The sequence below is a fragment of the Okeania sp. SIO2C9 genome, from assembly GCF_010672455.1.
GTDB lineage: Bacteria > Cyanobacteriota > Cyanobacteriia > Cyanobacteriales > Microcoleaceae > Okeania.
This window is the reverse complement of record NZ_JAAHGO010000016.1, coordinates 1-57671: the sequence shown is the minus strand read 5'-3', so window position 1 is coordinate 57671 and position 57671 is coordinate 1. Positions and strand designations below refer to the sequence as shown.

34 protein-coding genes are annotated in these 57671 nt (G+C 36.8%); 17 read left to right on the top strand and 17 right to left on the bottom strand.

The features are described from left to right. Nucleotides 1-341: 341 nt before the first annotated feature. A complete protein-coding gene (locus F6K23_RS15310) occupies nucleotides 342-1361 on the bottom strand; it encodes a tetratricopeptide repeat protein (RefSeq protein WP_293156847.1) in 1020 nt (339 codons plus the stop codon). Nucleotides 1362-2456: 1095 nt separating this feature from the next. Here F6K23_RS15310 and F6K23_RS15305 point away from each other — a divergent pair. From F6K23_RS15305 to F6K23_RS15295, 3 genes are all read left to right on the top strand, one after another. Next, entirely contained in the window at nucleotides 2457-4670 is a 2214-nt protein-coding gene (locus F6K23_RS15305; RefSeq protein ID WP_293156844.1) for an FkbM family methyltransferase, read from the top strand. A gap of 1070 nt (nucleotides 4671-5740) precedes the next feature. Further along, on the top strand, nucleotides 5741-6700 hold the full coding sequence (locus tag F6K23_RS15300; protein ID WP_293156841.1) for a GDP-mannose 4,6-dehydratase: 960 nt from the start codon (nucleotides 5741-5743) through the stop codon (nucleotides 6698-6700). A gap of 1123 nt (nucleotides 6701-7823) precedes the next feature. Continuing rightward, nucleotides 7824-8711, top strand: coding sequence for an alpha/beta fold hydrolase (locus F6K23_RS15295; protein WP_293156838.1), 888 nt, complete (start codon nucleotides 7824-7826; stop codon nucleotides 8709-8711). An 803-nt stretch (nucleotides 8712-9514) separates the two neighbouring features. Here the strand turns inward: F6K23_RS15295 and F6K23_RS15290 are convergent. The 3 genes from F6K23_RS15290 to hisD all read right to left on the bottom strand — a co-directional run bounded on the left by F6K23_RS15290 (nucleotide 9515) and on the right by hisD (nucleotide 13472). Further along, nucleotides 9515-10096 (bottom strand): DUF3747 domain-containing protein, encoded by a 582-nt coding sequence (locus tag F6K23_RS15290; RefSeq protein WP_293156835.1) that lies wholly within the window; start codon nucleotides 10094-10096, stop codon nucleotides 9515-9517. An 829-nt stretch (nucleotides 10097-10925) separates the two neighbouring features. Further along, on the bottom strand, nucleotides 10926-11357 hold the full coding sequence (locus F6K23_RS15285; protein WP_293156832.1) for a universal stress protein: 432 nt from the start codon (nucleotides 11355-11357) through the stop codon (nucleotides 10926-10928). Nucleotides 11358-12164: 807 nt separating this feature from the next. Beyond that, a complete protein-coding gene (gene hisD / locus F6K23_RS15280; protein ID WP_293157128.1) occupies nucleotides 12165-13472 on the bottom strand; it encodes a histidinol dehydrogenase in 1308 nt (435 codons plus the stop codon). A gap of 747 nt (nucleotides 13473-14219) precedes the next feature. On the opposite strand from hisD, the gene rpsT reads away from it, so the two are divergent. From rpsT to F6K23_RS15245, 7 genes are all read left to right on the top strand, one after another. Further along, nucleotides 14220-14558 (top strand): 30S ribosomal protein S20, encoded by a 339-nt coding sequence (gene rpsT / locus F6K23_RS15275; protein ID WP_293156829.1) that lies wholly within the window; start codon nucleotides 14220-14222, stop codon nucleotides 14556-14558. A 692-nt stretch (nucleotides 14559-15250) separates the two neighbouring features. Continuing rightward, entirely contained in the window at nucleotides 15251-16045 is a 795-nt protein-coding gene (locus F6K23_RS15270) for a TatD family hydrolase (protein ID WP_293156826.1), read from the top strand. Nucleotides 16046-16906: 861 nt separating this feature from the next. Beyond that, nucleotides 16907-20215 (top strand): DNA-directed RNA polymerase subunit beta, encoded by a 3309-nt coding sequence (rpoB, locus tag F6K23_RS15265; protein WP_293156823.1) that lies wholly within the window; start codon nucleotides 16907-16909, stop codon nucleotides 20213-20215. Between the two features lie 535 nt (nucleotides 20216-20750). After that, nucleotides 20751-22769, top strand: a complete 2019-nt coding sequence (locus F6K23_RS15260; protein WP_293125289.1) for a DNA-directed RNA polymerase subunit gamma — start codon at nucleotides 20751-20753, stop codon at nucleotides 22767-22769. A 588-nt stretch (nucleotides 22770-23357) separates the two neighbouring features. Continuing rightward, on the top strand, nucleotides 23358-27593 hold the full coding sequence (locus tag F6K23_RS15255) for a DNA-directed RNA polymerase subunit beta' (RefSeq protein WP_293156820.1): 4236 nt from the start codon (nucleotides 23358-23360) through the stop codon (nucleotides 27591-27593). 572 nt (nucleotides 27594-28165) lie between these two features. Beyond that, on the top strand, nucleotides 28166-28453 hold the full coding sequence (locus F6K23_RS15250) for a hypothetical protein (RefSeq protein WP_293156818.1): 288 nt from the start codon (nucleotides 28166-28168) through the stop codon (nucleotides 28451-28453). Between the two features lie 12 nt (nucleotides 28454-28465). Then, the gene (locus F6K23_RS15245; protein ID WP_293156816.1) at nucleotides 28466-30076 is read left to right on the top strand and encodes a GUN4 domain-containing protein; all 1611 of its coding nucleotides are present in this window, start codon (nucleotides 28466-28468) and stop codon (nucleotides 30074-30076) included. A 139-nt stretch (nucleotides 30077-30215) separates the two neighbouring features. Here the strand turns inward: F6K23_RS15245 and F6K23_RS15240 are convergent, their stop codons facing one another. Together F6K23_RS15240 and F6K23_RS15235 are read right to left on the bottom strand one after the other, a co-directional pair. Continuing rightward, nucleotides 30216-30401: a type II toxin-antitoxin system HicB family antitoxin gene (locus F6K23_RS15240; RefSeq protein ID WP_293156814.1), complete on the bottom strand. Its 186-nt coding sequence runs from the start codon at nucleotides 30399-30401 to the stop codon at nucleotides 30216-30218. Nucleotides 30402-31211: 810 nt separating this feature from the next. Further along, nucleotides 31212-32249 carry a hypothetical protein gene (locus F6K23_RS15235; protein ID WP_293156812.1) on the bottom strand — a complete coding sequence of 346 codons (1038 nt, stop codon included), beginning with the start codon at nucleotides 32247-32249 and terminating at the stop codon, nucleotides 31212-31214. Nucleotides 32250-32299: 50 nt separating this feature from the next. On the opposite strand from F6K23_RS15235, the gene F6K23_RS15230 reads away from it, so the two are divergent. After that, nucleotides 32300-32428, top strand: a complete 129-nt coding sequence (locus F6K23_RS15230; RefSeq protein ID WP_293156810.1) for a hypothetical protein — start codon at nucleotides 32300-32302, stop codon at nucleotides 32426-32428. Nucleotides 32429-32540: 112 nt separating this feature from the next. Here the strand turns inward: F6K23_RS15230 and F6K23_RS15225 are convergent, their stop codons facing one another. Next, nucleotides 32541-35504, bottom strand: a complete 2964-nt coding sequence (locus F6K23_RS15225) for an insulinase family protein (protein ID WP_293156808.1) — start codon at nucleotides 35502-35504, stop codon at nucleotides 32541-32543. A gap of 1019 nt (nucleotides 35505-36523) precedes the next feature. Here F6K23_RS15225 and F6K23_RS15220 point away from each other — a divergent pair. Then, nucleotides 36524-41638, top strand: a complete 5115-nt coding sequence (locus F6K23_RS15220; protein ID WP_293156806.1) for a response regulator — start codon at nucleotides 36524-36526, stop codon at nucleotides 41636-41638. 92 nt (nucleotides 41639-41730) lie between these two features. Here the strand turns inward: F6K23_RS15220 and F6K23_RS15215 are convergent, their stop codons facing one another. From F6K23_RS15215 to F6K23_RS15195, 5 genes are all read right to left on the bottom strand, one after another. Next, nucleotides 41731-42327 carry a molybdenum cofactor guanylyltransferase gene (locus F6K23_RS15215; protein WP_293156804.1) on the bottom strand — a complete coding sequence of 199 codons (597 nt, stop codon included), beginning with the start codon at nucleotides 42325-42327 and terminating at the stop codon, nucleotides 41731-41733. Between the two features lie 250 nt (nucleotides 42328-42577). After that, the gene (gene cobA, locus F6K23_RS15210; RefSeq protein WP_293156802.1) at nucleotides 42578-43348 is read right to left on the bottom strand and encodes a uroporphyrinogen-III C-methyltransferase; all 771 of its coding nucleotides are present in this window, start codon (nucleotides 43346-43348) and stop codon (nucleotides 42578-42580) included. A gap of 208 nt (nucleotides 43349-43556) precedes the next feature. Beyond that, nucleotides 43557-44492, bottom strand: coding sequence for a FeoA family protein (locus F6K23_RS15205; RefSeq protein ID WP_293156800.1), 936 nt, complete (start codon nucleotides 44490-44492; stop codon nucleotides 43557-43559). Nucleotides 44493-46421: 1929 nt separating this feature from the next. Beyond that, a complete protein-coding gene (feoB, locus tag F6K23_RS15200; protein WP_293156798.1) occupies nucleotides 46422-48257 on the bottom strand; it encodes a ferrous iron transport protein B in 1836 nt (611 codons plus the stop codon). Nucleotides 48258-49477: 1220 nt separating this feature from the next. Then, entirely contained in the window at nucleotides 49478-50404 is a 927-nt protein-coding gene (locus tag F6K23_RS15195; protein ID WP_293156796.1) for a FeoA family protein, read from the bottom strand. 509 nt (nucleotides 50405-50913) lie between these two features. Here F6K23_RS15195 and F6K23_RS15190 point away from each other — a divergent pair. Then, the gene (locus F6K23_RS15190) at nucleotides 50914-51048 is read left to right on the top strand and encodes a hypothetical protein (protein WP_293150606.1); all 135 of its coding nucleotides are present in this window, start codon (nucleotides 50914-50916) and stop codon (nucleotides 51046-51048) included. Nucleotides 51049-51330: 282 nt separating this feature from the next. Here the strand turns inward: F6K23_RS15190 and F6K23_RS15185 are convergent, their stop codons facing one another. Next, the gene (locus tag F6K23_RS15185; RefSeq protein ID WP_293156794.1) at nucleotides 51331-51756 is read right to left on the bottom strand and encodes a FeoA family protein; all 426 of its coding nucleotides are present in this window, start codon (nucleotides 51754-51756) and stop codon (nucleotides 51331-51333) included. A gap of 293 nt (nucleotides 51757-52049) precedes the next feature. Between F6K23_RS15185 and F6K23_RS15180 the strand changes: the two genes are divergently transcribed. Continuing rightward, on the top strand, nucleotides 52050-52361 hold the full coding sequence (locus tag F6K23_RS15180; protein ID WP_293156792.1) for a hypothetical protein: 312 nt from the start codon (nucleotides 52050-52052) through the stop codon (nucleotides 52359-52361). Between the two features lie 929 nt (nucleotides 52362-53290). Here the strand turns inward: F6K23_RS15180 and F6K23_RS15175 are convergent. The 3 genes from F6K23_RS15175 to F6K23_RS15165 all read right to left on the bottom strand — a co-directional run bounded on the left by F6K23_RS15175 (nucleotide 53291) and on the right by F6K23_RS15165 (nucleotide 55914). Then, nucleotides 53291-54733 (bottom strand): sodium:alanine symporter family protein, encoded by a 1443-nt coding sequence (locus F6K23_RS15175; protein ID WP_293156790.1) that lies wholly within the window; start codon nucleotides 54731-54733, stop codon nucleotides 53291-53293. Between the two features lie 834 nt (nucleotides 54734-55567). Next, the gene (locus F6K23_RS15170; protein WP_293156788.1) at nucleotides 55568-55735 is read right to left on the bottom strand and encodes a hypothetical protein; all 168 of its coding nucleotides are present in this window, start codon (nucleotides 55733-55735) and stop codon (nucleotides 55568-55570) included. Beyond that, on the bottom strand, nucleotides 55720-55914 hold the full coding sequence (locus F6K23_RS15165) for a hypothetical protein (protein ID WP_293156786.1): 195 nt from the start codon (nucleotides 55912-55914) through the stop codon (nucleotides 55720-55722). The genes F6K23_RS15170 and F6K23_RS15165 overlap by 16 nt, the downstream gene beginning before the upstream one ends. Nucleotides 55915-56160: 246 nt before the next feature. Between F6K23_RS15165 and F6K23_RS15160 the strand changes: the two genes are divergently transcribed. The 3 genes from F6K23_RS15160 to F6K23_RS15150 all read left to right on the top strand — a co-directional run bounded on the left by F6K23_RS15160 (nucleotide 56161) and on the right by F6K23_RS15150 (nucleotide 57436). Continuing rightward, complete coding sequence (locus tag F6K23_RS15160; RefSeq protein ID WP_293156784.1) at nucleotides 56161-56502, top strand: hypothetical protein; 342 nt, start codon at nucleotides 56161-56163, stop codon at nucleotides 56500-56502. A 336-nt stretch (nucleotides 56503-56838) separates the two neighbouring features. Further along, nucleotides 56839-57132 carry a hypothetical protein gene (locus tag F6K23_RS15155; protein ID WP_293156782.1) on the top strand — a complete coding sequence of 98 codons (294 nt, stop codon included), beginning with the start codon at nucleotides 56839-56841 and terminating at the stop codon, nucleotides 57130-57132. Next, nucleotides 57029-57436: a hypothetical protein gene (locus tag F6K23_RS15150; protein ID WP_293156780.1), complete on the top strand. Its 408-nt coding sequence runs from the start codon at nucleotides 57029-57031 to the stop codon at nucleotides 57434-57436. Before F6K23_RS15155 ends, F6K23_RS15150 begins: the two co-directional genes overlap by 104 nt. Before the next feature lie 48 nt (nucleotides 57437-57484). Here F6K23_RS15150 and F6K23_RS15145 read toward each other — a convergent pair whose 3' ends face one another. Continuing rightward, nucleotides 57485-57655, bottom strand: coding sequence for a hypothetical protein (locus F6K23_RS15145; RefSeq protein WP_293156778.1), 171 nt, complete (start codon nucleotides 57653-57655; stop codon nucleotides 57485-57487). Between the last annotated feature and the right edge of the window lie 16 nt (nucleotides 57656-57671).

The following is a 57671-nucleotide window of genomic DNA, read 5'->3' as shown; positions in this document are numbered from 1 at the left end:
CCCTCTTCCTTCTTCCCTCTTCCTTCTTCCCTCTTCAGCTTAAAATTTAGACAAAGCAATATTTTTCCCTCTTCCTTCTTCCCTCTTCCTCCTTACTTCTTCAGCTTAAAATTTAGACAAAGTAGTATTTTTCCCTCTTCCCTCTTCCTTCTTACTTCTTCAGCTTAAAATTTAGACAAAGCAGTATTTTTCCCTCTTCCTTCTTACTTCTTCAGCTTAAAATTTAGACAAAGCAGTATTTTTCCTTCTTCCTTCTTCTTTTTTCAGCTTAAAATTCAGACAAAGCAATATTTTTCCCTCTTCCTTCTTCCCTCTTCCTTCTTACTTCTTATTTCTTCAGCTTAAAACTCAGACAAAGCAATATTTTTTCCTCTTCCTTCTTCCTTCTTCCTTCTTCCTTCTAATTCAATAAAACGACTATAAGCTACACTTGCTTCATCTATTTTTCCCTGCTTTGCTAAAGCATCTCCTAAATTTTTATGAAATAAAGGTGAGGTGGGATTGAGATTGATTGCTTGCTCAAAAACATAAATTGCTTCTTCTAATTCCCCTACTTTTGTTAAAGCTTCTCCTAAATAGTTGTAAGCTAAATCTGAGTTGGGATTAATTTCAATAGTACGACGGTAAGAGGCGATCGCTTCTGACCATCTTTCTTTTATTGCCAAAACTATTCCTAAATTTAGATAAATATCTGGATTATTTTTCTCTATTTCTAAGGCAAGTTTATATTCATAAATTGCTTGCTGAATATTGCCTTGCTCTGTCAATATTTTGCCTAAATTAAAATGAATTTCGGGATTTTCTGGTTCCGTGATTAGGGCAATTTGATAAAAAATAATTGCAGAGCCTAATTTATTTTTTCTAAATAATATATTAGCTAAACGACGGCATATTTCTGGATTATAGGGTTGAATTTCTAAGATTTTATGATAGTTACTTTCATTCTGAGGATTGTAATCTATTGCTTGACGATAATAACTCAATGCTGCTGTTAAATTATCCTGATAACGCTGCTTAAAAATATCCCCCAAACTTTCATATACTTCTGTTAAATTTGGTTGTAATTTTATAGCTTTTTGGTAACAAGCGATCGCTTCATCCCACTGCTTTTGTCGAGAGTATAAATTACCAATCATTTTGTATAATTCAGCTAAATTTGGCTGAATTTGTAATGCCTTAATACACCAATTAATTGCAGCTTTGAAATTACCTTGAGTTTCTAAAGCATTTCCCACGGTCTGATAAGCTGGAATAAAATCTGGTTTTACCTCTATAATTTGATGACACAGAGCGATCGCTCTATCAATTTTACCTTGGGCCAAATATTCTCTGGCTTTTTGGTGTTCTTCTACTACATTCACAGTTCAGTATAGATTTTTTCATACTTGACTATATTAAGCTAAAGTATGTTGTAAATTCAAAGATTATTTATCAAACAAATATCAGACAATATTTTGTACTATGTTGGTTTTTGTTAGATATCTAGTTAACAATATATTTTGGGTGCATCTAAATTTTGAATAAAGCCAAAAAATTATCGCTTTTAGGCAACAGGTAACAGCTCCGAAAGGCAACAGGAAATATATAGGAAATATTTTTGCACATAAGAGATGCACCCTATATTTTGGAGAGTATATCTAGTTAATACTTTTGCTAGTAATTTTCTCAATATTGAGAGATATCCAGAGAATATAAACTCAAAAAATATGCTTAACTTTACCGAAAAATTCGGTCTAAAGCCTTCCCTTTTAAAGGGATAAAAAGTGGTCGAGAGATGGCGAGGAAATTTCGCCATCTTTAATCGACCAAGAGAAGAAAAATTTTTCCTTTGAGTCAATCCTCTTCTTTTCAAAGAGAGGTAATTATTAATTAGGGTTTGCTGAATAAAGTATGAGTGGTAGGGGTAAGAGATAACCCACCCCTAACCCCTCTCAGGAGGGGAAGACAACTATACTGGAGAAATGGAAATTATAGAGGAGGTAGTCATAAAAATTGTATGAGTGATTTTTCTCCCATAATCATCCCAAAATACTAGCTTTATGCAGCTCTTTCGACCGAAAAGCTTGCACCTTTTTTAGATCCTTTAAAGGCTGAAACCAATATATGTCACTGTTTTGATATTTAATCAGCAGAGCAATAATTAGGGTTTGCGTATGGAAAGTCTTTTTGCTGTTTGTAGGAGACAGGAGACAGGAGGAACTGGGAATTTAGAGGAAGTAGCAGTAAGAATTGTCCCTTAATTTTTCTGCCCAACTATGCGCCTAAAATATGCTCCTTTTTGAGCGTGAAGAGCTGAAAACCAGGTACTTTTTTCGACCTCAAAAAGGCTAAAATCTTTATATGTCAATGCTTTTAGATTTAATCAGCAAGCCCTAATTATTAATTATTAATTATTAATTATTAAGAGGAACCTATTTATTTTTTCCTGAACTGAAATTATCTAAGTATTAGTAGTAATGAAATTAGATTTAAAGAACCTTTGTTCTCAAAACCAAATTTTTCCTAGAGGCATTATTCATGTAGGTGCTTATGAGGGTAAAGATATTAAAACTTATCAAGCTTTAAATATCTCAAAAATTCTTTTCATTGAAGCTAACCCCACAGTATTTGAAAGGCTAAAAATAAATATTGCCGAAGAATCTGTTGATGTGCAAGCTGTTAACTATGCCATTAGTAATCAAAATGGAAAAGTCAAATTATATGTTAACTCCATGGGAAAGAGTAGTTCCATTTTGCCTTTGAAATTTTATCGAAATATTTATCCAAATATTAAAGAAACTCATCAACTAACTGTTGAGTCAAAAACTCTTGATACTTTGCTACAGGAATTAGAACTAGCACCAGCAGATTTTAATATTCTTAATCTAGATATTCAAGGGGCAGAACTTTTGGCATTACAAGGCGCAACTAATTTACTTACATATATAGATGCAGTTTACACTAAGGTTAATTATGAAGAACTCTATGAAGGTTGTGCTTTGGCAGAAAAAATTGATGACTTTTTAGCAGAGAATGGTTTTGGCAAAATAGCGGAGGCAACACCTTTTCACCCTTCTTGGGGAGATGCTTTTTATGTGAGAAAACAAGTAATTAGTATGTCTACTCTTGGGAAAAATGGTGGATTGGGTAATCAAATTTTCCAGTATGGTTTCTTGAAAATATATGCTCAAGAAAATGGCTTATCAGTAGAGACTCCAAAATGGATAGGGCAAGAATTATTTGGGCATCAAGACCGAGATATTTCTGAAGATTTACCTAAAGTTTCGGAAAGTGATAATGAATTTATCCTCGGTAATAAAGAAATTTTGAAAAATGTAGATATTCATGGAGAATTTTTATATCACACTCGCTATTATGCGCCCTTTAAAGAATATTTTTGTTCTTTGTTTCAACCTGCACTAGAGATAGAGGAAAAAGTAAAAGTTGCTTGGGAAAAATTACACTCTCATGGCAAAACTATTATAGGTTTACATTTACAATCACATTCAGAAGAAAATAGTAATTTTGCTGTTGCTCCGAGCGAGTGGTATAAAATTTGGTTAGATGGTTTATGGGAAACTTTAGAGGAACCAGTTTTATTTATTGCCAGCGATAATATAGAGGAATTACCTCTGGTTTATTTTGCTGAATATCATCCTGTAACTTCTCAAGACTTGGAGATTGAAGTTAATCGAGAATATCTGAATTTCTTCTTATTGAGTAAGTGTGATTTTGTTGCTATTTCTAATACTCCCTTTGCTTTTGCTGCTTGTCTATTAAATGAAGGTGGAAAATATTTCTTTCGACCTCATTTTTCCACCGCAAAACTTATACCTTTTGAACCTTGGAATAGTACACCAGTTTTTCGAGATGTTGATATTTCAGAAATAGGGAATAGTGTTTCATTAGAGGTAAAATTTCAGGAAAATCAAGCCGAGTTAGAAAATACTCAGTCTCAGAAAGATGAACTTTCTCAGAAATTAGTATCTACCCAGTCTCAACTTCAACAAAATCGTGAAGAATTAGAAAATATCCAATCTCAAAGAGACCAAATATTAGAGGAGTTAGAAAAATATCAGTCTCAACTTCAGCAAAACCAAGAAAAAACTGAAAATTCCGAAGCAAAACTACAGCAGATTCAAACAGAATTAGAAAATACCAAATCTCAGCGAGACGAATTTTCAGAAAAATTAGTATCTGCTCAGTCTCAACTTCAGCAAAACCAAGAAAAAACTGAAAATTCCGAAGCAAAACTACAGCAGATTCAAACAGAATTAGAAAATACCAAATCTCAGCGAGACGAATTTTCAGAAAAATTAGTATCTGCTCAGTCTCAACTTCAGCAAAACCAAGAAAAAACCAAAAAAGCCGAAGCAAAACTACAGCAAATTCAAACAGAATTAGATAAATCTTGCTCAGAACTACATGATGCGCGAGAAGAATTAGAAATTACCCAATTCCAACTCGATGAAGTACAAGCAGAATTAGAACAATCTCAATCTAAGTATTTCAAATATCAAGAAGAATTGAATACCAGTCAATCTCAACTTCAAGAAACTCAAACAGAACTGGAAAAAACCAAACTAGAACTAAAAAATCAGGAAAAAATACTACCCGATCAAAATCAAAAAAACTATGCAGCACATCTCAAAAATCTAGCGAAAATTTTAGCAGAAACAATTCCAGATTGATTTGAAGAAAGCAGAAGGCAGAAGGGAAAATTGCTGATGGATAGTCAATGACCGACCACAGAAAGATAATATAAGATATATAGCAATTCTAAATAATTTGTAAGAAAACTAAAATGGATTATTAAAGTATGAAAAATTTACCATTTTTATATAACTCCAAGATATTTTTTACATAACCTGAATAAAGATTAAATTTAGGCAATAACCTTTTGCTTTTAATCAAAAGATATCTTTGAAGAATAAATCATATCATGTTTGAATAATCAGTTATAAAAAAACTTTATCCCTCCTAACCTTTTCTTCCCTTCTGCCTTCTGCCTTCTAGCATTTTGAAAAAAGAATGTTACGAATAATAAGCGTGAGAAAAAGACAAATGCAGTAGGTCTCCCTTTGACAAAGCGGTGCGACCCCGCGACGACGCCAGTCGCACCTGGTAGCGCACCAAGAGAAAAGTAGAATTTATTAGCTCAAAACTGCTATTGAAACTATTCCCATACGACTCCTGACTCCTGACTCCTAAGAAATAGCATAACTATTTGTAGCAAAAATTTATCAAATTGGTATTCCTTCCTCCAAAGTGTAAATATTCAAACGGACATGATATAAAAATACAGAATTCAGAAGTTATATCAAGGGTGATAAATGTTTGCTACATTTTCGCATTGCGGGAGAGTAGGGGAGAAGTAAACATAAGAATAATTAACAATAACTGGCGTGCTAATTATCAAAATGGTATTATAGAATAATGAGGTATTTAACCCAATTAGGTAAGGAGGGAGTTATTTCAGTTAACAGTTGTCAGTTATCAGTTGTTAGGAAAAATCAAAAATATTCTTATTAATTCTTACTCCTGACTTATTACCTGGAAAAGGCAATAAAGTCAGCCTTCTAATATCGGAACTGGTTAAAAAAATTGGTGAGAAAAGGCAAAAATAACTTAAAGCTTAACAGTAGACAAACTTTCACTGTTTCAGTTTTCAATAATCCTTAAAACTTTGATTAATTAAAATTTCAGACTTATTCAGCAAGTCCTAAATATTTATCTCTTTTTTTTCTCCTTCTTAAAAATTATGAAAACAGCATTAATTTCAGGAATTTCCGGTCAAGATGGCTCCTACTTAGCCAAACTATTACTAGAAAAAGGTTACAATGTTTGTGGCACTTCCAGAGATGCCCAAATGTCTACTTTTAACAACTTATATCGTTTAGATATTCGTGACAAAGTAAAATTAGATTCTATGTCTTTAACTGACTTTAGAAGTGTCTTACAAATATTAACTAAATATCAACCAGATGAAGTTTATAATCTAGCAGGTCAAAGTTCAGTAGGTCTATCTTTTCAACAACCTGTAGAAACATTAGAAAGTATCGCTACTGGTACATTAAATTTATTAGAAGCAATTAGATTTACCGGAGCAAAAATTAAATTATATAATGCTAGCTCCAGCGAATGTTTTGGCGATACAGGCGGTCAACCTGCTACAGAAATTACTCCTTTTCGCCCAAGAAGTCCTTATGCTGTTGCTAAATCTACAGCCTTTTGGGAAGTAGCAAATTATCGAGAAGCTTACAATTTATTTGCTTGTTCTGGCATATTATTTAATCACGAATCTCCCCTCAGACCTCAACGTTTTGTAACTCAAAAAATTGTTTCAATTGTTTGTAAAATTGCTAATGGTAGTAACGAAAAATTGCATTTAGGAAATATTTCAGTACAGAGAGATTGGGGTTGGGCACCCGAATATGTAGAAGCAATGTATTTGATGTTGCAGCAGGAGGAACCAGATGATTATGTAATTGCTACTGGAGAAAGTTATCCTTTGCAAGATTTTGTAATAGAAGCTTTTGCTGCTGTAGGATTAAATTGGCAAAATTATGTAGAGCTAGATCAAAGTTTATATCGCCCTACTGATATTTCTTTAGGTAGGGCAAATCCAATTAAAGCTAAAGAAAAATTAGGATGGAAAGCACAGTATAAAATGCCAGATGTTGTGCGAATGATGGTTGAGGCAAGAATGGCTAATTTTTAAGTTAAGTAGGGCAGCAAAAAATCACACAATAAGGTGTCTAAATATTGTGAATAATTAACAATTTGTAGATAGTTTTTTAGTAAGCATTTCCTGCGGACTGCTGCGCAAACAGCTATTAGCTGTCAGCTCTCAGCAACAAGACTATCTCAATGTAGGACAGTGTTTAAATTAAAAAAAGACTTTAAGGGCAACAGAGGCAACTTTTGTAGTAAGACAATTAATAAAGCTTTGATCCTAAACTAAAAGCAATAGCTGATAGCTGATGGCTGACGGCTGAATGCTTACGTTTTTTAACTAGCTATCAGCATTTTCTGTACCGGAATGATCCGCAAACAGCATTTCCATACCGAAACGCTTTTTAATCTTTTTTTGTATGCCCATATTTTTATCTTTGGTCATAATAATTATAAAATATTGGATTTTATAACAGTTTTCATCTAGGGAGAATACAGATATTTTTTCTCCAATTAAAGTATCTAGAAGTTATGTAGTCTATACTTAGTAAAAAATAACAATAATATAATAAGACTATGATTAAAACCAAAACAATACCTTTAGAAAATGGCGATACGACTGACGCCACGCTCCGGGAACGCTTAACTAGAGATGAGTTTTAACAGCGCTACTTTTCCATGCCAAAACATAAAAAAAGTGATAAAAAGTCAAAAAATCCCTGGATTATAGTTAACAGTTAAATCCTGAATAGAAATAAATTTCCCTGAAGTCTTAAATCAACCTCCGCAGAAATTATCTAGTTCTGAACACCAATAATTTATCAATCAACTTAAGCATTAATTAGTATTTTTAGTGAGAGTGAGTATATTTATATTGCCATAGATAAAACAGAGTGATAAAAAGTAGAATTTTTCGTGGATTATAGTTAACAGTTAAATCCTGAATAGAAATAAATTTCCCTGAAGTCTTAAATCAACCTCCGCAGAAATTATCTAGTTCTGAACACTAAGAATTTATTAGTCAACTTCACAGTTAATTAACATATTTATTCGCAAGGTACTTTAGCGATCGCCTCTATAATAATCCTAAACTCTTCCATTCTAAATCAACCTAAATTTTGCCCAAATTTCTATTATGATAAATATGTAACTTTACAAAACTTTATAAAATGAGCCCCGTTATAGCGACACCACCAAATCAACTAGACCTGCATACTTGGACTTGGAAAAACCACCAAATCCAATATACAGTCATGGGAACTGGACAACCCCTAATATTAATTCATGGCTTTGGTGCATCCATAGGTCATTGGCGTAACAATATCCCTACCCTCGCCGCTGGAGGCCATCAAGTATTTGCCCTCGACTTACTAGGATTTGGCGCATCTTCAAAGCCACCCATAGATTACTCATTAGAACTTTGGCAAGAACTACTATACGACTTCTGGAACCAACATATTCAAAAACCCACCGTCTTTATAGGCAACTCCATTGGTGGATTACTTAGCCTAATGATACTAGCAGACTACCCAGAAATTTCTACAGGTGGAATTCTCATTAACTGTGCAGGAGGCTTAAACCATCGACCTCAAGAATTAAATCCTCCTCTAAGATTCATAATGGGGATGTTCAGCAAATTAGTTAACTCCCCAGCTCTAGGACCATTTATTTTCAATCAAGTCCGTCAAAAATATCGTATTCGTGGCACCCTCAAACAAGTTTATCGTAATCAAGAAGCCATTACAGACGAGTTAATCGAACTACTTCATCGTCCTTCCTGCGACCCTGGAGCGCAGAAAGTCTTTGCTTCAATTCTCACTGCACCTGCTGGACCTCATCCCTCAGAATTGTTACCAAAAATTCAAGCACCATTGTTAGTAATTTGGGGAGAAAACGACCCTTGGACACCAATTTCAGGTGGGAAAATTTATCAAGACTTAGGAGAGAAAGGTGAATCTATCCAATTTGTTCCCATACCCAACACTGGTCATTGTCCCCACGATGAAAGGCCAACAATAGTTAACTCTTTGATTTTAGATTGGTTATCTAAAAGGTGAAACTCTTGATAGATAATGCTTTCAAGATTTGTCAAAAAAATTTACTGAAAAGTAGTGACAAAACTAGCTTAGTAAGTTAGACTGTCTACGGTGTGAGGAGCGAATCAGCAAGAGCATCGAGACGAAACACGGCCAGTCGTCGATGCTCTTTCTCAAAAACTCTGTTTATGTTAAGGCACAACTATTGTGTCAATTACTTTTTGAATTTCTTTTAAGTGGTGTTGAGGATTATTAAGAGGCGGTCATTTTTAATGACCGCTTTTTAAAATTAATTTGATAGATATTAGGATTTGCTAATTAACTCTAAAAGCCTTTATTTGTAAATGCTTTAGTCTTTGTAACGCAATAAAAAATGCGAGTTTTTCGCTCCAAAAAGCTAAAAATCCTTACATTTTCAGCAAACCTAGACACCTTCTAAAAATCTAGACAATCCTAGACACGCTCTTCATCGGTGACTAAAAGCGGTTTTCCGACTCACCCGTCCATAAGTCTACTCGCAAAGAAGGTTAATGTTCCGCTCAAGCACATCGAGTTTAGGATTCCCTCTGGGGTTTTCATCCTTGTGAACAGTCCAGTGCAAAACACTCCATAATCGTTGCTAAAATCCTCTGATATTAGCAGACATATGTGATAATAACACAAATTAATGGCGTAAAAACATAGACATTTTGTAGATATAAGTCTTGGATAGTCTATGTTTTTCAGCTCTAGCAACCAACATACAAATCTCAGACAATTATTTCTTCTGACTTCTGACTTCCAAGTCCTACCCTCTACAAAAAGACATTTTCAGCAAAACCTATCTAGTTATTATTAGAAGTTTCTAACTCTGTTGGCAACCAGTCATGAGTAACATATATATGACCTAACTCTTTACCCCCATAACTTCTTTTAGCAAACCGCCAACCAGGTTCAAGAATAATTTTAGTAAATCCATCAGCTAAACCATAAGTTCTGCCGATCAGTAGTCGTGGTGCATTAGAATCATAACGAGAAATACCCATTAGTCGTATATCCCCCCCGCTCATTTGTAAAGAGAGAGCATATTCAAGAGCTAGATCGGTACCTGCCATTCGGATAGAATAACCATTACTGTCAGTGGCACGTCCACAAATACCCGTAAAGTCAAAATTTAGTAATAGAGGATCGACCAAGACCGGGCGATCGCCACTTTCACCCCAACATTGTCTGGCATCGGTTTTTTGTTCTAAAATTAGCAACTGTGGCCCAAAAGCACGAGGAATTGCAATTGCAATGTATCTAGACTGCTCGACTTCTTTTTGGTCAAAGAAATTTGCCCTGACTGGTGCTGGACGAAGAGAAAAGAAAGTTAATACTCCTAAAGTTGTCAGTGCAGCTATAGACTGCTTAAAAAAAGTTTTCATGCCTCTTGTTTCACCTGATTTTATATAGCTTGAGAATTAGATTTTGGGAAATTTTAGGACTTATTTTCGTACTTCTGTTGGAATTTGTCAAATCCCATATAGCCCAATTCTCTGAGTTAGAGACAATTTTGAATTTTGTATTTTTATTACTTTCTGAGTATTTTAGAGGTAGATATTAAAATTTGTCTCAATATCAGAGAGTGTTTGTCAAATAAATATTAAATTGTGTAGGGTGCCAAGGGTGTTATATCATCTCCGGATAATTAGTGATAAAAAAACTTTCTCTTTATTCTTCTTTCTTCCCTCCTGAGTCCTGAGTCCTGAGTCCTGAGTCATTTATTCATAACTGTTCAACCGGACATGATATTACGTAACGCACTATCGTGCGTGAGGTGTAAAATCGAATCGTTCGCAAAGCGGAACGGAGTTCTATCGTTGAATTCCAGAAATGGTCAGAATGCCGTCACACACCCTACTAAATCTTTTGTTGACAAATAGTCTCTCAAATAGACATCTTCAATAGTAAAAAATCAAATCAATTATCGCACTCTTATTTATCAATTATTTTCTCCTGCTGCCTACTCCCTATTTTGGAGTAGATGTCTAATTATGATTGATTTAACACAGAAAAAATAAAATTAGTGTATTAAATTGATAATTTTCCGTGAATAACAATTATCCAATAATTTAATCATATTTCCTATACATAAAAAAATACTGGAATTAAATTAAATTAAATGATTATTGCTTTTGATTGCCTATTTATTTTTTATATTTTTATACTAATTTACGATCTGAATACTTCTACTTATAAAAGAAATAGTATGAACTATCTCTGCTTAACCACAAACACTGAGCAATTTGCTTCAGCAACAACCTGACTACTAATAGACCCCTGCAAAATCCGATTTATACCTTTTAATCCCCGACTACCAATTACAATTAAATCTGCATTATAAATATTAGATAAACGAACAATTTCTTCAGTTGGATCGCCAGTCACAACCTCTACTTCAGTAGAACAAGGAAGTTTTTCTCGGTAAACTTTGAGTTGCTTTTCAAATTCCCCGACAGAAATATTTTTCCCTTCAGGTTGAGGTTGATTAGCTTCCCGATCCAAATCTGATTTTTCTGTAGCAACCACATGAGATAAAATCACTCTTGTTTTTGATGTTAAGTTAAATTCTGTTAATGCTTGAATTACTAAATCTAGATCTGAGTGTGAATTGCTGAGAGCTACAATAATTGTTTTGAAGGCCATAGACAAGAGTATTAGTAGAGATTAAGAAATAGGTAGTCCTGTACAGTAATGGTAAATGAAGTATCAAATGTTTAGTCTGGTTACCAAAATAATTATAATGCCCACCACTATGAATAAATATATAATTAAGGTTTATACAAAGAAACCAAGTAAAGTTTAACTAGCTATCAGCTTGGACGTTCCGGAATGCTCCGCAAACAGCATTTAGCTGGAGCGCTAAAAAAAATCAAGGGTTTAAGTCCCCCACGCTTATTTGAAAAAATTAGTGGTGCGCCTTTTATGGAAGTTTTAATCCCCCATCATACACCCTGAAAATGCTGACTGCTGAAGTGCTGATAACTGACTGCTACTTCAAATAAATTTAGTAACAACTAATCTTATCTATAAAATATTTAAACAGAATCTCATTTTCAAGATACATTTTGATTTAGACTGACCATATATCTCCCGTAGATAACTAGCTAGAAGCCTACCATAATTACCCCTATCTAGGTTAAACAGACTTTCTACCTTAGAAGCTAATAGCCAACTTGTGGGACATTAAAACTTACTTTTAAATCCTCATCTTTGACAGTATCACAAACTTTATAGCAGCCGAAATAAAAGGCACAGACCAAAAGCTTAAAACCCAGATAACGCAATATTTTTCTTTCTTCCTTCTTCCTTGTGCTATATAATTGAAATTTTTTTATATTAATGGTGTGTTCTCCCGCGATCTTAAAGATTCTAACGGGAGTTATCTTACATTACTTATAAATTTTTACCATCATTTTCCTGATTAATTTTTTCTTTTTTCACCCATTCTTGTTAGTCCTGCTCCTGAATTTTTGTCCTAACTCGTACCGAGTTAGCATGAGAGGGCAACCCCTCAGCCGTGGCCAATATATCAATAGTTGTAGCCACCTTATGCAAAGCAGCAGAAGAATATTGAACCAAACTAGAATGCTTCATAAATGTTTCTACTCCCAATGCCGAAGCATAACGAGCAGCACCAGAAGTCGGCAAAGTATGATTAGGCCCGGCTAAATAATCTCCCACAGCTTCTGGAGTCGAATAACCAAGGAAAATAGCACCAGCGTGACGAATATTTTCCATTAAACCCCAAGGATCTGAAACTTCCAACTCTAAATGTTCTGGAGCAAATAGATTAGAAAGTTCAGCAGCAGCTTTGAGAGACTCAACAACAACAACTAAACCGTAATGGGCGATCGCCTTTTCTGTCATTGTGCGACGTGGATGATCCTCAAGTTGTCGCTCTACCTCTGTTACCACCTGACGTGCTATTGCTGAATCTGTAGTTAACAAGATAGCTGAAGCCAACGAATCATGTTCTGCTTGAGCCAACATATCTGCTGCTAAATGAACTGGGTTAGCTTCAGAATCTGCAATAATCATCACCTCTGAAGGTCCGGCCAGAGAATCAATACCTACCGTACCATAAACAATCTTCTTTGCCAAAGTTACATAGATATTACCCGGCCCAGAGATTACATCCACTTTTGGTATCGTCTTTGTCCCATAAGCTAGAGCTGCTATTGCCTGCGCCCCTCCAATCCGATAAATTTCTTGAATACCTGCCTCCTGGGCAGCTACAAGTACAGCGGGATGAATTTTGTTATCTTGACCAGGTGGTGTTACCATCACAATCTTCGGGACTTTGGCCACTTGAGCAGGTATAGCATTCATCAGAACTGTACTCGGATAAGCAGCTTTACCGCCAGGAACATATAGACCAGCTCGATCTACTGGTGTGTAGCGTTTACCCAAAACCACCTCATCATCACCGAACTGAACCCAAGATTTAGGAACTCGCTGTCGGTGAAAAGCTTCTATCTGTTTAGCAGCAAAACGAATAGAATTTAATAAGTCCTTATTTACTTGTTGATAGGCCGCATCTAACTCTGAACCAGTTACTTTTAACTCTTCTGGAGTCAAGGTAATATGGTCAAACTCAGAAGTATAGTGTAATAGAGCCTCATCACCTTTTTCTTTAACGGAGCGCAAGATTTCTCGCACCGTTGTTTCTTTATGAATAGCCGTATCATCATGGGTACGTTCTGTGATACGTTTTAATTCAGCTTGTGCCTCAAGCCACTGAGTAATTATTCGCAGCATGGAGATTAGGAATGCCAACTAATAAAGTTCGTTAGTAGAGGGTACTTTCAGAACTCAGAGAGTTGGAGCAACATTAAAACTATGCAGAATGCTCAACACTTGACAATCAAGAAAGAAAAATTCTTATTGGTCGCCAATTGTCTCTTAGCTTCACCCTGATTTAATTTAGGGATAAAAGTAAAACCATTCTCGTAAGTTTCCGAATCACCCATTACTCTTTGTTATAGCGTGAAGTAACAACACTGGCATCTTTAATACTGTACTCAGTTTTCTGCATCATCTGTCAATACCTCCAAAAGCTTAACTTTAGCAAAAGTTAAAATAGCAGAAGGAAGAAGGAAGAAAGAAGAAGGAAGAAGGAAGAAGGAAAAATCTGGCCCTGTATTAATTTTAAGCGTTTGATCTGTCCTAACCTTGGCCTCTACTGCTATACCAAGCCTTGAATTTCAATATTTTTTTAACAAAAAGTATTAGTATTTTTTGAGAATTAATGCTATATTTATATATCTGGTAGTTTATATTTTTATATATTTTTGCTGCTGGGCTAGCAGTGTCAGTCTGTGAAGTGACCGTAAGGCCGGAAAGAGGGAAAAGCCTCGAAGGCAGGTGCTATGTTAGCGCAGCTCCTCTGTAAAGAGGAAGCAGAAACCTAAGTCGTGAGTCTGAGGAATCTCGCAGTGTCTCTTAAGGGAAGCGTCGGGATGAGATAAATTTCTACAATTCTGGATCTTAAAGAAAAGTTAAATTATGGCCAATATTAAGTCTGCTATCAAGCGAATCCAGATTGCTGAACGCAATCGTTTGCGCAACAAAAGCTACAAATCAGCAGTTAGAACTCTGATGAAAAAATACTTCACTGCTGTTGAAAACTACGCTGCTAATCCCACAGAGGAATTAAAGCAAGAAGTTGATCTGCGAATGTCAAAAGCTTACAGTAAAATTGACAAAGCTGTAAAATGTGGTGTTTTACACAAAAATAATGGTTCTCGCAAAAAGTCCAGGTTAGTTAGATTTTACAAAAGACACCTACAGATCGACAGTAAGAAGCCAGAGTCTGTAGCAGCTAATGATTCTCTAGCTTCTTAACTAAAGATCGAATTGCTTGGCTGACGAGGGGTTTGGGGCATATCTAACTTGGCACAGTAATGTTTGATTCTGTATCGGGAGGATGTCACTACCCAACTTCAAATTTTTTTCAATAGCTGCCTTCAGTAAAAAAATTTGAAAATAGTAATAGTTATCTATGTATATTATTGTGGCCAATATACTTAGACTGACTTACAATATAGCACTACAAAAGCTTAAGTGGAAGATAAAAACCAGGTAATTCTCACAGATAAATAAAAAATAACTGATGCAATTATTTATTTGATTATGTCGTGCGCCTGAAAAATCCCATGATTCAGTGATGGATAAAATTAGCTGATACCCTTGATTAACAAAATTTTCAGCCATTGATAAGTTATACTTGCCGATAACTTATATAATCCTTTGTATTACAAAAAAACTAAACTTAAGTAAGTATTTACTTTTTAAATCAGCTATTAATACCCCTCATAAAATTTTATTCTATTCTTCTGTTGACCTCACTTAACTAGATATGGATAATGCTGTTATTTTTGAGGATGGGGTAAAAAACATTCAACTTTCATCACTTTTCTAGCACAGGATAACTGTTACTCAGCAATACTGAGGTGAACAAAAACATTGCTCACACATTAAGCTAATAAGTTTCAGTATCTATATCCTAAGCAGATACATTACCCGGAGAGCCACAAATGCAGCTAATTGATACTCACGTTCATATTAACTTTGATGTATTCAATTCTGACTTGGAAGACATACGCCAACGTTGGCAACAAGCAGGAGTTGTCCACCTTGTCCACTCTTGTGTTGAACCAGAGGAATTCAATGCTATTAAATCAATAGCAGATCGTTTTCCAGAACTATCTTATGCAGTTGGCCTACACCCTTTAGATGCTCATAAGTGGACATCTACGACGGCTACTCAAATTGAAGAGTTAGCTGCATCCGACCCTCAAGTAGTGGCCATCGGTGAAACAGGATTAGATTTTTACAAAGCAGATAATCAAGAACAACAAAAATTTGTTTTTAGACAACAGTTAACTATCGCCAAAAAACTCAACAAACCATTAATTATCCATTGTCGTGATGCTGCTCAGTCAATGGCCGAGATTATTGATGATTTCCAAAAAAATCAAGGACTTGTTAGAGGAGTAATGCATTGTTGGGGAGGTAATCCAGAAGAAACTAAGATATTTATAGACTTAGGATTTTATATTAGCTTTAGTGGAACTGTCACCTTTAAAAAGGCTATCCAAATTCAAGAATCAGCTAAAGTAGTAGATGACGATCGACTGTTAGTAGAAACGGATTGTCCATTCCTAGCACCAGTTCCAAAGCGGGGTAAACGAAACGAACCTGCTTATGTTAAATACGTTGCTGAAAAAGTAGCTGAACTTAGAAATGTAACGCTAGAAAGTTTAGCATTACAAACTAGCGAAAATGCTTGCAGGCTATTTGGATTATCTATTGACACCAAAAATACCTAAAGGCTATTATATTTAGATTTCATCATTAAAAGTCAAACAAGTAAATTAATAGTTCGCTCTTTAATGGCCTAAAGTAATGCTGAAAGTAAGTTTGAGATTGACTACTCGCCGGATTCAAGTCACGGGTATTCTAAGTAGATACTACGCAACAGAATAAATCCTTGTTGCTTCGTCTATTCTTAGCTGACCAAAGATATATTCTTTGGGGACAAGTCAAAGTGCCCCTACACAGTCTGCTTAGGCCAATGCCTAACATTCTGCTTACTTTTTATTGATAAAACTAGCACAGGACAACTAAAGTTGTCTAGCCTCAACGACAGAAATAGCGTATATTGAGTTGGGAGACGGCCGGAATAAAAAAACTTATTAGAGTATAATTGTCTGGCAACTGCACCAAATAATTATGATATCTTCAATAAAATTATCGTTTAACTTGCTTTTCTTGAAAAATTAATATGTATTTTTTATTAGATTACTAATTACGAAAAACTAACTTTTTGTATTAGGCTTTATGCTCTAAATGTACAACTATACTTATACGACTTAGGCGAAACTTCATCATCCTAACCAAATTATAAAAATGATATTATCTACAGCTTTGTTGTTTTATTCAAAAATAGTAGTTAGTGAGTCAACTTAACAGCAAAAAATTAAAAGAACACTCAATAAAAACCATGAAATTTACTTACTTATAAAAAAAATAACTTAGCACAGAAGCTTTGCTTTACTAATGTATATAAAATGTCAAAATATTAGATTAACTAATTTACAAGTGTATGACATCTTCAAGTTTTAAATAAAATTTGTGGGAGATAAAATAACCCATAAAAAACTATAAATAAACAACCAGGATACTCAAGAATGATTCATCAAAAATTAAATATCAACACCCAAAGCAACCTGCCAATTTTCAATATGCCCGATCTGATTGAAATTCAGAGGGCAAGCTTTCGATGGTTTCTAGAGTATGGCCTAATAGAAGAACTAGAAAGCTATTCTCCAATTACAGATTATACAGGCAAACTAGAACTTCACTTTATTGCCAAAAACTACAAACTAAAGCAACCCAAATATGTTGTAGAAGAAGCAAAACGTAGAGACAGCACCTACGCAGTGCAAATGTATGTTCCTACCCGCTTAATAAACAAAGAAACTGGAGAAATTAAAGAACAAGAAGTATTTATTGGCGATCTGCCCCTAATGACAGAAAGAGGTACATTTATCATCAATGGAGCTGAAAGGGTAATCGTTAATCAAATAGTTCGTTCTCCTGGAGTTTATTATAAATCTGAGACAGATAAAAGTGGACGACGCACATATAATGCCAGTTTAATTCCTAACCGAGGTGCATGGCTGAAGTTTGAAACAGATAAAAATGACTTAGTTTGGGTAAGAATAGATAAAACCCGCAAACTTTCAGCTCAAGTATTACTAAAAGCTTTAGGATTAGGGGACAGTGAAATTTTTGACTCTTTGAGACATCCTGATTATTTCCAAAAAACAATCGAAAAAGAAGGACAATATGGAGAAGAAGAGGCACTATTAGAACTGTATCGTAAATTACGCCCTGGGGAGCCACCAACTATTGCGGGTGGGGAACAACTACTCCACAGTCGATTCTTTGACCAAAAAAGGTATGACTTAGGAAAGGTAGGAAGATATAAGCTCAATAAAAAGCTCAGGTTAAACTTACCAGACACAGTAAGAGTATTAACCAAAGAAGACATATTAGCCGTAGTTGACTATCTAATTAATTTAGAATATGACATTGGTCAAACAGATGATATTGACCATTTAGGAAACCGACGGGTGAGAAGTGTAGGGGAACTCCTACAAAACCAAGTAAGAGTAGGTTTAAACCGTTTAGAGCGAATTATCCGAGAACGGATGACCGTATCTGAAGCAGACTCATTAACACCAGCGTCACTGGTTAACCCAAAACCATTGGTAGCAGCCATCAAAGAATTCTTCGGTTCCTCTCAGTTGTCCCAATTTATGGACCAAACAAACCCATTGGCAGAGCTGACTCACAAACGACGAATATCAGCTTTAGGACCAGGAGGACTAACTAGAGAAAGAGCTGGATTTGCTGTACGAGATATCCATCCTTCTCATTACGGGCGAATTTGTCCGATTGAGACACCAGAAGGCCCAAATGCTGGTTTAATTGGTTCCTTAGCAAATCATGCTAAAGTCAATGGCTACGGATTTATCGAAACACCATATTATCCTGTAGAAAATGGTCGAGTTTTGCGCGAGGGCAAGCCAATATACATGACAGCAGACGCAGAAGATGATTCCCGGGTAGCACCGGGGGACATTATGACCGATGCAGAAGGTAATATTTTGGGGGAAGTTGTACCAGTACGTTATCGACAAGACTTTACTACTACCAGTCCCGAACAAGTAGACTATGTAGCAGTTTCTCCGGTGCAAGTAGTTTCAGTTGCTACGTCATTAATTCCATTTTTGGAGCATGATGATGCTAACCGGGCATTGATGGGTTCCAATATGCAACGACAAGCAGTTCCATTGTTGCGTCCAGAAAGACCCCTAGTTGGAACAGGTTTAGAAGCTCAAGCTGCCAGGGACTCTGGTATGGTAGTTATTACCCGCACAGATGGAGAAGTTAGCTTTATAGACTCAACTAAAATATCTGTGGTCGATCCAGAAGGTAATGAAATAGATTACCCATTATGTAAATATCAAAGGTCTAACCAAGATACTTGCTTAAATCAAAGACCTTTGGTGTATGAGGGAGACCAAGTAGTAGCTGGTCAAGTATTAGCTGATGGCTCCTCCACTGAAGGTGCTGAGTTGGCTTTAGGGCAGAATATTTTGGTAGCTTATATGCCTTGGGAAGGTTATAACTACGAAGATGCAATTTTGATTAGCCAACGTTTAGTATATGACGATGTTTATACATCTATTCATATTGAAAAGTTTGAGATTGAGGCCCGACAGACAAAATTAGGACCTGAAGAAATTACCAGAGAAATTCCTAATGTAGGGGAAGATGGTCTGCGGAACTTAGACGAACAAGGAATAATTCGAGTTGGTGCTTGGGTAGAATCTGGGGATATTCTTGTAGGTAAAGTGACGCCCAAGGGAGAGTCTGACCAACCACCTGAAGAAAAGTTGTTGCGGGCAATTTTTGGAGAAAAAGCACGGGATGTACGAGATAATTCTCTACGAGTACCGAATGGTGAAAAAGGTCGTATTGTTGATGTGCGAGTATTTACCAGGGAAAAAGGAGATGAACTGCCTCCTGGAGCAAATATGGTAGTTAGGGTTTATGTTGCCCAGAAGCGGAAGATTCAGGTAGGAGATAAAGTAGCAGGGCGACATGGAAATAAGGGTATTGTTTCACGGATTTTACCTATTGAAGATATGCCTTATTTGCCCGATGGTACTCCGATAGATGTAGTGTTAAATCCTTTGGGCGTACCTTCGAGGATGAATGTGGGACAGATTTTTGAGTGCTTGCTAGGGTGGGCAGGTGAGGTTTTGAGCGTGCGATTTAAGTGTGTACCATTTGATGAGATGCACGGTCCTGAAAAATCACGAGAAACAGTACATCGAATGTTGGAATTGGCCAGGGAGCGTTCTGGTAAAGATTGGGTATTTAATGAAAATCATGCCGGGAAAATTCCTGTTTATGATGGACGAACTGGAGAAAAGTTTGACCGTCCAGTGACTGTGGGAATTGCTTATATGTTGAAACTGGTTCACTTAGTTGATGATAAGATTCATGCTCGTTCCACAGGACCTTATTCTCTAGTGACTCAACAGCCTTTGGGTGGTAAAGCACAACAAGGTGGTCAGCGTTTTGGAGAAATGGAAGTATGGGCCTTAGAAGCTTTTGGTGCTGCTTATACTTTGCAAGAGTTGTTGACTGTGAAATCTGATGATATGCAAGGTCGAAATGAGGCTTTGAATGCAATTGTTAAAGGAAAAGCAATTCCACGACCTGGTACTCCTGAATCTTTCAAGGTATTGATGCGAGAGTTACAGTCTCTATGTTTAGATATTGCAGCTCACAAGGTAGAAACTATGGATGATGGTACGACTCAGGATGTGGAAGTTGATTTGATGGCAGATATACCAGGAAAGCGAGCGCCTTCTCGTCCAGTATATGAGTCGTTGTCTCATGAGGAAAACCAGCAGTAAGTAAATTAGGTAGTAGGTTTTAGGTGGTAGGTGGTAGGTTAATTAGATGATATTTCTTCTCATAACCTGATGCCTACTACAATTTACGGCATGAATGAGGGGCAGGGTGAATATAAGTGGGGTGGGCATCCTGCCAAGGAGTGAAAATATAAGGAACGGGCAAGATGCCCATTCCACAAAACTATTAAAATTCCAAGCGCATTTATGCAACGCCCAATTTACTAACTAACTTGTAAAAATTATACTGCCAAAAATGGGTTTGGAGTGTGACTCAAAAAAACCGAATATTAATCATTATTAATACCAATTAACTTAAAAAATGTCACAAATAGTTGGTAACTGATGAAGTCAAATAATAAGCTGAAATTACTGTATAGTGGAGGTTTTAAGCACCTAAAATATAACTCCTGACTTCTGAGTTTTGACTTGTGACTTTAGTGAAACAGTATAACAATTCCTCAATTCCCTAATCCAAAATCATTCGCTGAATGTGCAATGCCTGTTAATTTTGTAGTCTTAACTCTTTATTATAAAAATGCCAAAACTTGAACAAAGATTTGATTATGTCAAAATTGGTCTAGCTTCTCCAGAAAGAATTCGTCTTTGGGGAGAAAGAACTCTACCAAATGGTACAGTAGTAGGAGAAGTTACTAAGCCAGAAACTATTAATTATCGGACTCTAAAGCCAGAAATGGATGGGTTGTTTTGTGAACGCATCTTTGGTCCTGCGAAAGATTGGGAATGTCATTGTGGAAAGTATAAGCGAGTCCGACATAGAGGTATTGTTTGTGAAAGATGTGGAGTAGAAGTAACTGAGTCACGGGTGCGCCGTCACCGTATGGGGTATATAAAATTAGCAGCACCAGTTACTCATGTTTGGTATCTCAAGGGTATTCCGAGTTATATGGCAATTTTGTTAGATATGCCATTGCGAGATGTAGAACAAATTGTTTACTTCAATGCTTATGTGGTATTAGACCCAGGGAATCACGAAAGTTTAAGTTATAAGCAACTTTTAACAGAGGATGTTTGGCTAGAAATTGAAGATCAAATTTATAGCGAAGATTCAACAATAGTTGGGGTTGAAGTTGGCATTGGTGCTGAAGCTCTACAAGTATTATTACAAAATCTTGCTCTAGAAGAAGAAGCAGAAAAACTAAGGGAAGAAATTGCTAATTCTAAAGGGCAAAAACGCGCCAAATTAATCAAACGTTTGCGAGTAATTGATAATTTTGTCGCTACGGGTTCAAGACCAGAATGGATGGTTTTAGATGCTATTCCAGTCATTCCACCAGATTTACGTCCAATGGTACAGTTGGATGGTGGTCGCTTTGCAACTAGCGATTTGAACGATCTTTATCGACGAGTGATTAACCGTAATAATCGCTTGGCAAGATTGCAAGAAATTTTAGCACCAGAGATTATTATCCGCAACGAAAAACGAATGTTGCAAGAAGCAGTTGATGCTTTGATTGATAATGGTCGTCGCGGTCGTACTGTGGTAGGTGCAAATAACAGACCTCTGAAATCTTTGAGTGATATTATCGAAGGAAAACAAGGTCGTTTCCGGCAAAATTTGTTAGGTAAACGGGTTGATTATTCAGGGCGTTCGGTAATTGTTGTCGGACCGAAATTGGCAATTAATCAGTGTGGTTTACCGCGAGAAATGGCAATTGAATTGTTTCAACCATTTGTCATTCATCGGTTAATACGTCAGGGGTTAGTTAATAATATTAAAGCTGCCAAAAAACTAATTCAAAGGGGAGACCCGAATGTTTGGGATGTGCTGGAGGAAGTAATAGAAGGTCATCCAGTGATGTTGAACCGGGCACCAACTTTACACAGATTAGGTATTCAAGCTTTTGAACCTATTTTAGTAGATGGTCGCGCAATTCAGTTACATCCTTTAGTTTGTCCGGCATTTAATGCTGACTTTGATGGCGACCAAATGGCGGTTCATGTGCCACTTTCTCTAGAGTCCCAAGCAGAGGCCAGGTTATTGATGTTGGCATCGAATAATATTCTGTCTCCAGCGACTGGTCGTCCAATTATTACGCCTTCTCAAGATATGGTATTAGGTTGTTATTATCTTACAGCAGAAAACCATAGAGAACAAGGTGGAAAAGAACTATATTTTGCTAGCTTTAACGATGTAATTTTAGCTTATGAACAGTCTAAGGTAGGGTTACATACTTATGTGTATTTGAGGTTGCCTAGTGATGTGGCAGTCGAAACAGATAAGTCAGAAGAAATGCCTCCCGATATCCAACAGATATCAGAAGAAGTTGCGGTTAAAATTTATTGGATGCCATTGGATAGTAAGATATTGCCGGATGATTTGGGAGAGTTGAAGTCAGAGAAAACTCTAGAAAATGGAGAGGTAGTGAAGCGTTATCACTTGTATCGGGTTCATTACACTCCACAGGGAAAAATTAAACAGGTTCATATTAAATCTCGCCAGGTGCGGGAGATAAATGGAGAAGCAACGACACAGTTTGTGGTGACAACACCTGGTCGCATAATTCTCAATCAAACAATTGAAAGTGTTTTGTAAAGGGAGCAGCGAATTTGAAGCAGACAGAGACTTTAATGCTGCCGTCAATTTAGAAAACTATTTGTTTCAGTAGTGGGAGTTCCTGCCTATTTTAAACCTGTGGAGAAGATAAGTTATACCAAGGGTGTTAACGAAGTCAGAAGTCAGAAGTCAGAAGTTAACCCACCCCTAACCCCTCCCCTCCAGGGAGGGGAAGTTGGGGGTTTGAGCAAGGAGCCAAAAATATTTCGCTAGTCAAGGCGGGGTTTTAGACCCACATTATTTTATTGAACGGGGGAGTAGGGGAGTGGGTAGGGACGTTGCATGCAACGTCCGAGAGGGAGGGAACCCACCCCTAACCCCTCCCTGGAGGGGAAGTAAACATCAGAATAATTAACAATAACTGGGGTGCTAATTATCAAAAAAGTTATTCAGTTTGTGTTAATTACTTAATAATTGAAGTGTCTCCTAAGTTAAGCATTCTTTTTTCACGCAAGGAAAAGAAAGGAAGCAAAAAACAAAATTACTTACTCTTTTCTATTTGCTTGAAAAACAGTTTTTTATCTAACTAAATAAATTAGTAAACAACAAACAAAGGTAGAGAATCACATGATTTTTCGGAATAGAGTTATTAATAAGGGTCAATTGAAAAAGCTAATTTCTTGGTCTTTTAATAATTATGGTACAGCCAGAACTGCACACATGGCAGATAAACTGAAAGATTTAGGATTTCGTTATGCGACAAAAGCAGGAGTTTCTATTAGTGTTGATGACTTACGAATACCTGCTTCTAAACGAAAACTTTTAGATGCAGCAGAAGAAGAAATTCGCGATACAACTGACCGCTATACTAAAGGAAAAATTACTGAAGTAGAACGCTTTCAAAAAGTAATTGATACCTGGAATGTTACCAGTGAAAATCTTAAAGATGAGGTAGTCCGTAACTTTAAAGCAAGTGACCCCCTAAACTCTGTTTATATGATGGCATTTTCTGGAGCGCGGGGTAATATTTCTCAGGTACGTCAGTTAGTAGGAATGCGTGGTCTGATGGCAGATCCACAAGGGGAAATTATTGACTTGCCAATTAAGACTAATTTCCGGGAAGGTTTAACTGTAACAGAGTATATTATCTCCTCCTATGGTGCGCGAAAAGGTTTGGTTGATACAGCATTGAGGACTGCAGACTCCGGTTATTTGACTCGTCGCTTAGTTGATGTTTCTCAGGATGTAATAGTTCGGGAAGCAGACTGTGGCACAAAGCGGGGTGTAACAGTGACAAGCATGAAAGATGGCGAACGCGTGTTAATTCCCGTACAAGACAGGTTATTGGGTAGAGTTGCAGGAGAGGATGTTAAACATCCAGAAACAGGAGAAATCATTAGTAGTGGTGGCGTTCAAGCAGTCAGAAATCAAGTATTTACAGAAGACTTAGCTAAAGCAATAGGTAAAGCAGGTGTAGAAAAAGTATTTGTGCGATCGCCATTGACTTGTGAGTCACCCCGGTCTGTCTGTCAACAGTGCTATGGGTGGAGTTTAGCTCATGGTCATATAGTAGATCTGGGAGAAGCTATTGGGATTATTGCTGCTCAGTCTATCGGCGAACCAGGTACTCAATTAACAATGCGGACATTCCATACTGGTGGTGTATTTACAGGGGAAGTAGCACGTCAGTTCGTATCTCCTTTTGCAGGTGTAGTCAAGTATCCATCAAATGTGCGTACTAGGTCATTCCGGACTCGTCATGGGGATGAAGCAATGATTGCAGAAAATAATTTTGACCTGACAATAGTAGGAACTAATGGGGGTCAAGAAAGTATATTCATTGCTCAAGGTTCTATTTTGATGGTGCAAAATAACCAACAAGTGTTAGCAGGAGAAATTTTAGCAGAAGTACCAAAGGCAGGTCAGGTCAGAAAAACAACTGAGAAAGTTACAAAAGAAGTAGCCTCAGATTTAGCAGGGGAGGTTCTATTTGCTAAGTTGGTGCAGGAAGAAAAGGTAGACAGACAAGGAACAACAACGCGCATTGCTCAAAGAGGAGGTCTGATCTGGATTTTATCAGGAGAAGTTTATAATCTGCCACCAGGTGCAGAAGCTGTAATCAAAAATGCTACTACAATTAATGTTAATAGTGTAATTGCTGTGACTAAGTTGGTGACAGAGCATGGCGGTGTGGTAAGAATTCCTTCTACGGAAAAAACTCAAAATATGTTGAGTGCAGGAACTCCACAGGCAACAACGAATGAGTCTGAAGGAGCAGTGACTACGACTAACGTTTCTACCGAACTGCCAGTGCATAGGAAAGCACAAGATAATCTGCCTCGTGAGATTGAAGTCATTACTGCCAGTGTGCGACTAGACCAGGCAAAAGTTAGGATGGAAACAATTGCTAACCGAGAGCAGTATATCATTGAAGCTCAAAATAATCAACGATTTGCTTTGAAAGTTACTCCTGGTAGTAAAGTTGGCAACCACGAAGTTATTGCGGAACTTTTAGAAGAAAATTATAAAACTACTACAGGTGGCATCATTAAATATGCGGGAGTAGAAGTTCTCAAACGTGGTAAAGCTAAACAAGGCTACGAAGTGACAAAAGGTGGTACATTGCTATGGATTCCTGAAGAATGCCACGAAGTCAATAAAGATATATCTTTGCTATTGGTAGAAGATGGTCAATATGTAGAAGCAGGTACAGAGATAGTTAAGGATATTTTCTGTCTGTCTAATGGAGTTGTAGAAGTACATCAAAAAAATGACATTCTCAGGGAAGTGGTAATTAAACCAGGTGAACTGCATAGTGGAGATTATGAAACAGATATAGGGGATTTGAGTCTAATCAATGGTCAGATTGCAATGCCTGGAAAAGAAGTGGTGCCAGGATTAGAAGTCTCTGAGTTAAAGTATATTGAATATGTAGAAACTCCAGAAACTCCTGGATTATTATTACGGCCTGTGACAGAATTTCATGTGCCTGACGATCCTGGCGTTCCTTCTCAGAAATCAATTAATTCTTCTATTGAGTTAAGGGCAGTACAACGCATTCCTTTTAAAGATGGGGAACGAGTTAAATCTGTAGAAGGTGTAGAATTACTACGAACCCAGTTAGTATTAGAGATTGGAGAAGAAGCTCCTCAATTAGCTGCTGATATTGAGTTATCACCAGATCCAAAGGAAGAGGGAGTAATGCGTTTGCAGTTGGTGATTCTAGAATCTTTGGTAATTCGTCGCGATGTAACGGCAGATACAACCCATGGTAGTACAAGTACCGAACTTCTGGTTAAAGATAGGGATGTGATTGAAGCTGGAGCAGTGGTAGCTCGCACAGAAATTTTATCTAAGGAAGCTGGTGAGGTACGCGGTATTAAAGAAGGTTCGGAAGCTATTCGTCGTATTTTGATCGTCAGAGATGCTGACTTAATTAAAATACAAGTTAATACTTTGCCATCTGTAGCTCAAGGGGATTTATTAGTTGCTGGTACAGAGATTGCCCCTGGAGTATTTCTTGAACACTCAGGTCTGGTTTCTAGAATTGAGAAAACAGTTGCAGATAATGGTGAAGAAGCTTATCAAGTTATCTTGCGTCAAGGCCGACCTTATCGTGTTTCAGCAGGAGCGATACTGCTGACCATGGATGGAGATTTGGTACAACGAGGGGATAATTTAGTACTGTTGGTATTTGAGCGGGCTAAGACTGGGGATATTATTCAGGGTTTACCTCGAATTGAGGAATTGTTGGAGGCTCGTAAACCAAAAGAGTCTTGTATTTTAGTGAAGTATCCTGGTCAAGCTCAGGTTAAGGCTAATGACGATCATGTGGAAGCTAGCGTGGTTTCCCCTGACGGAACAATTACAGATTATCCGATTGGCCCTGGGCAGAATGTGATTGTTCCTGATGGACAAAATGTAAATGTGGGTGAATCACTCACAGATGGACCCCGAAACCCCCATGAAATTTTGGAGATTTTCTTCAACTATTACCGCGACCATGAAAGCATTTATGAGGCTTGTTTGAGGAGTTTTGAGGCTTGTCAGAAGTTTTTGGTAGATCAAGTGCAGGCGGTTTATCAATCTCAGGGTATAGATATTTCTGATAAACATATTGAAGTAATTGTGCGTCAGATGACTGCTAAGGTCAGGATTGATGATGGTGGTGATACTACTATGTTGCCTGGAGAGTTGATAGAGTTGCGACAAGTGGAACAGGTTAATGAGGCTATGTCTATTACTGGTGGAGCAACAGCTCAGTATACGCCAATGTTGTTAGGGATTACAAAAGCATCTTTGAATACAGATAGCTTTATTTCGGCAGCGAGTTTCCAAGAGACTACGAGGGTGTTAACGGAGGCGGCAATTGAAGGTAAGTCAGATTGGTTAAGGGGATTGAAGGAAAATGTGATTATTGGACGTTTGATTCCTGCGGGGACTGGTTTTAATGCTTATGAAGATGCCCTGAGTGCAGAGATTAATCGTTTGGAACAAAGTTGGGATGAGGATGTGGATATGATTGAGGAAGATAATTTACAAAGTGTAGTCTTAGACGATCAAACAGCACGTTCATTAGAATTGGAAAGTAATCTGAATTTATCACCTGTGAATAATAATTTTCCAGATTCTCAAGGCATATCTCAAGATCAAAATCAATTGATAGACGATCGTATGCCTGATTTTCCTCAGATTCTAAACAATTTAGAAAGTGAGTCAGTTTTAGATGACTCAGATTTTGTCTCCGATAATTTTGAGTCTGATTTTCCTGGCGACCTAGAAGATGACTTAATAGATGATGATGATGATGATAGTGATGATGATTTTGATGATTTTGATGAAAACACGCCTGATTTAATCTAGGAGTCAGGAGTTAGTTATCAGTTATCAGTTATCAGTTATCAGTACCTCCTTCTGGGTGTTGCTGATTATGGATATGATTTTGCCCCCCTAGCCCCCCAATTTGGGGGGGAATAAGACTCTAAAAGCTCCTCAATTTTGGGGGAAATAAAACTCTAAAATACCCCCAATTTTGGGGGGAATAAAACTCTAAAAGTCCCCCAGGATTGGGCAGGGCTAATTCTTTGTCGTCAGAGAATATTCATAAGAAATACAAAAAATTATGCAAATATACAAATCTCTCCATCTCCCCACCTCCCCATCTCCCCACCTCCCCATCTCCCCATCTCCCCATTCCCCCATCTCCCCATAAATTTTTCTCTAGTGACAATAAATAGACCCTGCCAGGATTGGGGGATTTAGGGGGCTTAAGCATAACCAAACAATATATGATATTATTTTTCCTATGTATTAGTAATTTTATTCCTGAAAACTAACAATTAAATATTACGTCATTAGAAAATATTCAACTAACAATTTCTCTATCTGACCAAAAATTAGAAGAGGATAAACTTGAAGAAGATACCCGGTATATTTTGTCGGAAATTGAAGGATTTGATGGCGTTCAAAAAGCAGATTTAATATCAATAGAAACTGCCGAACCTGGTGCTAAAAGTATCGGCGGTTTTTTAGTAGGAATTCTCACCGCAGAAATTAATGCTAAAAATCTTAAAGCTTTGGTTGGATATTTGGGCGATCGCCTCTCTGGTAAGACTTTTAAAATTAAGGCTGAAGGTAATGGTAGAAAGATAGATATTGAAGTTGGTAATCTGAAAGATTTGAAAAAAGCTTTGGCGGAAGTAGATGATTTTTTGAAGTCTTAAGGAGATTTTTTTATGGCAAAAATAGCTCTATTAATTGGAGTTAGTGAATACCTCCCAGAATTTCCAGCTTTGCCTAGTGCGGTAAAAGATGTTGAGGCAATGAAGGAAGTTCTAGGTAATTCGGAAATGGGAGGTTTTGATGAAATTAAGGTGTTGGAAAATTCCAATCGTCAACAGATAGAAGAGGCTATTTATGATTTGTTTGCTGACCGGAATAAAGATGATGTTTTACTTTTTTATTTTTCTGGTCATGGAGTTAAAAGTCGAGAGAGTAATTTATTTTTAGCTACTCCTAAAACTCGCAAAGGTCAACGGGGAATTGTTACGCCGACTGCGGTGGGTGCTAGTGTTCTACAAGGTCACATGAATGATAGTTTTTCCCAACGTCTGGTTGTGATTCTTGACTGTTGTTATAGTGGAGCATTTACTAAAGGAATGACTGCTAAAGGGGATGAAAATATAGATATTCAAGCAGAATTAGGGGGTAAAGGTAGGGCAATTTTGATGTCTTCTAGTGCTGTTCAAAGTTCTTTTGAGTCGGAAGGTTCTGAATTATCTATTTATACAAAATATCTAGTGGAAGGGATTAAGACTGGGGCAGCAGATACTGATGGTAATGGCAAAATTTCAGCGGATGAATTGCATCAATATGTGAGTGAAAAGGTACATGAAGAATCTCCGGCAATGACTCCTCAATTTGCACCTGTGAAGGAGGGTTATCGAATTTATTTAGCAAGTTCTCCTCAAGACGATACGAAGTTGCAATATCGTCGCAAGGTGCAGGAAATATTGCAGAAAAATAATGGTGAGATAGATTTGATTAGTGGTTTTTTGTTGGAGGAATTATGCAAGAGATATGGAATATCTGATGAGGAGGCAAAGGCAATTGAATCTGAGGAAATGGAACCTTATATTCAGTTTCATAAAAAGTTAAAACGTTATGAGGAAATCTTTAGTCAAGCTGTTGAAAAATCTTATCCTTTTAGAGAAAGAGAACGTGAAACTTTGCGGGAAATTAAGTCACTTTTAGGATTGAGAGATGAGGATGTTGCAGATATTGAGGAACGATTTTTACCAGAGTCACAAGAATCAAATTCTGAAGTTTTTACCACTGCAAAAGCTATTGAAACTAGCCCTCAAAATGATGAAATAGAATTACTTTATGACAAAAATGTAGACTATACAAAAGTTCGTGATTTTCTAGTAAATGGTGAGTGGAAAGAGGCAGATATGGAAACTGCTCGTTGTATGTTGAAAGTTGTAGGTTTAAAGGAAAATAATTCTCTAACAGCAGAAGACATAGAAAATTTTCCTTGCAAAGACCTCTGTACAATTGATGGGCTTTGGGTAAAATATAGTAATGGTAAATTCGGGTTTTCTGTGCAAAAGGAAATTTATCACAATTTAGGAGGAACAAAAGAGTATAACGAAGAAGTCTGGAAAAAATTTGCATATAAAGTAGGATGGCGTAAAGGAGAAAAATGGTTGTACTACAATGACTTAAAATTTGACATTAGCACGGATTATATAGGACATCTTCCATCAAGAGTTGGGTGGTCTAAGATGTGGTGGCTTGTTGGGGGAGTGGTGCTCTTCTCTCGCGCAGAGACTTGTGGACTTTAACATATAAGCGTTTCAGTTATCAGTCTAGTAGGTTGGGTTAAGCGGCAGCGCAACCCAACAAAAATCTGCATATATAAATAAAATATGTGTTGGGTTCCACTTCGTTCTACCCAACCTACAAAATGCTTATTTTTTATTATTAGGAATTATGAAACTCGCTATTTGAATTTAACTCTTTCATATATTCTAAATAAGATTCTATGACATCTTTAATATTTTCTAATGCCTCAGCTTCAGTTTCTCCCTGAGACCAACATCCAGGTAAATAAGGACACCAAACAGCATATCCTTCATCAGTTTGTTTCAGTTTAACTGGGTATCGCATCTGTTTAAATTCTCTGCTATTTATTTGGTAAATATCATAAGATTGATATTGTCATTGCGAGGCAGTTATAAGTGAGTTAAGATTTGAAGAAAAATGTAAATTAGCCGAAGCAATCTCTTCATTTAAGTTTTAGCTACTGAGATTGCTTCGGGGGGATACTTGAGGAGTACTGAAACAATTTTTACCATCTCCCCCTCGCAATGACAAAATAGAAGCAGTTTATTCCGGGAAATTTTAGCTACTGAGATTGCTTCGGGGGGATACTTGAGGAGTACTGAAACAATTTTTACCATCTCCCCCTCGCAATGACAAAATAGAAGCAATCTCTTCATTTAAGTTTTAGCTACTGAGATTGCTTCGGGGGGATACTTGAGGAGTACTGAAACAATTTTTACCATCTCCCCCTCGCAATGACAAAATAGAAGCAGTTTATTCCGGGAAATTTTAGCTACTGAGATTGCTTCGGGGGGATACTTGAGGAGTACTGAAACAATTTTTACCATCTCCCCCTCGCAATGACAAAATAGAAGCAATTTATTCCAGGAAATTTTAGCTACTGAGATTGCTTCGGGGAGATACTTGAGGAGTACTGAAACAATTTTTGCTACCTCCCCCTCGCAATGACAAATGGGGAAGTTCAGAGATAGATAGACGGGGAGTTTTCTTTAATGAATAGAGGGAGTAGATTGAATTAATTACTCAATTATCCAATCTCCGCGTCCCCGCGTCTCCGTGTCACCGTGTCACCGCGTCTCCGTGTCAAATCTTAAAAACTTACCCTTGTAAGCACTCCCCCACTCCTGCACTCCCCTAGTCTCCATCGGAGAGTATTTGTAGGCGAATAGTTTGGTCATTGACTTCACTGAGACGAATTTCAATTACATTATTAGATAGTTTGTCTAAACACCCTAACAAGTGTCGTAAATGAGGTGTACTGGCACCAGTATCAACAAATAACCGTTCTGATAGATTACCTACTCGCTTCCAGGTACTGTAAAGTTTAGCCGTTGTTGCTTCTAGTTGACCAGATTGTTTTACTAGATCGGCGACTATATTCAGACATTCTAATCTCAAAGCTTCTTCTAGTACCATTTCCATATCTAACGGTGATTCATTCAATGCTTGAACTTTTGCTGCTGAATCAAGATATTTAGAAAGGTTTTTGGCATCTGAGGTCAATTGCTTCACGGTCTCCAACTCAGGAGTTTGGACGATTTCCTCTTGAATTGCGCTCACATGAGATTCTGGTAATTTTTCCATTTCTCGCACTAGGGGAGCTAAATAATGTGGTGGCATAGAACCGGATGTGGCCTTTTCTTTGATTTCGCTGGGAAGTAAATCTGAACTAATGGCCATCCATTCATCTGCTAGTTGTTTGACTTCTCGTCTAGTGATGCGATCGCCTTTTTTAGCAGCATCTGTCACCATTTCTTGGACTTCTGGAACGGATTTTGCTGTTTCTACAAAAGCCCTTTTACTAAAATTATTAATGGAGTCTGGGTCTAAATGTCCTTCTGCAATTAAAGTATCAGCACTATTGGCCAATTCTATCAGTGCATAAGCTTGACTCTTGTTGATTTCTCTTTCCTTGAGCCAATTTAGAAATCCGCTACCTCGCCCATCTCCTCCTATTTTTTCTCGGTCTCTGATGATTCTTAAGATGCGTCCCCGCCAGATTTCTGTCTGGAGGTCGAAGCGATCGCAAACTTTCCATGCTGTGTCTACTACTTTTTCAAAGTCTGAGTCTGGAATATTTTCATCTTCTGGGTCTGGTAGGTCCAAATCTAGCTCTGGAAAGTTATTGAGGGCCTCAGCAAGAGCTTCAGGAAATTGGGGAATTTCAGGCATAACAGGACAGTATTATCGCTCATAGTGCCGAAATATTATTGCATCAAATAGTGGGTAATATCAAATCCGGGAGTGTGGGAAGGGTGGGGAGATGGGGAGATGGGGAGATGGGGAGATGGGGAGATATTCTTAGGTTATTGAATCAGTTTTTCTACCTTAATGTCTATTTTTTAGTATGATATTAAGTTAGTATAATCAGTATAAATTTTTCTGTATAGCGGTTTTCATTTGGGTAGACTACAGTAGGGACGTTCCATGGAACGTCCTTACAAGGTTTTACTTTTTCTGAAATCACATAATATCAGAAATTTCCAATGTGTTTCCTTCCATTTGATCGTTTGCTTCTTCTAGTTTGGCGCGAGAAGACATCACACAAATGTTACTGCGCTCCATTCCTGAAGTAAACACATCTAACAAAGTTTGCTTCACATCCGCTACCGTAGCATTGAGCGATCGCTGATAACGTTCCTCTCTTACTTCAGTAGTTTGCCCTATCAAATAACGTTCTAAGGCTAAACTTGTAGCCATCTCTGGACGTAACACTGGGGAATCATCCTGAATAGTAGCAATAATAGCTCGGTCAATATCAGTCTGAGTCCAATCTAAATCCTTGATATAATCTATCAAACCAGCAAACACCTCAAGAGTACGACTAACATGAGGGTCTCGGTAAGAATACAAAGAAAGAACCTTTCCTAACCCACTGTAAGAGCATCCAGCACCGTAAGCATTACCCTTCAAACGAATTTCACTGAATAGATAACCCAAACCCAACAAATGAGCGCCCAATGCTAACAATGGAGATTTTGGATGGCTGAAGTGAGGTGCTGGCATAGTCTGAACGCAATAAGCTACCTGTACAGGACCTGCCAAAGCTTCCCGTAGATTGTAAATAGGATCGAAGCGATTAGGAAAATTCTCTCCTGGTTGTTGCTGTTGCTGCTGACTCCACTCTGATAGGGTGTTCTTCACCAGCTCATAACCATGGTCAGAACCAGTAAAACTAGCAGTTAAAGGTTGATTCGCAATATAATCGCGGATAGTTTCAACTTTAGCCATCAAATTTGCCCCATGTTCATCAAAGCGATCGCATACTTTATTCAGCAACTCTAATTGAGGCAAACCGTTAATAACTTGGCTAATTTTAGCTTCTGCCGTCATACCAGAACTAGCCCGCAACATGGCTGTGTAGATACCATTGTAAACCAAATCAGAACTACATTGAGCCAAAGACTGATTAACAACATCTCGTAGTCTAGCTGTATCGCGAGGGTTGACTGCAAAAATCAAATCTCGCAATAAATCTAATGCCGGTTGTAGTTGTTCGTCAAGGGTTTTCAGAGTAACACGAAATCCATGTATAGGACGATAAGGGTCTTGAGCATGAGTCCGCAACTGAGTTCTAAAATTAATTCCGCCTGTATAAGAAGCAATGCGTCGGGCAATATGTTCGTAATCCATATCCCCTGCACCCAACTTCCGCAAAGCATCTATATAAGTAGGTACATACAACCACAAATCTTCAGGCAACCCCCGCAGACTAAAATCTAGTTGTAAATAGTTTACCCCATTTGCTAACACATGGTTGCGTAATATTGTCACTCCACCATCAATCTCTTCGACATCAGTAGGAATATCATCTGGTTTGGGTGGTAAGTCGCTTACCTGTAGTTGAGGTAGTTTCGCTACTGCTTCTGGATCGTTGGGAGTTCCTGACTCTACTTCTAGTGCTTCTGCTTCGTTAGCTATATGCTCTAGCTCTTCTGGAGTCAGTTGAGAACGTACCTGTTCCACTTGTGCTGCTACTTCTTGGTCATAATTAGATTGCCATTCTTGGTCTGGCTTCAATACTAAAGTTAAACGGTGGGGGTTGTTGAGTAACTTTTCGCGGATGAGGTTGTTGAAATAACTAGGGTTTTCAAGATAACGTTGTTTGCATTCAACGAGGCGATCGCCGATCTGCAAAAACGTTAACGGGTCGTTACCATAAATCCAAGTTTGCATCACCCGGAACAACATCCGCAACGGATACATACTGGCAATTTCTTGATGTTGGTATGCTGCTTGTTGAAAAGCTGCTTCCACAAGACTAGGTTCTAGTTCGGTTTCTGCAAGTTCTGCGAGAGTATTAATAATTAACTGACTGAATGCTTCACCACGGTCTGGTTCACTACCTTGAATACCAATATGAAAAGTAGTTTCCTTACCTACAGAGTCTACTCCAGACCGTAGTAAGTCTTGACCTATTTGAGACTCAACGATCGCCTTTTTCAATGGTGCCCCTTCATTTCCCAACAGTATGCGACTGAGAATATCCAAGGCCACCCACTCATCAGAGTTGGTGCTATCTCCTACCAACCATTTGAGCAGAATATAAGTTTTCTCTTCTGCCGAGTCTGCTGCACTAATAGGATAAGAAGCTTCTTGGAAACAGGGTTCGCTCCATTGAGACTGAGGAGTAATGTTGATGTTGGGTTTCCGTTGTTCAAAAACATCTAACTTTTCAGCCAAAAATTTTAGATATTCTGGAGTTGCAATATTCCCATAGAATACAAAGTAAGCATTACTAGGATGATAATAGTTAGCGTGAAACTCCCGGAAATCTTGGTAAGTGAGTTCGGGAATATTTTTTGGGTCGCCTCCGTATTCGAGGCCATAGATGTTGTCAGGAAATAGAGTCCTATTAGCAATACTATCTAACCTTTGTTCGGGGTCTGAAAAGACACCACTCATCTCATTATAGACTACTCCAGTAAATTTTAGCTCTCCTTGAGGATTTTCTGGGTCGGCAGGAGCTAGATGGTGGCCTTCCCGTTTGAATGTGTTTTCAGTCAGCAGAGGATGAAATACAGCATCAAAGTATACTTCTGCTAGGTTGAATAGGTCTTGTTTGACTTTACTGGAGACTGGATAATAAGTACAATCAGGTCCTGTCATAGCATTGATGAAGGTTGCCGGACTCATTTTTAGCATTTCAAAAAATGGTTCCCGTACAGGATATTTTTCTGAACCTGCTAAAACAGAATGTTCTAGAATGTGGGGTATTCCTGTACTATTTGGCGGAGGAGTAGGAAAACTAATAGAAAACAGATTTTCCGCATCTTCTGAGTAGAGGTGTAGCAGTTTGGCACCAGTTTTCAGATGCTCCAGTTGATATGCTACCATCTGCTGCTGCTTGAGGGGGGTAATGGCTTTTACCTCAAAGCCTTCTAATTGTTGTCCAACTTCTAAGGTTCTTTCGCTTAATACAGGCATAGAAAATGAATCGCTATTTTGTTTACTTTAGTTATTAGTGTAGGCTATTTCTCTAGTTCGGTTTACTCTCTGGCCAAGGGTGGTTTTCAAGGTAAGTCCAAAAATTTGTTAAGTAAATATCATTATAGAGTCCCTGATTTAGGCCCAATCAAGACTTAGAGCATCCATATACTCAAGAAATATCAGATGGCAGTCCGCAACGTGGTTGTGTGAAAAAGATTATATAAAAAGGAAAAAGCTCATCTGGGATAAGAGTTTCAGACTTAATTTTTTTAATTTTTTACAAACCAATTATATAGAATCCGATTATACAGTATATATTTATAATTATATCCACACTTCAATATTAAATCGGACTATCTCTCCATCACCCCATCACCCCACCTCCCAATCACCCAATCACCCCATCACCCAATCACCCAATCACCCCATCACCCAATCACCCAATCACCCCATCACCCAATCACCCCATCACCCCACCTCCCAATCACCCAATCACCCCATCACCCCATCTCTGCCAATTATATAATAAGTATTTAACCGGATTTGATATTATGGGCGGATTGGTATGTAGTATTTCTCCATCTCAAATAGATAATACAAAAAAGAATGTTACGAATTAATTTGGGCAATTAAAAGACTTTATAGGAGATGTCCATTGAACTAAAAAGATAAATTTCGACTAACTCCTGACTCAGTGACTTCCCATCCCAGGAGGGGTTAGGGGAGGGTTGACTTCTAAGAAATAACCTATTTATTTGTAGCAAATATTGATCAAATTTGTATAAGGTAAAAAGTTTTGGATTTTAGGGAACAGCAGTGCAACTGTAAGTTGTCGATAATCTATCTGTTGATAGAAGAGGAAAAAAATACTGTATTCTCATTAATAATTAATAATAAGTACCAAATTATCATTCACTCACTAGCTAAAACTAAAAGATTGAGATAAAAAAAAATTGAGTTACTAAACTTTTGATTCACTTAAAATATAAATAAGTTTAGTACATAGGAAATCAGAAATGGATAATAATCAAAGGTCTGTACATACTTGGTGGAAAACTCGTATTGCTGTTCGCTATTTAGTAATTACAAGTATCTTATTAATAAGTATCAACCTAGTAGCAGAAATAGTCCTAATCCGACAAAACTTGAAATTACAGTTAGAGAACCTAGAAAAAAAAGCTGAAAATGAAGTCCAATTTTTAAGTACTATAAGTGGAAATGCAATTGTAAAGTCAGATTTCAGCACCTTACAAACATTTATGGAACGTACAATTCACGATGGCAATATTATTTACGGTGCTGTCATCGATCCACAAGGTATTCCCCTCGAAGTTCAAATTGATCTAGAAAACCCGACGATCATCAAGGAGCTTAAAACACATAACTTGAAAAAAAATAATACTATCAATATTATTAATCACCTAAAAGAAAAAGATAATATATACGAGGTAAGTTCTCCAATTATTAATAATGGTGAATATCTTGGAGAAATAAAATTAGGTTTTTCAGTAAATAAAATCAAAACAGAATTATCTCAAAATGTTGTCAAAACTTTAGCTATTTCTATGACTATGAGTGGTGTACTAGTGACTGTAATAATAATTTTGTTTCAGCGACAGGTGGGTGTTCCATTACAAAAATTAACTGAGCTTGCTACAACACTGACAAAAAGAAAATTAGACGAAAATGATCATACCCAAGGCAATGATCAAATAGGCATTATCCAGGGTAGTCTGCATCAAATGGCCACTCAAATTCAAGAAAATTTGTTAGATTTACAACAGCAGATCGTAGAAAGGGAAAAGACAGAAACTGCACTGTTAGAAAGGGAGGAAAAATATCGCTATGTAGTGGATAATATCGCAGAAGTAATTTTTCAAACAGATGCTACAGGTAAATGGATATTTCTCAATGCAGCTTGGGAAAATATGACAGGTTTTACAGTAGAAGAAAGTCTAGGAAAGAAGTTTTCAGATTTTATACATCCATCTGATCGCCTCCAAACTTTAAATAAATTCCAAAGTTATATCAATGGTCAAGATAGTAAAAATGAAAATATAGAATCTCGCTACCTGACTAAAGAAGGTGGGTTTTGTTGGATTGAAGCGTTTATCCAAACTCATTTCGATGCAGAGGGTAATTTAACTGGAACATCGGGAACTCTGAATAATATTACCCAACGCAAACAAGTTGAGGAAGCTTTAAAGTTGAGTCAGTTTTCCTTAGAAAAAGCTGCCGATGCAATTTTTTTAATGGGTTATGATGCCAAGTTTTTCTATGTAAACGAAGCGGCGTGTCTGACTCTAGGTTATTCCAAAGCTGAACTTCTACAGATGAGAGTTTTGGATATTGATACTATCTTTTCATCTGAGGAAAAGTGGAGGCAACATTGGCAAGAGTTGAAAAATTTTCGCACCTTCAGACTAGAAAGTTTTCACAGAACTAAAGAAGGTAAAATTATTCCAGTAGATGTGACTGTGAATTATTTAGAATTCAATGGTAAAGAGTACAATTGTACTTTTGTTCGGGATATTAGCGAACGCAAACAAATAGAAAAAGAAATTCGAGAAGGAGAAGTAGCTATTCGTTCTCTTTACAAAGTAGCTTCAGCACCAAAACTTAACTTTGAGCAACGAATACAAGGACTTCTAGCTATGGGAAGACGACGTTTTGAACTTGAAATTGGTACTCTAGGATATGTGAACGGCGATCGCTACAAAGCAATTGCTTTACAAAAACCAAAACACATTGATTTTTCAGTTAATGTAGGAGATGAGTTTGATCTAGACAAAACTTTTTGTGGCACAGTCTTTCGTGCGGAAAAATTTATATGCTTTGAAGCAGCTCAGGAATCAACATGGTCTTCCGAACCCGCCTACACTAACCTTGGTTTAGAGGCATATATGGGTGCTCCTGTGGCAGTGGGAAGAGTGCTTCATGGTGTACTTGCCTTTGGAAGTTTAAATAAACGGACAACACCTTTCAAAGATAGCGATCGCCAACTTTTAAAATTGATGGCTCAATGGGTAGGTAATGAATTAGAACGTCAGCAAGCTCAGATAGCTCTAGAAAAACAAGTCCAACGAGGAGTGTTACTGAGGCAAATTAGCCAAGAAATTCGCCAGAGTTTAGATATTAACACAATCTTTCAGACTACAGTTAACCAAGTAGGTCGTGCTTTTAAAGTAAATCGCTGCATGATTCATACCTACATTAACATAGCTCTACCAGAAATTCCCTTTATGGCAGAATATTTGGAGACTGGACATCCGTCTTTACTAGATTTGAAAGTGCCAGTTGTTGGAAACCCTCATGTGGAAAAAATTTTATCCCAAGACCGAGCTGTCTCTACTACTAATGTTGAGACCGATCCTTTGCTCAAAGCAATGGTAGATTTCTGTCGGCAGATAAATCTCAAATCAATGTTGGCAGTACGAACTTCTTATCAAGGAAAAGCTAATGGTATTATAGGATTACATCAATGTGACTCTTACCGTGAATGGACAACAGAAGAAATAGAATTATTGGAAGCAATAGCTGAACAGGTAGGTATAGCGATCGCTCACGCTCATCTGTTACAGCAAGAAGTTTTGCGAAAAGAGGAGTTGACTCTAAAAAATTGTGCTTTGGAAAAAGCGACAAAAGCAGCACAAGCAGCGGCTCAAGCAAAAAGTCAATTTCTAGCCACAATGAGTCACGAAATTCGGACACCGATGAATGCTGTAATTGGTATGACAGGTTTGCTCCTAGATACAGAACTGCAACCCCAGCAAAGAGATTTTGCTGAAACTATTCGCATGAGTGGAGATAGTTTACTGACTCTAATTAATGATATCCTTGATTTCTCAAAAATTGATGCTGATAAATTAGAACTAGAAGAACAAGCATTTGATTTACAACAATGTATTGAGGAATCTTTGAATTTGTTAGCTTTGAGAGGGCAAGAGAAAAATGTGGAGTTGGCTTACATAGTTGAAGAAATGACACCTCTGAAGATTATCGGAGATGTGACTCGTTTACGACAAATTCTGGTAAATTTGCTCGGTAATGCTATTAAATTCACTAATGCTGGAGAAGTTACGATTCATGTACAGGCAACTCCCAGAGACAGCAGTGACGATAATGATATTTATGAAATTCAATTTGCCGTGCGAGATACTGGTATCGGCATTGCTCCAGAGCAAATGAACCGCTTATTTAAGTCTTTTAGTCAGGTTAATTCCTCTATTAATCGTAATTATGGTGGATCTGGTCTAGGTTTGGCAATTAGTAAAAAGTTAAGTGAATTAATGGGGGGTAAAATGTGGGTAGAAAGTAAAGTAGGTGAAGGTTCAACTTTCTACTTTACGATAGTTGCTAGACCTGCGATCGATTCAAATAACGTTAATGCAGAAGCAAAGCAATATTTAGCGGAAAAACTATTACTCATAGTAGAGGATAATACAACTAATCGAAAAATGCTAGCTTTACAAGGACAGTCTTGGGGAATGTTAACTTGGGCAGTTGCTTCTGGTAGTGAGGCGGTTGATTTAATTAACCAAGGCATGAAGTTCGATTTAGCTATATTGGATATTGATATGCCTGAGATGGACGGGTTGACTCTAGCTATAACTATCCGCAAACAAACTTTAGATCAAAATTTACCTCTGATTATGTTAGGTTCATTAGAAGAACAGAAGTTGTTAGTAGAATGTTCAGACATTAATTTTACTGCATTTATTAATAAACCAATTAAAATATCTTCACTTTATAATACGATAATTAATATTTTTACAGGCAAAAAAATCAGTATTGAAAATTTAGCTGTTGCACCGAAGGTTGAAGTTAAACCAGTAAAAAACCTACGAATATTACTGGCAGAAGATAATGTAGTCAACCAAAAAGTCGCCTTGCTACAAATACAGCAGCTAGGATACCGAGCAGATGTGGTGGCAAATGGCATAGAGGTTTTAGAAGCTTTGCAACGTCAGCCTTATGATGTGGTGTTGATGGATTTGCAAATGCCAGAAATGGATGGGTTGGAAGCGACTCGTCTTCTACATCAGCAATATTCTACTGAATTATGCCCACGTATTATTGCTGTTACTGCTAACGCTATGTTAGAAGACCGCAATGAATGTTTGGAGGCAGGCATGAGTGATTTTATCTCTAAACCTATCCAAATTCAAGAATTAGCCCATGTACTACAGCAAGCTAATCGAATTGATGCAGATATATCAATATGGCAAAATAGTTTTGATACTCATATTATTCAAAATAATCAACAGTTAAGTAATAGTATTATTAGAGATAATTCTATAAAAAAGCCTAAGTCAATGGTAGATACTACAATGTTAGAGTCAATTAGAAATATGGGAGGCGATGAACTTTTAAATGAGATTATTAAAGATTATCTTAATTATGCTCCTAGTAGGTTAGCAGCAATTCGAGAAGCAATTACTACTAATGATGCTAAGGCGTTACGAATGGCAGCTCATGTTTTGCGTTCTAGTAGTGGTAATCTGGGAGCAGTTATTATAGGAGATATATGTAATCAGTTGGAAAACTTGGGACGAGCAGATACTACAATAGGAGCGGCAGAAATTTTTTCTATACTCGAAAGTGAGTACGAACAATTTAAACAATATTTAATTAATTTTCAATTTCATAATAATATTGATTTACCAACTTCTGAAGCAATTTCTGTCACTGAAGATATTTCTGAAGCAACTTCTGTTACTGGAGATATTTCCGCTGATACTTTCAGTAATTCTATTAATAATATTAATCACTCAGTTTTAGATTTAACAGTTTTAGATTCTATTCGCCAAACATCAGGCACAAACGCAAATAATATTATAGCTAAAATGATTGAGGATTATTTAGAAAATGCTGCTCATTATATGCAACAAATTTTAAATGCAATTGCTATTAATTCAACAGAAGAATTGAAAAAGTATACTCAACGTTTGGGTGTTTATAGTTCTAACATTGGAGCAATCAATATTCCTAGTTTATGTGAAAAATTAGCAAATTTACCTGGTTCAGAACTGATAACTGAAGGAATGGATTTGGTCTTAGAGCTTGATAGTGAATATGAAAAAGTAATAGCAGCTTTGAAACAGGAATTATTGAGTTATGTAAATTATTAAAAATTTTACTGTATTTCATAGCTTATCTCCTTCCTTACCTCATAGTTCCCTAAAATCAAAATTCTCAAACTCTCTATTTCATCAGATTAAAACTACTGCAAATCTGAGGGAGTATTACAATTAAATAACATTTTTTCTATATCAGTATCAATAGATAATGGTTGAACTGGTATTCGAGTTAGTAATCTTTGAAAGGAGCGATCGCCTTGGTCAATATATTTTTGTAATTCAATTTTTATCTGTTGCCGATAGAAGCCACATAATGGCTCCCACCTTTGAGATTTTTTCGGAACTAAAGCTAAAATTTCAGGGGAAAGTTGGCTTAATTGAGTTGTCCAAGTTTGAATAATATCTAAGTTCAACAGAGGTAAATCACATCCTAATAGTAAAATCCAATCACTATTAATTTGAGCTAATCCTTGAATAAAACCAACTAAAGGTCCTTCAGTTTTTACCTCAGTTAACCATTCACATTCTGTAGGTAAAATCTGCTGATATTTTTCTGGCCAAGGAGTAATAATATAAACTTTTTCTGTACATTCAATAGCTACTTGATAAACTCTTTTTAGCATAGGTATATTTTGCCAATGAATTAGGGCTTTATCTTTACCCATACGAGAACTTTTACCACCTGCAAGAATTAGTGCTACTAGATGATTTTTAGCGAGTGAAAGTGAAGATGTATTCATTGGGTATTTGACTTCTTTCGTTAAAATAAATAGAACAAGACTTACGCAGAACCGCCATATATAGTAGGTACGAATGGCATTTACCCTCTACCGATAGCGTATTGTCTAAGAATTTGCGTAAGTCCTGTAGAAATCTTCGGCATCGGTAAAGCGCGTATATGATATTAATCTTAATTCTTTTGACTTTAGCCAGAAAGAGGTACTGATAACTGATAACTGATAACTGATAACTGATAACTGAAATGACTCCTCACATGATATAATTCTGATAACTACCTAATATTTGATGTAAATTAACCACATCACCAATAACTGCAATAGCTGGTGCTTTAAACCCAGTTGCTTCAATTTGTTCTACAATAGTTTTGAGAGTAGCAATTAATTCTTTTTGTTCGGGACGAGTTCCCCACTGAATTAAAGCAATAGGTTTTTCTGGCGAACATCCGGCAGCTATAAGTTCTGCGATAATATTATGTAAGTTATGAACTCCCATATAAATTACAATGGTTTCTGAACCCTGGGCGATCGCTTGCCAGTTTACATTTGCTCGATATTTACCTGTTGCTTCATGACCTGTGACAAAAGTAACTGAGGAACTATAATTTCTGTGGGTAAGGGGAATACCAGCATAAGCAGGTGCAGCGATACCAGAGGTGACACCCGGAACAACTTCTACAGGTACTCCTGCTTGCATTAAGTCTTCCATCTCTTCTCCACCACGACCAAAAACAAAGGGATCGCCTCCTTTCAAACGTACTACCACTGCATGAGTTTGAGCTTTTTGAATTAGCAGTTGAGTTGTTTGTGTTTGTGGTAGAGAGTGACGACCACGACGTTTGCCTGCATTGATTTTTTCTGCATTAGGGTTAATCATTGCAAGGATAGGACTGCTGACTAGAGCATCGTAGATAACGACATCTGCTTGTTCTAATAGCACTTTACCTTTGAGTGTCAGTAGTCCAGGATCTCCCGGTCCTGCTCCTACTAAATATACTTTGCCTATACATTTTGACTGATTCATATTTATTATTTTAGATAATTATGCAATATAGTTAAGTAATTCTATTCAGTTATTAAGCTTTTATTATAAGTACTGTTTCTAATAATACAAATAGTCTAATTTTATGTCAATATTCGATTTTTTCATCCATTTTATACAAATAATTAGGGTAAGCATTTCCTGCGGAATGCTTACCTATAAAGAAGAGGTAATTATTAATTATTCATTATTAATTATTCATTGTTGAATGTGGTTGTACCTCTAAAATACCATTATCATAAAATAAAATTGTAAACTCAGCCCACTCTGTTTTGAGTAATTCTGTTTGAGTAGTAGCGTCAGAATTAACTAGACTGGGTATAGGTGTCTTTTCCAGATTATCTGCTGCTATTTGATTAAACGGTTCGTAACCAGCGACCGCCCCATTTTTATCTACTTTAACTAGGTATATTGAAGTTATATTTATGGGAGTTTTCCAGGTTTGATTGATCGTATTGTATAGTTTTTGTTTTAATTCTAATAACTCTGTTTTGTTGGTAATCTTTTTAGCTATTGACTCTATATTTTGGGGGGGATAATTAGTAGTTGCTTTTACATGGTTGTTGGTATTTTGATTATTTTTTTTCCCAGCCTTCTCTGGAAATTCAGATTTCTTATTTACTGTCTCAATACTTCCGACCATTGTTGGTTGAACTTGACTTTTATCTACTGTCTCTAATATTTGATTTTTTGTCTTTGTTGAACTTGAGTTATAAACAACATTAGTTACAACTTTGGCTTCATTTTGTTGATAAATATCTCTAGTAACCAGGATGCGATAAAATCCAGAAATAACAACTAGAATAATAGTAGTTAATGAAACTAATGATGCTGTTTTAACTTGTTCGGCTAATTCTGTTGTACTCTCAGGGTTCATATCTTTAGCTGAAATATCTGTTTTCACAATTATCATTTCGGCTTCCTGGGGTTGGATAGTTATTTCTTGGCTTGAACCAACTCTAATATGCAACGGACTAGAAAATTTTGCTTCTCGCAATACTTGCACTGTTTTATTAGAAACTATTCCCTTTTCTTCTAGTATCTGAACAATTCTTCTTGTATCGTCACTGCTGATAATTCGATCGACTATTGCTATTTGCCCTGTTTTTAAATCCAATAAATTCATGATCATTACTTTTTATTAATTGATTGTTATTATCTTCTTCAAGATCTTAATAATATATTATATCCAAAATATAATTTCAAGCTTTAATACTAAATGTAACATAGAACTACAAAAAACAAAATTTGCCCCTTGCGAATCAACAAGGGATTTACATTATACTTAGAGAGAAAGATTTAATTTTTGATACCAATTTACTTAAATAAAGTTTTCGGCGTTGGTGAAAAGAGGTATGAGATCATGTCCGGATAAGAACGCGATAGAACTCTGTTACCTTTACGCCACCAAAAAACTTTCTCCTTCTACTCGGGGTTTCTTCTTCTTTCTTCCCTCCTGACTCCTAAAGAATTAAGATAAATATCATACACGCGCTTTACCAACGCCAAATAAAGTTTTCAATTCATACAATCTTAGTTTGTAAGCATTTCCTGCGGAATTCGGAGCTAACAGCTAGCTCGTTGGTCAGCTCTCAGGTATGAAGGCAATAACTGCTAAGATTAGGAATTGAGCTTTTTATCTATTTTATTTATACTTTTAATTCTCCCTCAATACTATCAATACTAATTCCACTTCTGACTGACAATAAATTAATCGCGCTATAACTAATATCAAATCCGGGGGAATTGGGCATAAAAAAATTCTCTAATCGTCATAAATACTAAATCTTTGTGATTCTCTCTCCTCCTGTACGTCGCCAATCCGACGACTCTCCTACCTGACTCCTAAAGACTTAACCAATTTATAACTGTTTAAGCGGATTTGATATAATAGCTGACGGCTGAATGCTTATAGCAGTCGAAGCAAAGGTTAGGACATTTATAAATGCTCAAACTCAGTCAGGGATTACTTTTGAGTTTTGAGTTTTGAGTTTTGAGTTTTAACTTGTGCGTAGTGCTATACCTTAGTCTCAACTTTTAACTTTTGAATACATGACTTTTGAATTCCGTTGACTCCTAAAAAATAGCCTAGCTATTTGTAACAAACATTTATCAATTTGGTATTAGGTATTATACAAAAGCAAAAGTAGGAGTAGGTTTTTAACTTATATCATGTTCGGTTGAATAGTTATAAATAAAAATGGAGGAGTAATGAGTTATGAGTAATGAGTTATGAGGAGGGAATTTTAAGCTATAAATGAAGAGAAAGTTTTTTGCGAAGCGCTCTGATCCGGACATGATATAACTTGTTTCCATTGGTGGCCTCAAACTAGGGCTGTTCAGTTATAAGTGATCGTCAGAACATAGAGGTAGTTGGCGATCGCCATCTTTTGGGCCATAAAATTAGAAGACTTCTACTGTAATGATTCTGGCTTTATTATAAGTGATAATCCGAACATGATATTACTCCCAGAACTTACAGCAGATTCGGTGATTAATTTGGTACAGCTTACAGCGGTTTTCATTTGGGTAGACCACAGTAGGGACGTTCCATGGAAAGTCCCTACAAGGTTTGATGTGTGATATCAAATCCGTTGGCTTCGGAGTAATATAGTTCTGTTGATCGTCATACAATGTGTAAGGGCGCAATTCGGCAGCTTTGCGGAACGCAAATGGCCATTCGCCCCTACAGTTCTTTAATACTGAATAACACCGATGCTACCGGATTTGATATGAAGATGTGGTTCATCAATTTGAAAAGCGCTGTAAGAGTGAATATTTTTTGCCTGTTTTCTACTCCCTACTCCCTATTCCCTAAAAATAAATATATGTACTGCACAAAGTAGGAAACTGCTGTATATAGCATTTACCAAAAAGTCTAAGATAGAGCTATAGCAATCCTATTTCAATTGTAATATTTTTGTGGTAGTTAGGAGTCAGGAGTCAGGAAGACCGAGTCAGAATTTTCAAGGTTTTTCCTCAATCTTAACTATTATAAAAATCTCACAAATCATTTAGGATTGCTATATAAACTAATTTTCACCTAACATTTATTTCAGAAACCTAAAGCCAAAGCTCCTTGATAGAAAATAAAACTAGAAACCCAAGCTAAAACTAATGGAAATACTAAAGAAAGTAAAGAAAATTTCCATGATTTTGCCTCCTTAACTATAGTTGCTAAAGTAGATAAACATGGGGTATAAAGCAAACAAAAAATACAGAAACTGTATCCTTGAATAAAAGTAACTGTCTCTGCAATGTTACTACTAACATTTTGTTCGCTCATACTGTAAATAACAGCCAAAGAACCAATTACAATTTCCTTAGCAATAAAGCCAAAAAATAGGGATAATGTTAAATAAGGATTAATCCCAATTGGGTCCATAATTGGACTCATAAATTGACCAATTTTACCGCCAATTGTATCTAATCCTGTTGCACCTGCTGGTAAATTTGTAAGTACCCAAACTGCAATACAACCAACAGTAATAAAGCCAGATGCTCTGACTAAAAATTCTCTGACTTCTCCCCAACTTCTCAGTAAAATTTGTTTTAATGTAGGAAAACGATAAGGAGGTAGTTCTAGAATGAAAGGTTCTTCATTTTTATATATCCCTTGAAATAATGCTGCGGTGATAATAGCTACCAGAAAACTGAGGATATATAGAGAGAATAAAACTATCGCTCCATTGCCATTAGGAAATACTGCAGCAATGATAAATACAAATACTTGCAGTCGCGCCGAACATAAACCAAAAGGAATTATTAACATAGTTAATAACCGCAAAGCAGGCGATCGCATTACCCTAGTTCCCATTAATGCTGGTACATTACAACCAAACCCCATTATATGCAGTACAAAACTACGTCCATCTAAACCTAATTTTGCCATAAAGGCATCCATTAAATAGGCTGAACGTGATAGATAACCACTATCTTCTAGCACTGCCATAATAATAAAAAATATGATAATTAATGGCACAAAAGAAGCAACAGTAGTTACTCCGGCCCAGACTCCATTAAGGAGAAAGTCTTGAATTATTTCTGGAAAAAGTTGAGCTATAGGTTCAACAATTGATGACTGTACCCATTCAACAACTATTTCGAGGAGGTCTATTGAGGGAAGTCCGATGTTCCAAACTGCCCAAAAAACTAGAAACATTCCGAGGAAAAATAAGGGTAAACCCCACACCGGATGAAGGAGTATTTTGTCAACTTGAGCTGTGAAGTTTTTTGCCATTTGAGAAGGCATAACTACAGCACCATTTAAAACTTTATCTATATCGCTAAGAGAAATATCTTCCTGTGATTCTATCCAAGATGTGACATTATTTAATTGGACGGAATTTTCTACCTTTTTTAACTGTTCAGAAATTGCCATATATGCATTCATATAGCCTTTGCCATATTTAGCACTAATTAGAAACACTGGCATTTCTAATCGTTTTGATAATTCCTCTGTATCTATTTTAACTCCATATTGTTTTGCTTCATCTGACATATTCAGCATTAAAACTGCTGGTAAACCCAAAGCTTTTATCTGTAATGGCAGTCGAATTTGACGGTCAATTTGTGCAGCATTAATAATAACTAATACTAAGTCAATGGCATAACTTTCTAGGAATGTTTGAACAACTTTTTCGTCTTCTGAAAAACCGTTAAAATTATAAATTCCTGGTAGGTCTACAAATTCAGTAGTTTCACCATTTATTTTGACGTTAGCTTGCAAAAGATCGACTGTTACTCCAGGCCAGTTTCCCACATGAGCAGAAACTCCAGTAATGCGATTAAAAAATGTTGATTTCCCAGTATTTGGCATCCCAATTAAAGCAACTCTTTTTGTAGATTGGGATTTTGATATTGTTGTAGGTTTAGTGGCGTGACAAGTCATTTCAGTTATCAGTTATCAGTTATAAGTTATTAGTTAGCCTCCTATGGTCGGAGCTACGCTATCAGTACCTCTGCAATAAGGAGACTTGAAATCTTAAATCTTCTCTTTCTTTTGGTCGATTAGATTAGATATGGCTCCGAAACCTTCCCATCCCATCCTACGGAATGCTCCGCAAACGACCGCTTTTTATCCCCTTAAAAGGGGAAGCTATTGACCATAATTTTTCCGTCATTTGTTACTGAATTATTTATCTTAAAGTTAGCAAGATATTTTTATGACTGTATTATAAACATAAATTATGAAAATTAGGAATTCTTTTTAGAAGTATTTTAGGTTTTGTGGAGATTTTCCCAGAATATTTCGAGGGCTTATATAGATTAAAAAAAGCAGAAAATTAAAGCGATAGACAAATATTTAAAAGCTGAATACTTATAGTTATAAGTCAGCTTTCAAGCCTAAATACTTCTCTCTTCTACTTTTCTTTCCTATAGAATGCTGCACAAATGAAAATATAGCAATTAATGCAGGATACACAATTCAGAAATAGAGCGCAAAGTATAAAACTCTTATCTCTTTTTCTTTACTATAAAAGATTTTTTTGGTGAATCTCATATTTGCAAAAATACTTTTTTCCTATATATTCTCTGTTGCCTGTTGCCAGATGAGCTGTTGCCTAAAAGCAATAAATTTTTGGCTTTATTCACGCATTGGGATGCACCCGATTTTTTTCAAAACCCAAAGCTATACTTTTTAACCCTTCTACCTTTCCTGCGGAATGCTGCGCAAACAGCATAACTCCTAGCAAATAATTAAGGTTTAAAGCCTTTCCTTTAAAGGAGAAACAAGCGGTCATTAGCGCAGCTTCCCGAAGGGTGGGATGGATTGTTTTCCTAACTATATACAATCGACCAAGAGAAAAAAATTTTCATTATTAGTCAATCCTATCAGTTTTCAAGGAGAAGTAATAATTAATAATTAATAATTAATTGTTGAACTTATCCTTTCTAAACTTTTCTTCCCTTCTACTTTATGCCCTCAGCATAGCTGCCTTCGTTCATTAATAATTAATTGTTGAACTTATCCTTTCTAAACTTTTCTTCCCTTCTACTTTATGCCCTCAGCATAGCTGCCTTCGTTCATGAATAATTAATTGTTGAACTTATCCTTTCTAAACTTTTCTTCCCTTCTGCCTTCTGCCCTCTTCCTTGTGCCTTCGTTCATTACTTTGGCTCTATCTCTAGACTACCGTCTGCATAGAGTAAAATAGCAAACTCAACCCATTCTGTTTTATTAGTAGCATTAGGCTTAACTAAATTCGGCAGTGGTGTACTGCTCAGATGATTTTTTGCTATTTGATTAAAAGCTTCATAAGAAATAATTTCTCCATTTTTATCTACCTTAACTAGATAAATTGCTGTTTGTTTAACTGGTTTGTCCCAGTTTTGATCGATATTAGTATAGAGTTTTTCTTGTAATCTAGCAATTTCTTTTTGATCAGTAATTTTTTCACCTATTGATTCTACATTTTCAATGACAGAATTAGTTGTTGTTGCTACCGGGTTACTGGTATTTTCAATAGTAGCTTTAGCTGTAGTTTCAGAGGAGTCAGATTTATCATTTACATTCTCCGAATTTCCTGGTAATTTTGGTGCAGATAAAGTTGTATCTACCGTCTCTAATTTTTCATTTTCCGTTAATTGTGAAGTCGAATTAGAAACAATATTAGCAGTAGTTTGTTGTCGATCGCCTCCATCAATATTTCCATTATTCAAAAGTTGATAAATTTCAGCCAGAACAACTATAACAATGGCAGTTAATGTCAGTAATGAGAGAGCTTTAACTTCTTTAGTTAACTTCATTACAGATTTGGGTAACATCTCATAATCTTCTGATGAATTTGTTTCCTCATCCCCATCTGTTTTAATCACGATCATTTCTGCTTCATGGGACCGGATAGCTATTTCTGTGCTTAAACCGACTCGAATGTGCAAAGGTCCATTAAAGCTTCCCTCTCGCAAGACTTGCACTGGTCTATCAGAAACTACTCCCATTGCTGCGAGTCTCTCAACAATTCCTCGATCGCGACCAATATTTAATACGCGATCGACTATTGCCATTTGCCCTGTTTTCAAATCAGCTACATTCATTTTGATTACCTTTGATGTATTATTTAGATGTTCTGTTGATATTGTGATAATTACTTTCTTGTATTCTGCATATAATCTCAGACTTACAGCACTTTTTAGGATGGTGAGGTACTGTTATTATGTTGCCTATTGCCTAAAGGCGAACGGCCGTTCCCCAAAGCTCGGAATCGCGCCCCTACTCCTGACTCATTAGGACTCCCTCGTTTATTTATAGAACCCCTAACCGTATCTTTGCAAAGGTACAAGTTTTTGGCAAAGGAGTCAGGAGGACCGAGTCATATAGAATCCGGGTAATTAGTTATCGTATTACTGAGGAGTAACGAGTAACGAGTAACGAGTAACGAGTAACGAGTAACGAGTAACGAGTAATATCAAATCCAGTTGAATACTTAATTGTATTGTTGGGGGAGATGGGGAGATGGGGAGATGGGGAGATTGAATAATGAACATATACTATATAACCGGATTCTATATCAGGAGTTCCAGAAATAGGATAGGAGAAAAAGCGGATGCGACCCCGCGACGACGCTAGCGCAGCTCCTCTGAAGGAGGCAAGTCACAAGCGGTCAGACCCCGCGTTGCCGTCAGCTCCCTTGGGGAATGCTGACTCCTTTTCGGGAATGCGCACCAAGCAGGTAGAATAATGCTTCCATCTCCCCACACTCCCCACCCTTCCCACACTCCCTTTTAAATAGATCCGCTTAGGGGTTCTATAGAACCCCGGAGTGCTATCTTTGAACACGGTATGTGCTTTTGCCTTCCGTCCTCAGTCCTCACAAGTTGTGAAAATTCAGTAACGAGAATAGGGGAAAAAGCGGATGGGACCCCGCGCCGCCCGATAGCGCACCTGGTAGGTAGAAAAATGCTCTCATCTCCCCATCTCCCCATCTCCCAGGAGTGGGAGCAACCGGAAATGATATTACTTATTACTGATGAATGATTTTGGCAGAAACAATAATATTGCTAGCAGGATTAAGTCCCAAACCAATATTGCGGTCTCCTACTGCCACAATTACTGAACCACTAGGGTTGTTACTAATTACCTCTATCTCAACTCCTACTACCAACCCCATTTTTTTCAAGCGACGAGCCATCTCATCTATAGCATTGATAGTAATAATATGTAAGCGTTCGCCTCGTTTTGCTTGTGTGAGTGGAAAGTTAGTTTCTACTGCTTGTTGATAATTTTCTTGAATAATTTGACAATAGTTTTCCTTTTTCAACCCAATATAGTTGCTGTCTCCCAGAAATGTAAATCCCCATGCTTTCTGCTTCTTATCTACATTATATTCTGACATATCTTCATATTTTTTATCCATTAATTTATGTAAACAGTTGACATTTATTTTCATTTAGTATAGTAGCGATAGCAAACTTGTTTGTCAAGTTTAATATTTGACATTATTCAAAAGAGGTAAACATAGCTGGAACTAGCGCCGCTACCGGGAAGTTAAAAGTCAAAAGTATTGATTTATAATTGTTTTAGGATTTTGTAACTTGTCAGTTATTTCCGCTATCCTGCACTAGAGTAAATCAAGAGCAATCAATTATATTGTCTCTCTCATCTACCTGCCATTAAAAAAGTATTAATTGATTTGCAATACTTTTACCAAATACTAAAATTATACTTTTATTTCCCTGTAAATTGTCTGTATCAATCTTCACAGTTCCTCCATTGCCTACTCTTTCCGGCAGCACTGAAGCAAATATAGCGCTACGCGCAAGTCATCATAAAAATTCGGTAAGTGGGAAACCACCGTCTTTTAAGCGGTGGATGGAAACGACTCGACGGGCAATAAAGCGTAGTCAAAAAAATGTGTTATTATTAATTAATAACTTAAAAAGTAGACTCAATGGCCTTTTGGTCGGAGAGAGTAGTGGCAATTGGCACCGTAAGCGTGGACTGCTGCTGTATACGTACTACGGTACGGTACTGGCAATGTGGTTGTTTGCCTAACGGCATACTTCGTAAACGAGCAATGTGAAAATCCTGGTTTTAACCCGATAGAAAGCTCCTCTGAAGAATCCACGCGACTTTAGTCCGTGGAGTGTCAAAACTCAGAAGTAATATCAAATCCGGTAGCATCGGTGTAATTAGATGGGGAGATGGGGAGTGAGAGAAATATTTGGTAATGCTTGAAGATGGAACATTTTTGTATACCGAATTACAGCGCTTTTCAAATTGATGAACCACATCTTCACAAACAAAATCCTGTAGGGACGTTCCATGGAACGTCCTTACTGTGGTCTACCCAAATGAAAACCGCTGTAAACGGATTTGATATAATCCCTGACGCTCGTTTGAGGATTTATCAATGTCCGCGCCCTATTTGCGTGGTGCTATAGAACCCCCGATCGTATCTTCATATCTTCATAAATATGCGCGTTTTTTTAGCTAGTCCTCAGGAGAAAGGAGATAGTAGTTCAACAATTAATAATGAATAATGAATAATGAATAATGAATAATTACCTCTTCTTTTCAAGGAGAGGATTGACAAATTCATGAAAAATTTTTTTCTCTTGGTCGATTGGATATGGCGAGGAGACCTCGCCATCCCACCCTTCGGGAAGCTGCGAAGATCGACCGCTTATTATCCCCTTAAAAGGGGAGGCGCATACCCACAATTTTTTATATAGCTACCATAAGGGTTCTATAACAAGTCAGATTAATGAACCGCAATGTAGGGACGTTGCATGCAACGTCTCTACCTACTACCTACTCAAAAATAATTTTGTGCTCTACTTAAATGAATTGCGCTGTAATTGTTATAGCGCTATGCATTCAGGTGTTTGACATGAATATAAGCAGCAAATCCTTTTGTATTCCCCTGTTGCCTATTGCTTTCCGGAGCTGTTGCCTTGCGCATAGCGCTATACTCAAAATTCTCACCCAATAACTTTTGATGGAGATTCATTGAACATTTCTCCTGCTTGTAAACGCTTCATATAACTTGCTTGGTCTGTTGCCACTTTACTACAGAGGAAATAAGCACCAAGCAAACTCGGAAAAGCAAGAGTTATTTTCATCGCATCACTAAACTCAATAACTGCTTCTGGGTTAGTAACCGTACCCACAAAGATACCTGCTAAGAACAAGATTTTATAGATAATGACACCCTTGTTTCCAAATAAATATTGCCAACAAACTTGACCATAGTAACTACTAGAAATCATGGTAGAAAAGGCAAACAAAATTATACAAATTGTCAAAACAGCAGGAAACCAGTTAATCACAGTAGTAAAAGCTGCTAAAGTTAGTTCTGAACCATTTAGATCAGCAAATTCAGGATTATTGTAAACGCCAGTAATAATAACTACTAGAGCCGTCATATTACAGATAATAACAGTATCAATAAATGGTTCTAGCATTGCCACAATACCTTCTCGGACAGGTTCATCTGTCTTTGCTGTAGCATGAGCGATCGCTGCTAAACCCAATCCTGCTTCATTAGAAAAAGCTGCTCGGCGAAACCCTTGTATTAGCGCTCCCACAAAACCTCCTGCCATAGCTTGAGGAGCAAAAGCGCTATGAATTATAGTAGAAATTGCGTGAGGAATAGCAGTAAAGTTAGCTAATATCACCCATGAACCTGCCAGAAAGTAGATGCCACACATTGTAGGTACAATGGCAGCAGCTACTCCAGCAATACGTTGGATACCACCTACTATTACTAACCCCACTATTAATACTAAAATTAATCCATAAACCCAGCTTCGTTGAGCAAAAAAAGGTATCACATTAGCAACAACTACTTGAGACTGGTTAGACTGAAATATGCTGGAACTACCCAAGACAGCAAAGATATTGAATAATGCAAACATTCCACCTAAAAATTGACCTAACTTTTTTTGTCCTAAGTCAGCTAAACCCATTGATATATAATACATTGGCCCTCCAATGCTTGTACCATCTGGGTTAACTACACGATATTTTTGTGCCAGAGTACATTCAACAAACTTTGTACTCATGCCTAACAACCCTGCGATCGTCATCCAAAAAGCTGCGCCTGGTCCTCCAAAACTAATAGCAATAGCAACTCCAGCAATATTTCCTAGCCCCACAGTTCCAGATAAAGCAGTTGCCATGGCTTGAAAATGAGAGACTTCACCTTCGTCATTAGGGTCGTCGTATTTTCCCAAAATAACGTTGATCGCGTGTTTAAAGGCTCGAATATTAATAAACTGCATTCGGAGAGTAAAAAAGAGACTGCCACTAATTAGCCAAAGTACAATAAGTGGTATCCCTTGGTCGCCACCAATACGATAAAAAATGATAGCATCTATATTTTTTAATAATTGAGAAAAAGTAACAGAAATCCAATCTAACATTTGGTTAGTAGTTCCTAATAATATTTAATACCATATTATACTAAGTAGTATATTTTTGTAATTATATTTCTTTGAAAAATAAAATAATATTGATTTTTGTCGATTTTAACTCTAAAAAACAAATAGTTTTCAATTGTTTTCAGCCGAAAATCAAGGTAAATTTAAATCGACTTTTGCCAATTCCAAATTTTATTGCCATATCCATAAATAGATGACATGGATGAACACTATAAAATTTATAAATTACTACTATCTACAAAGTGGGCAAGTCTATACAAAAAGAATCATTACCTGAATTAAATTCAGGCTTGAAGCCCGATTTTTATGTTAGAAAAAATCTACTTTTTTTGTGAGTTATTGAGTTATTATCCTCCAGGTTTACATCAATAATTTGACCAATATATTCTCTTTTTCACAGCAAGAGCGATACCTAGAATTAAAATAGGCGATCGCTCTTTTAGAATTAGTAAAATTACGGCTGAATAATTTCAACTATTTTATCAATAACTTCTCTCAACTTTTCAGATTTAATCTGACCTACTTTATAGAACCCCTAAGTGTATCTTCATAAATATGCGCGTTAGCTAGGAGACAGGAGACAGGAGGTAAGAGGGAAGAGGAAAAAGGGAAGATGTGGGGAGAAATAATAAAAAAAATTCAACACTCTTTGAGATAATTTTCGGTCAAAATTGATGCACGAAAAGACTCGACTACCATAATTATATAGATCTCAAATGGGTTCTATAAAGTATAATTCCTCTATCGGCAGTAAACAAACGATTTGGTCTAATGTTGCTAGGTTGGTTAAGTCCACCCTGACTAAAGTCACTACTTTCAAAGGGAATAGTAGAGATCGGCTATAGTTTGGCTATTAATTTGACAAAGAATTATATCCTCTCCTGTCAAAGTTGCTATCACTAAAACAGGCCGTCGCTTGGCCTGGGTTAAATCCGAAAAGGGAAATGGAACGACGACTACATCACCTTTTACAAATTCTGCCACGCTTTATCCTCCTGTGGCTGTAACCAATCTTTTTTTAAGGAAGACTGACTTAACAGCCTAACTTCTAGCTGCTCTTGCTGATATTTGGCTTTCAAAAATTGCAAAAAATCCCAAACTTCTTGCAAAATAAAATCAGGGCTATTTTCTACTTCTTTGATTAGCAATTCTTTGGTTTTCATCAGACTTGTACATAGATTAATGAGATGAATTATAATAATAGCTTATTTTAACTTAGACCGAAGCGATCGCTTATTTCATCAAACACAGTATACAGTCAAATGTTACTATGATCAGGGTTTAATTGAGAATATTAATTACTCATTTGACAATTTTTCTATAGGTATTTTAGGTATTCATTGTCAAACCTCGGCTTAATTCACAAAACATATTGTTATAATATTGCTTGAACTTCCTGAACAGGTTCCATGAGTGAAAATTTAGATCCAGATTTGCCTGAAAAGAAAATCCTTCCTTATTCTCAAACTTCGGAGAGTAAACTCATTTCTCTCCCTAATACAAAAAATTATGATTTAGATTTGATAAATCAGGTTTTAGCCGAGCGAACTCGTAAAGCAGAAACAATTCAAGAAGTTGAAAATATTGTCAAGCTTCTGCCTTATATAGATAAACTAAAGGAAAATCAGCTTAAACAAAACTTAGCTCTTGCTCAAATTGAAGAATATCAAAAGCAAGCTGATTTTAATAGAAAAATTGCAACAAGTAAAGAGTTAGCTAAAATAGTTGCTAGTATAGCACTACGGATTTAGGTTAGGAAACTACTAAACCTTAAAAGTTAGTCAGAGATGACTTTTGACTTTTGACTTTTGACTTCTAACTTCTAACTTGCGCGTAGTGCTATATCACTGGAATAGGAGTCGGTTTATATTTAATGTCAAGCGCTCCTTTATTCGGTCCACTTTTGATTATTCTTGGACTAGCAAGTCCGCTTCAATATTCACTAAGAGAAGTGGCCAATCTATGGGAAAGTATGGTTAACTCTACAAAAAATTCAGCATTAAGTTTATTATCACCAGACGAAACAGCTACTGATCGGACAGATAGTTCGGATTGACTTTCAAATTTATCAAGGAGGCAAAACTTATATGTCAGAATCTAGTGAAAACGATATTCTAGAAAAGTATAAATTCGGTAAGTATTACAAGTTTATAACAGCAATTGCTCTGTCAGTAATCTTGTTAATTTTGATTTTGATTTTAGTATATGTTGCTATTCCTCTTACTACACAACAAGTTTTGATAGCTATTATAGGAATGGTTTTATTAACAGCATTAGATGCTTTTAAACGATGCTTTGAATATCCGGACTTATATCAACCTACTACTATTATTTACAACAGACAGGACAACAGAGAGATTCAAAACAATACAGTCTTATAATACATCTTATGAAAAACAAAATCTGGCAGAAGCAGCGGCTGAAATTCAGGAATTACTAGAGCAGCTTTCTCAAACTTATCCAACAACAACAGAGAAAGAGCAAATAGAATTAGCTGTGGAAGCAGCAGATGAAATTCAGAAGAACCCTACTCTCAAATCTAGATTAATAATTGCATTAACAGCAGGAGGAATGGAAGCACTTAAAGAGTCAATTAAGCACCCACTATCTAGCATAACAGTTAATGTCTTAGCTGCATACCTCCAAGAATGGCAGAAAAGCACTACAGAGAGCGTGGAAGATTAGACTATTGAGAAGTAATACCAAATCCGGTTTGACTCACAATTTACTTAATCACTTTTGGTAATTTGGGTGCGTTACGCTATCGCGCTTCAGCACCCTACTAACTAAGTGTCCCCATCTCCCCATCTCCCCATCTCCCCATCTCCCCATCTCCCCATCTCCCCATCTCCCCATCTCCCCATCTCCCCATCTCCCCATCTCCCCATCTCCCCATCTCCCCATCTCCCCATCTCCCCAT

What these genes read in the sequence shown, in the direction of transcription:
- F6K23_RS15150 (WP_293156780.1), top strand. Translation starts at nt 57,029, where the DNA reads ATGCTTTTAAACGATGCTTTGAATATCCGGACTTATATCAACCTACTA.
- F6K23_RS15195 (WP_293156796.1), bottom strand. Translation starts at nt 50,404, where the DNA reads ATGAATGTAGCTGATTTGAAAACAGGGCAAATGGCAATAGTCGATCGC.
- F6K23_RS15240 (WP_293156814.1), bottom strand. Translation starts at nt 30,401, where the DNA reads ATGCGATACCCAGTTAAACTGAAACAAACTGATGAAGGATATGCTGTT.
- feoB (WP_293156798.1), bottom strand. Translation starts at nt 48,257, where the DNA reads ATGACTTGTCACGCCACTAAACCTACAACAATATCAAAATCCCAATCT.
- F6K23_RS15215 (WP_293156804.1), bottom strand. Translation starts at nt 42,327, where the DNA reads ATGAATACATCTTCACTTTCACTCGCTAAAAATCATCTAGTAGCACTA.
- F6K23_RS15290 (WP_293156835.1), bottom strand. Translation starts at nt 10,096, where the DNA reads ATGAAAACTTTTTTTAAGCAGTCTATAGCTGCACTGACAACTTTAGGA.
- F6K23_RS15175 (WP_293156790.1), bottom strand. Translation starts at nt 54,733, where the DNA reads ATGTTAGATTGGATTTCTGTTACTTTTTCTCAATTATTAAAAAATATA.
- F6K23_RS15185 (WP_293156794.1), bottom strand. Translation starts at nt 51,756, where the DNA reads ATGAAAATAAATGTCAACTGTTTACATAAATTAATGGATAAAAAATAT.
- F6K23_RS15305 (WP_293156844.1), top strand. Translation starts at nt 2,457, where the DNA reads ATGAAATTAGATTTAAAGAACCTTTGTTCTCAAAACCAAATTTTTCCT.
- F6K23_RS15270 (WP_293156826.1), top strand. Translation starts at nt 15,251, where the DNA reads ATGCAGCTAATTGATACTCACGTTCATATTAACTTTGATGTATTCAAT.
- F6K23_RS15260 (WP_293125289.1), top strand. Translation starts at nt 20,751, where the DNA reads ATGCCAAAACTTGAACAAAGATTTGATTATGTCAAAATTGGTCTAGCT.
- F6K23_RS15300 (WP_293156841.1), top strand. Translation starts at nt 5,741, where the DNA reads ATGAAAACAGCATTAATTTCAGGAATTTCCGGTCAAGATGGCTCCTAC.
- cobA (WP_293156802.1), bottom strand. Translation starts at nt 43,348, where the DNA reads ATGAATCAGTCAAAATGTATAGGCAAAGTATATTTAGTAGGAGCAGGA.
- F6K23_RS15145 (WP_293156778.1), bottom strand. Translation starts at nt 57,655, where the DNA reads ATGGGGAGATGGGGAGATGGGGAGATGGGGAGATGGGGAGATGGGGAG.
- hisD (WP_293157128.1), bottom strand. Translation starts at nt 13,472, where the DNA reads ATGCTGCGAATAATTACTCAGTGGCTTGAGGCACAAGCTGAATTAAAA.
- F6K23_RS15255 (WP_293156820.1), top strand. Translation starts at nt 23,358, where the DNA reads ATGATTTTTCGGAATAGAGTTATTAATAAGGGTCAATTGAAAAAGCTA.
- rpoB (WP_293156823.1), top strand. Translation starts at nt 16,907, where the DNA reads ATGATTCATCAAAAATTAAATATCAACACCCAAAGCAACCTGCCAATT.
- rpsT (WP_293156829.1), top strand. Translation starts at nt 14,220, where the DNA reads ATGGCCAATATTAAGTCTGCTATCAAGCGAATCCAGATTGCTGAACGC.
- F6K23_RS15295 (WP_293156838.1), top strand. Translation starts at nt 7,824, where the DNA reads ATGAGCCCCGTTATAGCGACACCACCAAATCAACTAGACCTGCATACT.
- F6K23_RS15155 (WP_293156782.1), top strand. Translation starts at nt 56,839, where the DNA reads ATGTCAGAATCTAGTGAAAACGATATTCTAGAAAAGTATAAATTCGGT.
- F6K23_RS15285 (WP_293156832.1), bottom strand. Translation starts at nt 11,357, where the DNA reads ATGGCCTTCAAAACAATTATTGTAGCTCTCAGCAATTCACACTCAGAT.
- F6K23_RS15205 (WP_293156800.1), bottom strand. Translation starts at nt 44,492, where the DNA reads ATGAATTTATTGGATTTAAAAACAGGGCAAATAGCAATAGTCGATCGA.
- F6K23_RS15235 (WP_293156812.1), bottom strand. Translation starts at nt 32,249, where the DNA reads ATGCCTGAAATTCCCCAATTTCCTGAAGCTCTTGCTGAGGCCCTCAAT.
- F6K23_RS15245 (WP_293156816.1), top strand. Translation starts at nt 28,466, where the DNA reads ATGGCAAAAATAGCTCTATTAATTGGAGTTAGTGAATACCTCCCAGAA.
- F6K23_RS15165 (WP_293156786.1), bottom strand. Translation starts at nt 55,914, where the DNA reads ATGAAAACCAAAGAATTGCTAATCAAAGAAGTAGAAAATAGCCCTGAT.
- F6K23_RS15160 (WP_293156784.1), top strand. Translation starts at nt 56,161, where the DNA reads ATGAGTGAAAATTTAGATCCAGATTTGCCTGAAAAGAAAATCCTTCCT.
- F6K23_RS15225 (WP_293156808.1), bottom strand. Translation starts at nt 35,504, where the DNA reads ATGCCTGTATTAAGCGAAAGAACCTTAGAAGTTGGACAACAATTAGAA.
- F6K23_RS15190 (WP_293150606.1), top strand. Translation starts at nt 50,914, where the DNA reads ATGCGACCCCGCGACGACGCTAGCGCAGCTCCTCTGAAGGAGGCAAGT.
- F6K23_RS15220 (WP_293156806.1), top strand. Translation starts at nt 36,524, where the DNA reads ATGGATAATAATCAAAGGTCTGTACATACTTGGTGGAAAACTCGTATT.